At 69.5% G+C, this 55,874-nt stretch carries 50 protein-coding genes, 3 tRNA genes and 4 pseudogenes; 26 read left to right on the forward strand and 31 right to left on the reverse strand.

The annotated features are described in order from the left end of the window. Positions 1 to 349: 349 nt before the first annotated feature. From F3T56_RS24840 to F3T56_RS24865, 8 genes are all read right to left on the reverse strand, one after another. Positions 350 to 1,450: a branched-chain amino acid ABC transporter permease gene (locus F3T56_RS24840; protein ID WP_216373000.1), complete on the reverse strand. Its 1,101-nt coding sequence runs from the start codon at positions 1,448 to 1,450 to the stop codon at positions 350 to 352. Positions 1,451 to 1,568: 118 nt separating this feature from the next. Then, entirely contained in the window at positions 1,569 to 2,429 is an 861-nt protein-coding gene (locus F3T56_RS24845) for a branched-chain amino acid ABC transporter permease (protein WP_149827596.1), read from the reverse strand. Continuing rightward, the gene (locus F3T56_RS24850; protein WP_216373004.1) at positions 2,426 to 3,223 is read right to left on the reverse strand and encodes an ABC transporter ATP-binding protein; all 798 of its coding nucleotides are present in this window, start codon (positions 3,221 to 3,223) and stop codon (positions 2,426 to 2,428) included. Before F3T56_RS24850 ends, F3T56_RS24845 begins: the two co-directional genes overlap by 4 nt. After that, positions 3,208 to 3,378 (reverse strand): P-loop NTPase family protein, encoded by a 171-nt coding sequence (locus F3T56_RS47065; protein ID WP_216373001.1) that lies wholly within the window; start codon positions 3,376 to 3,378, stop codon positions 3,208 to 3,210. The genes F3T56_RS24850 and F3T56_RS47065 overlap by 16 nt, the downstream gene beginning before the upstream one ends. Continuing rightward, positions 3,375 to 4,148 (reverse strand): ABC transporter ATP-binding protein, encoded by a 774-nt coding sequence (locus tag F3T56_RS24855; protein ID WP_206187878.1) that lies wholly within the window; start codon positions 4,146 to 4,148, stop codon positions 3,375 to 3,377. The genes F3T56_RS47065 and F3T56_RS24855 overlap by 4 nt, the downstream gene beginning before the upstream one ends. Further along, positions 4,145 to 4,306, reverse strand: a complete 162-nt coding sequence (locus F3T56_RS47070; protein WP_342786982.1) for a hypothetical protein — start codon at positions 4,304 to 4,306, stop codon at positions 4,145 to 4,147. The genes F3T56_RS24855 and F3T56_RS47070 overlap by 4 nt, the downstream gene beginning before the upstream one ends. A gap of 72 nt (positions 4,307 to 4,378) precedes the next feature. Continuing rightward, positions 4,379 to 5,329 (reverse strand): ABC transporter substrate-binding protein, encoded by a 951-nt coding sequence (locus F3T56_RS24860; RefSeq protein ID WP_281291895.1) that lies wholly within the window; start codon positions 5,327 to 5,329, stop codon positions 4,379 to 4,381. 383 nt (positions 5,330 to 5,712) lie between these two features. Next, on the reverse strand, positions 5,713 to 6,345 hold the full coding sequence (locus F3T56_RS24865) for a TetR/AcrR family transcriptional regulator (RefSeq protein WP_149827597.1): 633 nt from the start codon (positions 6,343 to 6,345) through the stop codon (positions 5,713 to 5,715). Positions 6,346 to 6,567: 222 nt separating this feature from the next. Here F3T56_RS24865 and F3T56_RS24870 point away from each other — a divergent pair, with 222 nt between their 5' ends. From F3T56_RS24870 to F3T56_RS24885, 5 genes are all read left to right on the forward strand, one after another. Then, a complete protein-coding gene (locus F3T56_RS24870; protein WP_246203813.1) occupies positions 6,568 to 7,431 on the forward strand; it encodes an MBL fold metallo-hydrolase in 864 nt (287 codons plus the stop codon). A 31-nt stretch (positions 7,432 to 7,462) separates the two neighbouring features. After that, complete coding sequence (locus F3T56_RS46355; protein WP_172639119.1) at positions 7,463 to 7,612, forward strand: hypothetical protein; 150 nt, start codon at positions 7,463 to 7,465, stop codon at positions 7,610 to 7,612. After that, positions 7,609 to 8,553, forward strand: a complete 945-nt coding sequence (locus tag F3T56_RS24875; protein WP_172639120.1) for a fumarylacetoacetate hydrolase family protein — start codon at positions 7,609 to 7,611, stop codon at positions 8,551 to 8,553. Before F3T56_RS46355 ends, F3T56_RS24875 begins: the two co-directional genes overlap by 4 nt. A 135-nt stretch (positions 8,554 to 8,688) precedes the next feature. Further along, positions 8,689 to 9,453, forward strand: coding sequence for a CoA transferase subunit A (locus F3T56_RS24880; protein WP_172639121.1), 765 nt, complete (start codon positions 8,689 to 8,691; stop codon positions 9,451 to 9,453). Continuing rightward, a complete protein-coding gene (locus tag F3T56_RS24885) occupies positions 9,453 to 10,088 on the forward strand; it encodes a CoA transferase subunit B (RefSeq protein ID WP_149827599.1) in 636 nt (211 codons plus the stop codon). Before F3T56_RS24880 ends, F3T56_RS24885 begins: the two co-directional genes overlap by 1 nt. A gap of 710 nt (positions 10,089 to 10,798) precedes the next feature. Here the strand turns inward: F3T56_RS24885 and F3T56_RS24890 are convergent. The 7 genes and pseudogenes from F3T56_RS24890 to F3T56_RS24920 all read right to left on the reverse strand — a co-directional run bounded on the left by F3T56_RS24890 (position 10,799) and on the right by F3T56_RS24920 (position 18,552). Beyond that, positions 10,799 to 11,057 (reverse strand): annotated as a pseudogene (locus F3T56_RS24890) (GlsB/YeaQ/YmgE family stress response membrane protein). A 41-nt stretch (positions 11,058 to 11,098) separates the two neighbouring features. Continuing rightward, positions 11,099 to 12,022, reverse strand: a complete 924-nt coding sequence (locus tag F3T56_RS24895) for an ion transporter (RefSeq protein WP_149827600.1) — start codon at positions 12,020 to 12,022, stop codon at positions 11,099 to 11,101. A gap of 256 nt (positions 12,023 to 12,278) precedes the next feature. Next, entirely contained in the window at positions 12,279 to 13,298 is a 1,020-nt protein-coding gene (locus F3T56_RS24900; protein WP_149827601.1) for a hemolysin family protein, read from the reverse strand. Then, positions 13,295 to 14,638 (reverse strand): hemolysin family protein, encoded by a 1,344-nt coding sequence (locus F3T56_RS24905; RefSeq protein WP_149827602.1) that lies wholly within the window; start codon positions 14,636 to 14,638, stop codon positions 13,295 to 13,297. The genes F3T56_RS24900 and F3T56_RS24905 overlap by 4 nt, the downstream gene beginning before the upstream one ends. Positions 14,639 to 14,870: 232 nt before the next feature. After that, complete coding sequence (locus F3T56_RS24910; protein ID WP_425473614.1) at positions 14,871 to 16,010, reverse strand: acyltransferase family protein; 1,140 nt, start codon at positions 16,008 to 16,010, stop codon at positions 14,871 to 14,873. A gap of 188 nt (positions 16,011 to 16,198) precedes the next feature. Beyond that, a complete protein-coding gene (locus tag F3T56_RS24915) occupies positions 16,199 to 17,221 on the reverse strand; it encodes a hemolysin family protein (RefSeq protein ID WP_149827604.1) in 1,023 nt (340 codons plus the stop codon). Then, positions 17,218 to 18,552 carry a hemolysin family protein gene (locus tag F3T56_RS24920; RefSeq protein ID WP_149827605.1) on the reverse strand — a complete coding sequence of 445 codons (1,335 nt, stop codon included), beginning with the start codon at positions 18,550 to 18,552 and terminating at the stop codon, positions 17,218 to 17,220. Before F3T56_RS24920 ends, F3T56_RS24915 begins: the two co-directional genes overlap by 4 nt. Before the next feature lie 368 nt (positions 18,553 to 18,920). On the opposite strand from F3T56_RS24920, the gene F3T56_RS24925 reads away from it, so the two are divergent. From F3T56_RS24925 to F3T56_RS24935, 3 genes are all read left to right on the forward strand, one after another. Continuing rightward, positions 18,921 to 19,139, forward strand: coding sequence for a hypothetical protein (locus F3T56_RS24925; RefSeq protein WP_149827606.1), 219 nt, complete (start codon positions 18,921 to 18,923; stop codon positions 19,137 to 19,139). 95 nt (positions 19,140 to 19,234) lie between these two features. Next, positions 19,235 to 20,248: a sporulation protein gene (locus tag F3T56_RS24930; RefSeq protein WP_149827607.1), complete on the forward strand. Its 1,014-nt coding sequence runs from the start codon at positions 19,235 to 19,237 to the stop codon at positions 20,246 to 20,248. 339 nt (positions 20,249 to 20,587) lie between these two features. Continuing rightward, the gene (locus tag F3T56_RS24935) at positions 20,588 to 21,043 is read left to right on the forward strand and encodes a tellurite resistance TerB family protein (protein WP_149827608.1); all 456 of its coding nucleotides are present in this window, start codon (positions 20,588 to 20,590) and stop codon (positions 21,041 to 21,043) included. 39 nt (positions 21,044 to 21,082) lie between these two features. Here F3T56_RS24935 and F3T56_RS24940 read toward each other — a convergent pair whose 3' ends face one another. The 3 genes from F3T56_RS24940 to F3T56_RS24950 all read right to left on the reverse strand — a co-directional run bounded on the left by F3T56_RS24940 (position 21,083) and on the right by F3T56_RS24950 (position 24,056). After that, positions 21,083 to 22,462: an LCP family protein gene (locus F3T56_RS24940; RefSeq protein WP_172639122.1), complete on the reverse strand. Its 1,380-nt coding sequence runs from the start codon at positions 22,460 to 22,462 to the stop codon at positions 21,083 to 21,085. 253 nt (positions 22,463 to 22,715) lie between these two features. After that, on the reverse strand, positions 22,716 to 23,648 hold the full coding sequence (locus F3T56_RS24945; RefSeq protein ID WP_149827609.1) for a M56 family metallopeptidase: 933 nt from the start codon (positions 23,646 to 23,648) through the stop codon (positions 22,716 to 22,718). A 6-nt stretch (positions 23,649 to 23,654) separates the two neighbouring features. Beyond that, on the reverse strand, positions 23,655 to 24,056 hold the full coding sequence (locus F3T56_RS24950; RefSeq protein WP_149827610.1) for a BlaI/MecI/CopY family transcriptional regulator: 402 nt from the start codon (positions 24,054 to 24,056) through the stop codon (positions 23,655 to 23,657). Positions 24,057 to 24,245: 189 nt separating this feature from the next. Here F3T56_RS24950 and F3T56_RS48140 point away from each other — a divergent pair. The 7 genes and pseudogenes from F3T56_RS48140 (at position 24,246) to F3T56_RS24990 (ending at position 29,615) form a co-directional block, all read left to right on the forward strand. Beyond that, positions 24,246 to 24,511: pseudogene (locus F3T56_RS48140) on the forward strand (GlsB/YeaQ/YmgE family stress response membrane protein). A gap of 167 nt (positions 24,512 to 24,678) precedes the next feature. Next, positions 24,679 to 25,254 (forward strand): TerD family protein, encoded by a 576-nt coding sequence (locus F3T56_RS24960; RefSeq protein ID WP_149827611.1) that lies wholly within the window; start codon positions 24,679 to 24,681, stop codon positions 25,252 to 25,254. Between the two features lie 90 nt (positions 25,255 to 25,344). Then, the gene (locus F3T56_RS24965; RefSeq protein WP_216373003.1) at positions 25,345 to 26,019 is read left to right on the forward strand and encodes a hypothetical protein; all 675 of its coding nucleotides are present in this window, start codon (positions 25,345 to 25,347) and stop codon (positions 26,017 to 26,019) included. An 88-nt stretch (positions 26,020 to 26,107) separates the two neighbouring features. After that, positions 26,108 to 26,695, forward strand: coding sequence for a TerD family protein (locus F3T56_RS24970; RefSeq protein ID WP_149827612.1), 588 nt, complete (start codon positions 26,108 to 26,110; stop codon positions 26,693 to 26,695). A gap of 82 nt (positions 26,696 to 26,777) precedes the next feature. Continuing rightward, entirely contained in the window at positions 26,778 to 27,071 is a 294-nt protein-coding gene (locus F3T56_RS24975) for a twin-arginine translocase TatA/TatE family subunit (protein ID WP_149827613.1), read from the forward strand. A gap of 65 nt (positions 27,072 to 27,136) precedes the next feature. After that, a pseudogene (locus F3T56_RS24980) lies at positions 27,137 to 28,357 on the forward strand (AI-2E family transporter). Between the two features lie 568 nt (positions 28,358 to 28,925). Then, positions 28,926 to 29,615: pseudogene (locus F3T56_RS24990) on the forward strand (response regulator). 1,214 nt (positions 29,616 to 30,829) lie between these two features. On the opposite strand, the gene F3T56_RS24995 reads toward F3T56_RS24990, so the two are convergent. The 3 genes from F3T56_RS24995 to F3T56_RS25005 all read right to left on the reverse strand — a co-directional run bounded on the left by F3T56_RS24995 (position 30,830) and on the right by F3T56_RS25005 (position 31,243). After that, positions 30,830 to 30,903 (reverse strand) — tRNA-Ile (locus F3T56_RS24995). A gap of 189 nt (positions 30,904 to 31,092) precedes the next feature. Next, positions 31,093 to 31,165, reverse strand: a tRNA-Asn gene (locus F3T56_RS25000). A 5-nt stretch (positions 31,166 to 31,170) separates the two neighbouring features. Further along, a tRNA-Asn gene (locus F3T56_RS25005) sits at positions 31,171 to 31,243 on the reverse strand. Positions 31,244 to 31,470: 227 nt separating this feature from the next. Between F3T56_RS25005 and F3T56_RS25010 the strand changes: the two genes are divergently transcribed. From F3T56_RS25010 to F3T56_RS25025, 4 genes are all read left to right on the forward strand, one after another. Continuing rightward, positions 31,471 to 31,776 (forward strand): YtxH domain-containing protein, encoded by a 306-nt coding sequence (locus F3T56_RS25010; RefSeq protein ID WP_149827615.1) that lies wholly within the window; start codon positions 31,471 to 31,473, stop codon positions 31,774 to 31,776. Positions 31,777 to 31,845: 69 nt separating this feature from the next. After that, the gene (locus F3T56_RS25015) at positions 31,846 to 33,300 is read left to right on the forward strand and encodes an FGGY family carbohydrate kinase (protein WP_149827616.1); all 1,455 of its coding nucleotides are present in this window, start codon (positions 31,846 to 31,848) and stop codon (positions 33,298 to 33,300) included. Between the two features lie 147 nt (positions 33,301 to 33,447). Further along, positions 33,448 to 35,181, forward strand: coding sequence for an ABC transporter ATP-binding protein (locus F3T56_RS25020; RefSeq protein WP_149827617.1), 1,734 nt, complete (start codon positions 33,448 to 33,450; stop codon positions 35,179 to 35,181). Beyond that, positions 35,181 to 37,118, forward strand: coding sequence for an ABC transporter ATP-binding protein (locus tag F3T56_RS25025; protein WP_149827618.1), 1,938 nt, complete (start codon positions 35,181 to 35,183; stop codon positions 37,116 to 37,118). The genes F3T56_RS25020 and F3T56_RS25025 overlap by 1 nt, the downstream gene beginning before the upstream one ends. A 238-nt stretch (positions 37,119 to 37,356) precedes the next feature. Here the strand turns inward: F3T56_RS25025 and F3T56_RS25030 are convergent, their stop codons facing one another. The 5 genes from F3T56_RS25030 to F3T56_RS25050 form a co-directional block, all read right to left on the reverse strand. After that, positions 37,357 to 38,676, reverse strand: coding sequence for an RNA polymerase sigma factor (locus F3T56_RS25030; RefSeq protein ID WP_149827619.1), 1,320 nt, complete (start codon positions 38,674 to 38,676; stop codon positions 37,357 to 37,359). Between the two features lie 215 nt (positions 38,677 to 38,891). Next, complete coding sequence (gene dnaG / locus F3T56_RS25035) at positions 38,892 to 40,793, reverse strand: DNA primase (RefSeq protein ID WP_149827620.1); 1,902 nt, start codon at positions 40,791 to 40,793, stop codon at positions 38,892 to 38,894. A gap of 29 nt (positions 40,794 to 40,822) precedes the next feature. Next, positions 40,823 to 42,094 carry an NAD(P)/FAD-dependent oxidoreductase gene (locus F3T56_RS25040; protein ID WP_149827621.1) on the reverse strand — a complete coding sequence of 424 codons (1,272 nt, stop codon included), beginning with the start codon at positions 42,092 to 42,094 and terminating at the stop codon, positions 40,823 to 40,825. A 93-nt stretch (positions 42,095 to 42,187) separates the two neighbouring features. After that, the gene (locus F3T56_RS25045) at positions 42,188 to 43,498 is read right to left on the reverse strand and encodes a deoxyguanosinetriphosphate triphosphohydrolase (protein ID WP_149827622.1); all 1,311 of its coding nucleotides are present in this window, start codon (positions 43,496 to 43,498) and stop codon (positions 42,188 to 42,190) included. 171 nt (positions 43,499 to 43,669) lie between these two features. Next, positions 43,670 to 44,440 (reverse strand): sirohydrochlorin chelatase, encoded by a 771-nt coding sequence (locus F3T56_RS25050; RefSeq protein ID WP_149827623.1) that lies wholly within the window; start codon positions 44,438 to 44,440, stop codon positions 43,670 to 43,672. A 247-nt stretch (positions 44,441 to 44,687) separates the two neighbouring features. Here F3T56_RS25050 and F3T56_RS25055 point away from each other — a divergent pair, with 247 nt between their 5' ends. Next, positions 44,688 to 45,380: a SanA/YdcF family protein gene (locus F3T56_RS25055; protein WP_172639123.1), complete on the forward strand. Its 693-nt coding sequence runs from the start codon at positions 44,688 to 44,690 to the stop codon at positions 45,378 to 45,380. Between the two features lie 82 nt (positions 45,381 to 45,462). Here F3T56_RS25055 and F3T56_RS25060 read toward each other — a convergent pair whose 3' ends face one another. Further along, positions 45,463 to 45,957: a hypothetical protein gene (locus F3T56_RS25060; RefSeq protein WP_246203817.1), complete on the reverse strand. Its 495-nt coding sequence runs from the start codon at positions 45,955 to 45,957 to the stop codon at positions 45,463 to 45,465. A gap of 352 nt (positions 45,958 to 46,309) precedes the next feature. Between F3T56_RS25060 and F3T56_RS25065 the strand changes: the two genes are divergently transcribed. Then, complete coding sequence (locus F3T56_RS25065; RefSeq protein WP_149827625.1) at positions 46,310 to 48,403, forward strand: molybdopterin oxidoreductase family protein; 2,094 nt, start codon at positions 46,310 to 46,312, stop codon at positions 48,401 to 48,403. A gap of 84 nt (positions 48,404 to 48,487) precedes the next feature. On the opposite strand, the gene F3T56_RS25070 is transcribed toward F3T56_RS25065, so the two are convergent. Continuing rightward, positions 48,488 to 48,742, reverse strand: coding sequence for a hypothetical protein (locus F3T56_RS25070; protein ID WP_149827626.1), 255 nt, complete (start codon positions 48,740 to 48,742; stop codon positions 48,488 to 48,490). A gap of 10 nt (positions 48,743 to 48,752) precedes the next feature. Between F3T56_RS25070 and F3T56_RS25075 the strand changes: the two genes are divergently transcribed. Further along, positions 48,753 to 49,025 (forward strand): hypothetical protein, encoded by a 273-nt coding sequence (locus F3T56_RS25075; RefSeq protein WP_149827627.1) that lies wholly within the window; start codon positions 48,753 to 48,755, stop codon positions 49,023 to 49,025. A 167-nt stretch (positions 49,026 to 49,192) separates the two neighbouring features. Beyond that, on the forward strand, positions 49,193 to 51,382 hold the full coding sequence (locus F3T56_RS25080; protein ID WP_149827628.1) for an alpha-galactosidase: 2,190 nt from the start codon (positions 49,193 to 49,195) through the stop codon (positions 51,380 to 51,382). Positions 51,383 to 51,404: 22 nt separating this feature from the next. Here F3T56_RS25080 and F3T56_RS25085 read toward each other — a convergent pair whose 3' ends face one another. After that, positions 51,405 to 51,809, reverse strand: coding sequence for a gamma-glutamylcyclotransferase family protein (locus F3T56_RS25085; protein ID WP_149827629.1), 405 nt, complete (start codon positions 51,807 to 51,809; stop codon positions 51,405 to 51,407). A gap of 178 nt (positions 51,810 to 51,987) precedes the next feature. Between F3T56_RS25085 and F3T56_RS25090 the strand changes: the two genes are divergently transcribed. The 3 genes from F3T56_RS25090 to F3T56_RS25100 all read left to right on the forward strand — a co-directional run bounded on the left by F3T56_RS25090 (position 51,988) and on the right by F3T56_RS25100 (position 54,603). Further along, positions 51,988 to 53,157: a helix-turn-helix domain-containing protein gene (locus F3T56_RS25090; protein WP_149827630.1), complete on the forward strand. Its 1,170-nt coding sequence runs from the start codon at positions 51,988 to 51,990 to the stop codon at positions 53,155 to 53,157. A gap of 548 nt (positions 53,158 to 53,705) precedes the next feature. Beyond that, a complete protein-coding gene (locus tag F3T56_RS25095; protein WP_149827631.1) occupies positions 53,706 to 53,945 on the forward strand; it encodes a DUF7848 domain-containing protein in 240 nt (79 codons plus the stop codon). A 304-nt stretch (positions 53,946 to 54,249) separates the two neighbouring features. After that, positions 54,250 to 54,603, forward strand: a complete 354-nt coding sequence (locus F3T56_RS25100; RefSeq protein WP_172639124.1) for a phosphotransferase — start codon at positions 54,250 to 54,252, stop codon at positions 54,601 to 54,603. 110 nt (positions 54,604 to 54,713) lie between these two features. On the opposite strand, the gene F3T56_RS25105 is transcribed toward F3T56_RS25100, so the two are convergent. Beyond that, the gene (locus tag F3T56_RS25105; RefSeq protein ID WP_149827632.1) at positions 54,714 to 55,463 is read right to left on the reverse strand and encodes a TIGR03943 family putative permease subunit; all 750 of its coding nucleotides are present in this window, start codon (positions 55,461 to 55,463) and stop codon (positions 54,714 to 54,716) included. Next, positions 55,460 to 55,696: an Arc family DNA-binding protein gene (locus tag F3T56_RS49375; protein ID WP_149827633.1), complete on the reverse strand. Its 237-nt coding sequence runs from the start codon at positions 55,694 to 55,696 to the stop codon at positions 55,460 to 55,462. Before F3T56_RS49375 ends, F3T56_RS25105 begins: the two co-directional genes overlap by 4 nt. Between the last annotated feature and the right edge of the window lie 178 nt (positions 55,697 to 55,874).

Raw genomic sequence — 55,874 nt, forward strand, 5'->3', positions numbered from 1 at the left:
CCAATGCTCATCCTTGACGTTTTCGCTGGTCAGAAGGGGTGAGCATGGTCGGAGCTTCTCAGCCCTTGTCAGTCTGTTCCTGTCCTTGTGTCCCGAACGCGTCCTGAATGCCTGCAGGAGGGACCGGCTCAGCCGGTGCGAAGTCGATCGCGCCAGTTCGGGAACGGGCTCGAACCCGCCCGCAGCGGATTCCCTTCCCACGCGTAGAGGCTCCGCCTTGTCCTCACAGGAGCATCGCCGCCCTGACCTCACACATGCCTGTTCCCGCAGCCATGGCTGCGGGAACAGGCACCGCATCCGGAGCCGCCAGCGAGAACCGGTGGCCGTGCGCGAACTCAGCGGCGACGTGTCACGAGGACGCTCGCCCCGCGATGCGGCGCTGCCACGCGTCGCGCAGTGCGGGGACGATGCCGCGCGGCAGGAACAGCACGACGAGGATGAGAAGGGCGGCGTACACGGCGTAGTTGAGGATGCTGGGGGCGCTGGCGGGCATGCCCGGCCTGGAGCCCAGGTCGTTGAGGAACTGCACGATCAGGGTGATCGCGGTGGCGCCCAGGAGCGCGCCCCAGATGGTGCCGAGCCCGCCGACGACGGCCATCACCAGGAACTGGATGGACAGCAGGACCGGGAACGACCCCGGATTGATGTAGCCGATGAAGAAGGCGTAGATCCCTCCGGCGAGTCCGGCGAACGCGGCGGCCAGGGTGAACACGGCGAGTTTGTAGCGCGCCACCGGCACTCCGCTGGCACTGGCCGCCGTCTCGCTGGTGGCCAGCGCACGCAGTCCGCGGCCGGCCCGTGAGGTGACGACGTTGCGGGCGACCAGGATCGTGACGGCCACGGCGGCCCAGGCCAGGTAGGCGTAGTGGATGTCCTCGCCGAGTTCCGTACCTCCGGCGGAGAGTCGTGGGATGCCCTGCAGACCGACCGAGCCACCGGCCCAGTCCGCCTCGCCGAGCAGGGAGATGAGAATGAGCTGCAGGGCGATGGTGGCGAAGGCCAGGTGATGCCCCCGCAGCCGCAGCAGCGGTCCGCCGATGGCGGCGGCGAACAGGGCGGCGACCAGTGGTGCCGCGGCCAGCGCCAGCAGCGGGGGTGTGCCGTGGACGCTCAGCAGGCCGGCCGCGTAGGCGCCGATGGCGTAGAACGATGCCTGGCCGATGGAGACCTGGCCCGCGTAGCCCATGAGCAGGCTCAGCCCCACGGTGACCATGGCGGACAGGGCGAGCAGGATGTACACCGAGAGCTGGCCGGCGGTCAGCATCGGAGGCAGGGCGAGGGTCACGGCCACCGCCCCGCCGGCCGCGACGAGGCCGGCCCGCCTTCCCCGGCCGGCGAAACGGGCGCCGAGGGGCCCTCGGGCGTCCGACGACTCGGTGTCCCCCGTGCCGCCCGCGCCGCCGGGGGGCTGGGATGTGGCCCGTTCACGGCCGGAGGTGACGGCGCTCATATCGTGCTGCCTTTCTGGTACGGCGGATACGGATCGAGCACGGACGGGGTGCCCCATGCGTACATACGCCCGGAGTACGCGGAGGGCAGCGGGCGTCCCACAGAGGACTGATGACGCGTCATCCGGCCTCCGCCACGACGCTGTGGGTGCGGGCCGCCTGCCCGATCATCAGCGCCAGGACCAGACCCAGCGCCACCACGGTCTGGTACGTGGCGCTGCCATAGCCCGCGACCATCGCTTCGGCCACTCCGAGGAACAGCGCACCGGCCAGGGTGCGGCCGATGTGATGCATGGACCCGACGACCGCCGCCGCGAAACCGTTGATGATCAGCGCCACGTCGGAGTCGAAGGCCACCGAGTTCATGGGCGCCAGCAGAACGCCGGCCAGACCGCCGAGAGCGCCGCCGATGGCGAAGGCGATCAGCCCCATGCGGGTGACGGAGATCCCGACGACGCGGGCCGCGTACGGGTTGGAGGAGCACGCGGAGAGGGCCTTGCCCGCGTCGGTACGGCCGAACAGCGCGGCCATCGCGGCGAAGACGGCCATGGTGACGCCGATGATGAGCAGGTAGTGGGTCTGGATACGAGCGCCGAACACGGTCACGGCGCCGGAGAGTCCCTCGGAGGACCGGCCCTGGTCCCCCCAGAGCATGACCTCCACGGCGTACGCCAGGATGCCCAGTCCCAGGGTGACCACGAGCGCGGCCTGTGGCGAGGTGCCCCGCCGACCGATGGCGATCACGCCGAAGAGCAGTCCCACGACGGCGGCGACGGCGACCCCGAGCAGTTCGGCGAGCCCGTGCGGGAGGCCGGTGTCGAGGAGCGAGATGGCGGTCAGCGCCCCGACGACGGCGAAGGTGCCCTGGGCGAAGTTGACCACGCGCGTCACCCGGTGGATGAGCACCAGGCCGCTGCCGATCAGCGCGATGCCGCAGCCGGTGCCCAGTCCGGTGATGAGGTAGACGAGGAAGTCGCTCATTTCGCCTCCCGTGTCGCGGCCCGCGCGGACTGGACGGTGGTGTCCTGGTTGCCCCGGGCGGTCTTGGCAGTGCCGGGCGTGGGTGCGGGGTCGGCCGTGGCCCGGTCGTGCGAACCCGAGTCGGCCGAACCCCGGTCGTCCGGACCCGGGTCGTCCGGACCCGGGTCGTCCGGACCCGGGTCGTCCGGACCCGGGTCGTCCGGACCCGGGTCGTCCTGAGCGTCCGGTGGGCTCGGGAGTCCCTGGGCCTCGCCGAGGTAGGCCCGGGCGATGTCGGGGCTGGCGGCCAGTTCGGCGCTGTCGCCCTCGGCGGCGATCCGTCCCGCTTCCAGGACGTAGGCGCGGCTGCACAGGTCCAGGGCGAGCCGCGCGTTCTGCTCGATGAGCACAACGGCAGTGCCCTGCTCCCGGTTGAGCTCGGTCAGGTGCTCGGCGAGGTCCGCGACGATCAGGGGCGCGAGGCCGAGGGAGAGCTCGTCGATCACGAGGACCTCCGGCCGGCTCATCAGGGCGCGTCCGACGGCGACCATCTGCTGCTGGCCTCCCGACAGCCCGCCCGCCTTCCGTGCGCGTACCCGCACCAGGTCGGGAAGGAGCTCGTACACCCATGAGGTGTCGCGCTGCTTGCGGCGGCTTCGGCCGCGGCCGGACAGCTGCCAGGCGCCCAGGCGCAGGTTGTCGTCGACGGTGAGGTCGCCGAACATCTGCCGCCCCTCGGGTACCTGGGCGATCCTGGCCCGTACCTCCACGCTGCCGGAGGCCGGTGTCAGGATCCCGGTCAGGGTGTTGACCAGGGTGGACTTGCCGGCTCCTTGGGCCCGACGAGGGCGACCATCTCACCGGGCTCGACCCGCAGCGAGACGCTGTCGAGGGCCGTCGCCGCGCCGTAGCGGACCACCAGGTCGCGTACCTCGACGACATCGCTCGGGGACGGTTGCGAGACGTTCATGCCGCCGCCTTCGTGCCCAGATACGCGGTGACGACCCGCGGGTCGGTACGTATCTCGTCCGGTGTGCCCTCGGCGATGACCTTGCCCAGGTCCAGGACGGTGACACGGTCGGCGAGGCGGCCGACGAGAGCGACGTCGTGTTCGACGAGCATGATGGTGAGTCCGTCCGCGCGCAGTTGCTCGATGAGGTCGGCGAGCCGGTCCCGCTCCGCGGCCCGCAGACCGGAGGCGGGTTCGTCGAGGAGCAGCAGGGTGGGTTCTCCGCACAGGGCGCGGGCGACCTGGAGCGCGCGCTGCTGCCCGAGCGGCAGCAGCTCCGCGGGGCGGTCCGCCCAGTCTTCGAGCCCGACCCGCCGTACCGCCTCGTGTGCCCGCTCGGCGATCAGGCGTTCCTCCCGGCGGTGGCGCGGCAGCCTGAGTGCGGCTGCCGCGAACCCTGCGCCGGTGGTGGCGTGGGCGCCGACCATCGCGTTCTCCAGCACGCTCATCCCGTGGAAGGTGCGGGCGCCCTGGAAGACGATGGCGATCCCGAGGCGGGCCCTGTGGTGGGGTGGCAGCCGGTCGATGCGTCGTCCGTCGAGTCGGATCTCGCCCCGCTCGGCGGGCAGTTGACCGCTCACCAGGTTGAACAGGGTCGACTTGCCCGCCCCGTTGGGGCCGATGACGCCGAGGATGCTGCCACGGTCCACCGTCAGGTCGACGCCGTCCACGGCGTACACCCCGCCGAACGACCGTGCCAGGCCGCTCACCCGGAGCAGGGGGTCGGTCACTTGGCCACCTTCTCCAACTCGCTCTTCGACCAGACCGTCGGAACGAACGTGCCGTCGGTGACGGTGTTGACCGAGATGTAGTCGGGAGACAGACCCGAGTGGTCCTTCTCGCTGTAGCGGTAGGTGCCGTTCGGGGTGGTAAGCGTCAGCTCCTCCATCGCCTGCCGGATCTTCTCGTGGTCGGTGCTCTTCGCCTTCTCGATGGCGGCGGCCAGCAGCTGGACACCGGTCTATCCGTCCTGTGCGAACTGCGGCGGCGGGTAGTTGTACTTCTCCGTAAACGGCTTGTTGACGGCCTCGATGGCCTTTCTCTGCGCTCCCTCCGGCAGCGTGTTGCCGACCAGGCCGATGGAACTGGCGACGATGGCGCCCTCGGCGGCCTTGCCGGCCGGGTCGAGCCACAGCTTGCTGGCCTGGGAGCCGGTGAAAGCGATCGGGATGTCCAGTCCCGAGGCGGCGTACTGCTTGGTCAGGACGACGGAGGCGGGGCCGGTCACCCACACCGCGAGCGCCTGGGCGTCGGTGCCCTTGACGTGCGTGAAGACGGCGCTGAAGTCGGACGCGGTGCTCTGGATCTCCTCGGTGGCGACGACCTTGATGCCGTACTCCCCGGCCTTCGCCTTCATCGCCTTGTAGCCGGCGGTCGGATACGCGGTCTTGGTGTCGTAGGCCACGGCCAGCTTGGTGACGCCCTCCGACTTGTAGTACTGCAACAGCCGCTCGGCGTAGTCGGAGGCCAGGGCCGGTACCACGAAGACGAAGGGGTGGACGGGCTCCACCTGCTCGTCGGCCGGGCTCAGGGAGATGTACGGGATCTCCGCCCGGTCCACGGCGGGCAGCGTGGCCAGCGCCGACCCTGCGGACGGTGAGCCGAGGACCGCAGTCACGCCCTGGTCCTTGAAGCCGTTGAAGGCCAGTACGGACTGGTCGGGCAGGCTCTTGTCGTCCTTGACCGTCAGCTCCAGCTTCCTCCCGAGGACCCCGCCGTCCTTGTTGATCTGCTCGACCGCCAGTTCCGCGGCCTTGCGGCCCTCGGTACCGAGGGTCTGGAGCTGACCGGTGAGCGAGGTGATCATGCCGATCTCTATCGGGCCGTCATCAGCGGACGAGGACGCGGACGAACCCCCTCCGCACGCTGTGACAGTGAGCACCAGACCGACGGCGAGAGTGGCAAGGGGCATATACGAGGGCGCACGGGAACCTCCCGGATACGGAGCGGGAACGGCATAGGGGAAGAGGCACACGCACCCGGAGGAGACGCGGCGCACACCAAAACGATGCAAGAAGAGTCGTTTTGCGGGCTTTTGCGGCTTGCGGCCCGATCGACGGGTTGAACATAAGCCGCGACCACATGACCGTCAACACTTCAAACAAAGATTCTTGGACTCAAGTCCAACTCTGCTCTCAAGTCTGCCGAACGCCAGGGCGAGACGGTGGCGCCGCAGGGCCGGCGGCGAGCCCGGCGAGGCCGCCGCCCGCCATCGGGGGGACACCGGCGACCGCACCCCCGGCGGGAACAGCGGCCATGACGCCTCGGCGGCGCTCCCCCGTTCCTCCGCTCCAGTCAGGGGTGCGTGAGGATGCCCAGCAGGATGATGTCGAGCGCCTCATCGATGCGGCTGGACAGGTCGAACGGCGGCGGCTCCTCGCGGATCCAGCGCAGAACCGAAGAGAAGTAGCAGGACGCGAGCAGGGCGCCGGCCTGGTCGGCGCCGACCTGCGACCGGATCTCTCCGCGCTGCCGCCCCTCGTCGACGATCTTCGCGAGTTCGGTTTCCAAGGAGGGGTCCTGCAGCAGGCGGCCGAAGCGTGCGGAGGCGTCCATCAGGACAGTGGTCTCCGCACGGGAGGCGACGTTGAGGTCAGCCATCTCCCTCAGGTAGCGGCGCAGCCGGTCGCCGACCGGCAGGTCCTCGGCGCGCTCCTGGCCGAGGATGGCCGCGACCCGGGCCCGGCGGCGGACGCCCCACTCCTCCAGGAAGCCGACCTTCTGCGAGAAGTGGTTGAAGACGGTGGCTCGGGCGACGTCGGCGGACTCGGCGATCTGCTCCATGGTCGTCGCCTCGTAGCCCTGGGCGACGAACAGCCCCACCGCGGCGCTGTAGAGCTGGTCGCGCACCTGCTGCCGCTTCCGCTCGCGCCGCCCGAGGGGTGGGGCGTCCTGTGCGGGTGCGCCTCCCGCCTCAGAGATCGTCATGGGCCCAGTACAGCACAGGCACACGCAGGTATTGACCCTCCGCGAGTCACCCCTTTAGATTACGCCCCACGAATGGACTCCAGTCCATCAATGGATCTCAGTCTCGACTTTTCCGCTTCGGGACGTGGAGGAGGCAGCGTGGCTTCCGTACTTTCCCCAGCCGGCCGGATCGACCTCGGCCATGGCTGTCATGCGTGGGTAGCGGGTACGGCCGGATGGGGAATGAGCAACGCCGGGCTGGTCACCGGCCAGGGCGAGTCCCTGCTCGTCGACACCCTCTACGACCTGCGCCTCACCCGGGCCATGCTCGACGGGCTGGCGCCGGTGACCGACGCCGCGCCGATCTCGACCGTGGTCAACACCCACGGCAACGGCGACCACTGGTTCGGCAACCAGCTCGTGGCCCACGCCGAGATCATCGCGGCCCGCGGAACGCTGACCGACATGCGGCAGGTGGGCCCGGCCGAGATGCGCACGTTGACCAGCGCGGAAACCGTCGCGGGACGGTTCGCCCGCCGGATCTTCGGCCGCTTCGACTACTCGGAAATCCACCCCGTGCTTCCGCACCGGGTCTTCGACGGCGAGACGGTCCTGGACATCGGCGGGACGGAGGTCCGTCTGATCGACGTGGGCCCCGCGCACAGCGCCGGAGACACGATCGTCCATGTCCCGCGGGCCCGGACCGTCTACACCGGCGACATCGTCTTCGCCGGTTCCACACCCGTCATATGGCACGGCCCGTTCGCCAACTGGCTCACCGCCTGCGACCTGCTCCTCGACCTGGACGTGGACATCATCGTGCCCGGCCACGGCCCGGTCACCACGAAGGAGGCCGTCCACACCGTCCGCGACTATCTGTCGTACGTCCACGAGCAGGCCACCTCCCGCTTCAGCGCGGGAATGCCCGCCGAGGCAGCCACACGCGACATCCGCCTGGGACGCTTCGCCGACCTCGACGAGAGCGAACGCCTTGCCGTCAACGTGCACACCGTCTACCGCGAGCTCGACCCCTCACTGCCTCCGCTCGACGGCCCCCAGTTGTTCGGCCGCATGGCCGGCCTCGCCTGCCCCTGCCCCGGCCTCTGAGCCGCGTCGGCCCCCGGATCTCGGAGAAGACATGGTCACCAGCCCCGTTCACGGCGCCCCCGCCGTCCCGTCCGCCGACTCGCCCGCCCGGCACACCGGCACCGTCATCGCCGGATGCCTGGCGATCCGCCCCGCCTGGGTCCACCCCGCCCCGACCGAGGCAGAGGAGAGCGCGGCGTGAAGTTCGCGACCTTCGTACACGACGGGAAGTGGCAGGCGGGAGTTGTCGCCGATGACCATGTCCACCCCTTCCAGTACCCCGTCGAGCTGCTGGACCTGATCGTGGAGGGCGAGGAGTCCCTGCGCAGGGAGGGAGAAAACGCCCTGGCCGGCTCGCCGTCCGTGCCCATGGCCGAAGTCCGGCTGCTGCCGCCGCTCCAGCCGCCGACCGTCCGCGACTACATGACCTTCGAGAGCCATGTCGCGGGTGTCGCCCGGGGATACGGTGACACCGTCCCCGAGGAGTGGTACGCGGCGCCAGCCTTCTATTTCACCAACCCGTACGCGACGATCGGCGCCCACGATGACGTACCCGTGCCACCCGGCTGCCTCCGCTTCGACTTCGAACTCGAGGTGGCCGCCGTCATCGGCAAGGCCGGCCGGGACCTGACCCCCGAGCAGGCTCGCGAGCACATCATCGGCTACACGATCCTCAACGACTGGTCCGCCCGCGACCTCCAGGGCCGCGAGATGAGGGTCAAACTCGGCCCCGCCAAAGCCAAGGACACCGCCACCACCCTCGGCCCCTGGCTGGTCACCACCGACGAACTCGAGCCCCACCGCGACGCGGAGGGCTTCCTCGACCTGGCCCTCACCGTCCAGGTCAACGGCGAGACGATCGGACGGGACAGGCTGGCCAACATGGCCTGGACGTTCGAGGAGATGGCGGCGTACGCCTCCCGCGGCACCTGGATCCGCCCCGGCGACGTCCTCGGCTCCGGTACCTGCGGCAACGGTGGCTGCCTGGCCGAACTCTGGGGCCGCAACGGCGCCCTGGAACCCCCACCGCTCATCCCCGGCGACAACATCACCATGGCGGTCGAGGGCATCGGAACCCTCAGCAACACCGTCGTCGAGGGCGTCGCTCCGGTTCCTCTGCCTCCTGCCCGCCGCAGGCAATGACGCCGTACGTCCGGGAAACAGGGGCGGGGCCACGGCTCGGCCCCGTCCCCGACTCCTGCCTGCTCACCAACCGGCTTTGACGACACCCCGGTGCCGGACCGCCCGTCCGGCATCGGGAGAAAGGCACGAAACAACGTGGACAAGGTCATGGCCTCGGCCGCCGACGCGGTCGCCGACATACCGGAAGGGGCATCTCTGGCGGTGGGCGGCTTCGGGCTGTGCGGCATCCCCACCGTCCTCATCGGCGCCCTGCACACCCAGGGCACCGGCGGACTGCGCGTGGTCTCCAACAACTGCGGCATTGACGGCCAAGGGCTCGGCGTCCTGCTGACGGCCGGCCGGATCGCCCGGGTCACCGGCTGCTACGTCGGGGAGAACAAGGAGTTCGCCCGCCAATACCTCGCCGGTGAGCTGGAGGTGGAGCTCACCCCGCAGGGCACCCTCGCCGAACGCCTGCGCGCCGGCGGCACCGGTATCCCCGCCTTCTACACCCCGGCCGGGGTCGGCACACAGGTCGCCGAGGGGGGACTGCCCTGGCGTTACGGCCGCGACGGCAGCGTGGCCGTGGCCTCCCCGCCCAAGGAGACGCGAACCTTCCGCGGGCGGACGTACGTCCTGGAGGAGGCCATCACCACCGATTTCGCCCTCGTGCGGGCCGCCCGCGGCGACCGGCACGGCAACCTCGTCTTCCACCGCAGCGCCGCCAACTTCAACCCTCTGGCGGCCATGGCGGGCCGTATCACGATCGCCGAGGTCGAGGAACTCGTCGAACCCGGCGCCATCGACCCCGACGCCGTCCATCTGCCCGGCATCTACGTCGACCGGGTCGTGGGCCCCGTCCCTGACGACGACAAGGGCATCGAGAAGCGCACCGTCCGCACGCGTGAGGAGCGGCACTGATGGCCTGGACCCGCGACCAGATGGCAGCCCGCGCCGCCCGCGAACTCCCCGACAACTCCTACGTCAACCTGGGCATCGGCCTGCCCACCCTCATCCCCAACCACCTCCCGCCCGGCGTCCGCGTGGTGCTGCACTCCGAGAACGGCATCCTGGGCACTGGCCCTTACCCGTACGACGACGAGGTCGTCCCCGACCTGATCAACGCGGGCAAGGAGACCGTCACCGTGCTGCCGGGCGCCGCGTTCTTCGACTCGGCGCTCTCCTTCGGGATGATCCGCGGCGGCCGCATCGACGTCGCCGTACTGGGCGGCATGCAGGTTTCCGCAACCGGTGACCTTGCCAACTGGACCGTACCCGGAAAGATGATCAAGGGCATGGGCGGTGCCATGGACCTGGTGCACGGCGCCCGCAAGGTCATCGTCCTCATGGAACACACCGCCAGGGACGGCACACCGAAGATCGTCGACGAATGCACACTCCCGCTGACCGGGCGGGCGTGCGTCCACCGGATCATCACCGACCTCGCCGTCCTCGACGTCACTTCGGATGGCCTGTCCCTGGTCGAAGCGGCCCCTGGAGTGTCCCCCTCGGACATCCGCGAGCGCACCGGGCCCCGGGTGCGGACGGCGTTGTGACCGGCGGCCGTCGACGAGCTAGGTGGTGGTCCCCAGGCAGCCGCTTCCGATTACCTGCGTCCTGCCAGCGTCCCGAATTCAGCTTCTAAAGGCTCGTACAGGCCACCCGCGGCGGCTCGCCCCGGCGGTGAGCCAACAGGTCTGTGCAGGTCAGAGCCATTCGAACTAACGTCGACGGCAACGGCGTTGAACTCACGCGCAGCGGATTCGACCCCTTGGGCCAAAACCCTGAATCCGCACGCCCGCTGAGACGTTTCCGCAGGTCAGAGACCTGCCTGGTGGGGCGGGTGGGACTCGAACCCACGGCCGACGGATTATGAGTCCTTTGAGGATCTTGGCGGCCCTTGTCGATCAACGCTCATCCATGACGTTTCATCAGGTCAGATGGGGTGGGCGATGTCGGTGCTCCTCAGCCCTTGTCAGTCTGTTCCTGTCCTTGCGGCCTCAACTCGGCCTCAATGAGGCCATGTGGGCTGGCACCAAGAGGCATGCGGAGTATCTCGCCCAGCCCGAAAACGGGTCTCGAACTCGCACGCAGCGGATTCCCGTTCCAACGCGCAGAGGCTCCGCCTCGACCCGGATGCTGTGTGCTCGGCGAACAGATCCAGCGCCGCCCCACGCAGCTGTGCCCGTCCCGCCAGATTGCTCTTTACCACCGCCCCTATGGCGGCAGCGTATTCACCCCGTCCGCAGGCAAGCCAGGCGCGGGGTCAACGGCGGGCCTTGAAGCGGTCCAGTGCGGGCAACGCCCAGGGCGGCCAGACCGATGGCCAGTTCCATCCAGTCGACGCCCTTGGTCTCGGCTACACCGACCGCGGCAGCGATGCCGGTTCCCACGAGCGCGGCGGCGACGCCGACGAGGATCGTCCAGAGCACGCCGATGCGCTGGCGGCCCGGGACGACGAGTCGGCCCAGGACGCCGATGACAATGCCGATCAGGATGGCGCTGATGATGCCGGAGATCTCCATGACAGCCCCTCGTCGTCAGGCGTCGTTCATGCCCCTTCGTCTCAGGTGTGCCCCGCAGTGGACGGAGCACTTTCTTCCTCTGTGTGCGGGCGGCGGGGTGTGGGGAGACGGACCAGGCTTTCCTCCAGTTCGTCCAGGGCTCGCCGGGCGACGGCGATGCGCTCGCGCAGCTCCTGTTCGGGGGCGCTCGGTGCCCCGGTGTGCTCGTCCTGTTCGCGTTCCATTTCACGGGCTTCGTCGAGGGAGCTGATGACGACGCCGATGAGGACGTTGACGAGGACGAAGGAGGCGAGCAGGACGTAGGAGGCGTAGTAGACGATGCTCCAGCGGGAGATCTCCAGGCCCGCGTGGACGGCGTCGCCGAGGCCGTCGAGGGTCATCAGGAGAAAGAGGGTGAGGACGGCGCGGCCGAGGGAACCGAAGTGTTCGGGGTCGTGGTCGGCGAAGAAGACCCAGCCGACCATGGCGTAGACGTACAGGAGCAGCGCGCCGACGAGCAGGAAGCTGAAGGTGCCAGGCAGGCTTCGGCCCACAGCGACCATGAAGACGCGGAGTTGGGGCAGGAAGCGGGCGGTGCGCAGGACGCGGGCCAGGCGCAGCAACCTCAGGACGGTGCCGTTCTCGCGGACGACGGGCAGGAACGCGGAGACCACGACGGCCATGTCGAACAGGTTCCACGGGTCGCGGAAGAAGTCGCGGGGGCGGTCGGCGTGCGCACAGGCACGCAGGAGTATCTCGACCGTGAAGGCGGCCAGGCAGACGTGCTCGGCGAAACGTAACCACGCGCCCCAGCCCGTCACCAGCGCGCTGTAGGTCTCGACGCCCAGCAGCGCCGCGTTGGCGAGGATCAGGGCGAACACGGTGACGCCGAACGAGCGGGCCTCCGTGACGGCGCGGGCCCATTCCGCGAGCACCCGGCGGAGGGGGCGCCGGTCCGTGGTCGTACGGTCGTGCGGGTCGGTCATCCTGCTGTACCTGCTCCTTCGCGCAGCGCGACGTCCCGCCACCCGGGGGTCGGGCGGCGGGACCGGTGGAGCGATCACGCTCCAGGAGAGACTTCTACAGCACTATCGATGTGCGTATGTCGGGCGTCGGCCCCGCCGTACGAGGCTGCCCGTCGGCCATGGCCGCGACGCCGCGGTACGTCAGTGGCGGTCAGATGGGAACCGCCGAGGGGACGGGTTTTTGCGTCCCCTCGCACAAGGTTGGCGCCCCTCGTGGTCAGATCGCTCGCGGCTGCAGGTAGCGGGCCAGCAGGTCGTCCAGACTGACCAGGCCGGTGAGCCGGCCGGTGTCGTCGCAGACTACGGCGAGCGAGGCGCGCTGCCGGCGGAGTACCTCGATCGCGTCGGCGACCGTGGCGTTGTCCGCCAGCTCCGGTACGGGCCGGGCGAGGGCGCGAGCCGTGACGGCACGGCCTCGGGTGCGGGCGACCAGTGCGTCGCGGGCGTGGACCGAACCGAGGATGGTGCCGCCGGTGCGGACCAGGAGCCGGGTGCGGTCGTGGTCGGCGGCTGCGCGGAGGATGGACTCGACGTCGGCGTCCGCGTCCACCGCGGTGATCTCGGCGGCCGGTATCGCGAGGTCGCTCACCGGGGTCTCGGGCTCCGTCAGCGAGCGGGTGATCAGCTCGGAGTCGGCCTCGCTGATCAGGCCGAGGCGCTGCGACTCCTCGACGAGATGGGTGAGCTGTTCGCGGTTGTGGACGGAGGTCAGCTCGTCGCGCGGGGTGACCCGGCACAGCCGCACCAGCGCGTTGCTGACCCGGTTGAGCAGCCCGATCAGCGGCCGTACGGCCCTGACCAGGGCCCGGAAGGGCGGGGACAGCAGCATCGCCGCGCGCTCGGGGTGGGCGATGGCCCAGGACTTGGGTGCCATCTCCCCCAGCACCATGTGGAGAAACACCACCACGATCATGGCCACGGCGAACGCGATGCCGTAGCTGACCGCGCTCGGCAGGCCCAGGTCGTGCAGCAGCGGGTCGAGTTCGTGCGAGATGGCGGGCTTGGACACCGAGCCCAGACCCAGCGTGCACACGGTGATGCCGAGCTGGGCGCCCGCCAGCATCAGCGACAGCTCGCGCATGCCCGCGAGAGCGGCTTTGGCACCGCTGCGGCCGTCGGCCGCGGCCTTCTCCATGCGGTGGCGTTTGGCGGCGACCAGCGCGAACTCGGCGGCGACGAAGAACCCGCTGCCGATCAGCAGCAGGACGGTGACGAAGAGCGCCATGGGAAAGCTCATGCCTGTTCCCCCTCGCGCTCACTCACGGGCAGCCGCTCCAGGCGGACCCGGTCCGGTACATGCCGGTCGAGGGTGCGTACGTCGATGACCGCGCGGCCGCTGTCGGGCATGTCCAGGGTCAGCCGGTCGCCGACGGCCGGGAAGCGGCCGAGGCGGTCCACGATCAGGCCGGCCACCGTGTCGTAGTCGTCGTCCCCGGGCAGCTCGATGCCGGTGGCGTCGGCGACCTCGTCCAGGCGGCGCCCGGCGTCCACCAGCCAGCCCGCCCCGTCGGCGACGGCGATCTCGGTCACGGTGTCGGTCTCGTCGGCGATGTCGCCCACCAGCTCCTCGGCGATGTCCTCGTAGGTCACGATGCCCGCGACGCCGCCGTGCTCGTCGAGTACGACCCCGAACTCGTCGTCCCGCTCGCGCATTCGGTCGACCGCGTCGGGCAGGGGCAGCGTGTCCGGCAGCAGCAGTGGGCGCCGGGCGAGCACACCCGCCGTGGTGGCGGCGAAGCGGTCGGCGGGCAGATGGGTCAGCTCGCGCACGCCCAGGACGCCCGCGACGTCGTCGGGGTGGTCACCGAGGACCGGGTAATTGGAGTGTCCATGCTTGGCGATCAGCTCGACCGCCTCGGCGGCGAAGGCGTCTTTGCGGACGAAGACGGCGTCCGCACGCGGGACCATCACCTCGTCCAGCGTCCGGTCGGAGAACTCCAGGGCGTGGTCGAGCAGGTCGGCTGTGTCCTTGGGCAGTTGCCCCTGCTCGTGCGACTCGCCGATCAGGTGCCCGAGTTCCTCCAGGGTGGCGCCGTGGTGCAACTCCTCGACGGGCTCGATGCCGACCTTGCGCAGCAGTCGGTTGGCCGCGCCGTCGAAGATGTGCACCAACGGGCCCACGACCTTCAGATACGCGAGTGTGGAGGCGGCCAGTGACTTGGCCAACCGCTCCGGGACGGCGAGTGCGAGGTTCTTCGGGGCCAGCTCGCCGAGCACCATCTGGACGACGGTGGCCGCCGTGAAGGCCAGGACGACGGAGATTCCGCCGACCGCGCCCTCCGGGACACCGATGCCGGTCAGGGCCGGTTCGAGCAGCGCGGAGACGGACGGCTCGGCGATGAAGCCGACGACCAGGCCGGTGACGGTGATACCGAGCTGGGCGCCGGACAGCATGAACGACAGCCGCTCCAGCACCTTCAGGGCGCGGGCCGCCCGCCGGTCGCCCGTCTCCGCCTCGCGTGCGAGTGCGAGGCGGTCGGCGGAGACGTACGCGAATTCCTGGGCGACGAAATAGCCGGTACCGGCGGTGAGGACGAGGACGGCCAGCAGGCCGAGTACGGCGTTCGCGGCACTCATCGAGCACCACCCCGTCGCGTGCCGCGATCGAAACGATCATCCAAGGTCTGGCGGGGTGGTCGGGGACTGTGCCCCGGGGAGTCCGTCGGTCTGGCGGACACGGGCTTGCTCCTTCAGTTGATGTGCAGCATGTGAACAGTTGTGTCCGGTGCCGCGTTCCCGGCAAGCCAGGGCTGCCCCCGGCGACAGCCCCCGGCCCTGGCCCGGCCGTGACGCCGCGGACCCGGCCGCCTCACCGGGAACGCGCCAAGTCGGCCGCGTCCCGCTTGAAAGCCCAATGCATCTCCGGCTCCATCGAGAACCGGAAGAGGCGCTGAACAGGCGGCATGCACAGCACGGTGATGATCACGGCGGCGACGATGGTGACGGCGATCTCGCCCAGGGGCTGGTGCAGCCAGCCATGGTCGTACCAGTCCCAGAAGCGGGAGCCCTTGGCGAGGAAGCCGTGCAGCAGATAGCCGTACAGCGTTCCGGCCCCGAGCGCCGTGAACCACATCCTGCGCCCGGGAACCCAGGCGAAGAAGCAGGCGACCAGGACCATCGAGCAGCCGAACAGGGCCAACGTCATCACCGCGCCGGTCCAGCCGGGTGCGGCGAGCTCCTGGGCGCTGTCACGTCGGTAGAACCAGGCCGCGTTCATCTGCGGGGCCGCCCAGTAGGCAACAGCCAAGGCTCCGGCGAAGACGGGCGCCGCGAGGAGGCGCACCTCACGGCGCCGTACGAGCTGGAAGTGCTCCGGCTTCAGGGAGAGGCCGAGTACGAAGAAGGGCAGGAACTGCAGGACACGCTGCAGGTCGAGATCGTCACCGATGTCCGGCGAGACGGACGCCAGGACCGCGATGGCGAGGGCGATCGGAAGTGGCCAGCGCACGACCTTCCACAGCGGCATGGTCAGCCGCCATACGAACAGCGCGATCAGGAACCAGGTCAGATACCAGGGGTCGAGCAGGCTGATCGGATGGCCGGGGTCGTCATCGGCCCACCTCTTGAACAGCGAGTACGCCACCTCGAAGATCACGTAAGGGACGGCGACGCCGGTGACCAGGCGGCGGAGGCGGCCCGGGCTCGCGTCGAAGCTGCGCGAGAAGTAGCCGGAGATGACGATGAAAGCCGGCATGTGGAAGGTGTAAACGGCAATGTAGAGCGCGGCCGCGGCCCGGCTGTCGCTCCGCAGCGGCTCCCAGGCGTGCCCCACCGCCACCAGCACCATCGCCAGGTACTTGGCGTTGTCGAAGAACGCGTCCCGTCGCTTGAGCGGCTTCGCCACTTCGGTGGGGGCATCCGCGCGGCCGGGGAGAGATGCGTTCCGTGCAGCCGGTGGTCGGGCCCGCCGTTCGAGTGCCTGGTTTCCCGGGCGCGCGTCGTCACTCACTGACTCTCCCTCCCCAGGCAACCCGAACCCATGATTGCGCGTCTTACGTTGAATGCGGGCGTTGCGTCAGCGCACAACATCCCCAGACCCTAGCCACACAGGCCCCGCACAGCACAACTCCGCCGGATGCCGGAGCAGGCCGCATCCGGGCCACCTCGTGCGGGGCCGCGCACGGGGTGGCCCGGGGATCAGGCGGCGGCCGGTGCCGGGCCGACCAGTTCGGACAGGACGTCCTCCATGGTCACGAAGCCGAGGACCGCGCCCTTCTCTCCGGTGACTGCGGCCAGGTGGCTGCCGTCGGCGCGCAGGGCGGTGAGCGTGTCGTCCAGCGGGGTGTCGATGCGGACCCGGGTGACCGGGTGCAGCGCGCCGCGCGGGAACGGCTGGTCGCGGTCGGTGAGGCCGAGCGTGTCCTTGATGTGCAGGTAGCCCAGCAGGGTCCCGTTCAGGCCGGTGACGGGGAAGCGGGAGTAGCCCGCCTGGGCGGCGATCCCCTCCAGCTCGGCCGGGGTGACGGTGTGGACGACCGTGCGCATCTTCTGCGCGGGCACGAGGATCTCGCCGACCGGGCGGGTGCCCAGCTCCAGCGCGTCGCGCAGCCGCTCGCCGTCGGCGGGCGAGAGCAGGCCGGCCTCGCTGGAGTCGAGGACCATGCGGGCGAGCTGGTCGTCGGTGAAGACCGCCTCGACCTCGTCCTTCGTTTCCACCTTGAGCAGCTTCAGCAGCGTGTTGGCGAAGGCGTTGATGCCGAACACGACCGGCCGCAGTGCCCGGGTCAGAGCCACCAGAGGGGGCCCCAGGAGCAGCGCGGTGCGCACCGGCGCGGCAAGCGCGATGTTCTTCGGGACCATCTCGCCGATCAGCATGTGCAGGTAGGTCGCGACGGTGAGGGCGATGACGAACGCGATCGGGTGCACCAGAGCGTCCGGGATGTGGGCCGCCTCGAAGCCCGGCTCCAGGATGTGCGCGATGGCCGGTTCGGCGACCGCGCCGAGCACCAGCGAGGAAACGGTGATGCCCAGCTGTGCGGTGGCCATCATCGCGGAGAGGTGCTCCAGAGCCCACAAGGTCTTCCGGGCCCGCTTGTCGCCCTCCTTCGCGCGCGGCTCGATCTGGCTGCGGCGCACGGAGATCAGCGCGAACTCGCCACCGACGAAGAAGGCGTTGGTCAGCAGGGTCAGGGCCCCGATGGTCAGTTGCAGGACGGTCACCGGGGCTCCTCCGCCGCATCGGCCGGAACCCGAACCGGTTCGGTGATCAGGACGCGGTCGGCGCGGTGGTGCTCGACGTCCAGGACATCCAAGTGCCAGCCGTCGAGTTCCAGCGCGTCCCCCTTGGCCGGAATGCGCGCGAGGCGGGTGGCGACCAGGCCGGCCACCGTCTCGTACGGGCCCTCGGGCGCCGTCAGCCCCACCTGGACCAGCTCGTCGATGCGGACGGAGCCGTCCGCCTCCCAGGCCGCACGCCCGTCCTCCGTCCTCGGGGCGGGAACCAGATCGGGGACCTCCACGGGGTCGTGCTCGTCGCGGACCTCGCCCACTACCTCCTCGACGATGTCCTCCACCGTGGCCACGCCTGCGGTGCCGCCGTACTCGTCGATGACGACGGCCATGGTGCGGGCCTCGCGCAGCCGCTGCAGCAGCCGGTCGGCGGTGAGGCTGTCGGGCACGAGCAGAGGCTCGGCGGCCAGTTCGGTGACCAGTGTGAGCGCGCGCTTCTCCGGTTCCAGGGCGAGGACGTCACGGATGTGGACGGTGCCGATGACCTCGTCCAGGCTGTCGCGGTAGACCGGGAAACGGGACAGGCCAGTGGCGTACGTCAGGTTCGCCGCGTCGGCGGCCGTGGCGTGCGCTTCCAGGGCCTTCACGTCGACCCGTGGGGTCATCACGTTCTCGGCCGTGAGCTCACTCAGGTGCAGGGTGCGCACGAACAGTTCGGCGGAGTCGGGTTCAAGGGCGCCCTCGGCGGCCGAGTGCCGGGCGAGCGCGACCAGTTCCTCAGGACCGCGGGCCGAGGCCAACTCCTCGGCCGGCTCCAGACCGAAGCGGCGTACGAACCGGTTGGCGGTGTTGTTCAGGTGCCGGATGAACGGCCCGAAGGCTGCGGTGAAGCCTCGCTGCGGGCCGGCCACCACCTTCGCCACGGCCAGCGGGCGGGAGATCGCCCAGTTCTTCGGCACCAGCTCGCCCACCACCATCAGCACGACGGTGGAGAGGGCCACGCCCAGCAGGGTCGCCACCGTCGAGGCGGCGGCGCCCAGGCCCATCGCTTCCAGTGGCCCGCGCAGCAGCGCCGCGAGCGATGGCTCGGCGAGCATGCCGATCACCAGCGAGGTGACGGTGATGCCCAACTGTGCGCCGGACAACTGCAAGGTCAGATGACGCACTGCCTTCAGCGCGCCCTCCGCGCCGCGCTCGCCCGCCTCGGCAGCGCGTTCCAGTTCACCGCGCTCGACGGTGGTCAGGGAGAACTCGGCCGCGACGAACAACGCGCAGCCCAGGGTGAGGAGAAGTGCCAGCAGGAGCAGCAGGATTTCGATCACCGTGCCACCCCCGATCTCTCACGCACAGGCAGTGCGGGCCGGGGCACGGCACGGTTGGTACTGGGAGGTTCACCCATCGCGGGTCTGTCACTCCTTCTGAGCCTGGAGGGCAGGATGGACCCTCGGTGTTCTGCGGGCGGGGACACGCCCACCCCCATGGTAAAAGACGGGCAAAGTGCCGAGGTCAAGTCCCCGACCCTCCGCCGACGACTCTTTTCGGACTTTCCCGCCAAGGACGCCAGGACGCGGTGTGGACCGGCCCTGGCAACCCTATACTTCTACGTGACTGTAGAGACAACGGGCGGCTCCTACGGGTTGTTCCCGGCTGCCGCCGACCCCTCACCTGCTCGCTCAATGGAAAGGGACGCATGGCTTCGATCGACCCGGACAAGGTGCTCGACAACGCGTGGGTGGACAAGAGCCTGACCGAGATACTGGCCGCCCCCGTGGGCGCGCTCAAGGGGGTCTCCGAGCGCGACGGCGAATTGCTGCAACAGGCATTCGGGGTCAAGACCGTGGCCGATCCGGCCGACTTGAAGTACGTCCGCTGGGCGCAGGCCCTGGCCGCCCTCGACGCGGCCAAGTAGCCGCCCCGCGCACAGCCGTGGTGCCGTGGCACCCACACGGGCGACGCGGCACCGCCCTCACGAAACACACGCACGTATAAGGAGTGGACGCCACGATGGTGTTCAAACGACTGCTCGGTTCGCTCGGCGTGGGCGGCCCCACCGTCGACACGGTTCTCGACCCCGGTGCGGTCCGCCCCGGCGGCGGCCTGTCCGGTCAGGTCCACCTGAAGGGCGGTGACGCCGACTTCGACATCGAGCACATCTCGCTGGAGCTGGTGGCGCGGGTCGAGGCCGAGCACGAAGAGGGCGAGAGCGAGGGTGTCGCCGTCTTCGAACGGTTCATCGTCGGCGGCGGCTTCCGGCTCGCGGCGGGCGAGGTACGGAGTGTTCCGTTCAGTGTCACGCTGCCCTGGGAGACGCCGATCACCGAGTTGTACGGGCAGGCTCTGGGCATCGTCCTCGGGGTGCGCACCGAGCTGGCGGTGGCCGGCGCGAAGGACAAGGGCGACCTCGACCAACTGACCGTGGGACCGCTCCCCGGGCAGGAGGCGATCCTCGAAGCCCTCGGCCAGCTCGGCTTCGGCTTCAAGTCCGCCGACCTGGAGTATGGGCACATCCGCGGCACCGGCCAGCAGTTGCCCTTCTACCAGGAGATCGAGCTCACCCCGGCGCCGCAGTACGCGCACCAGGTCAACGAGATCGAGCTGACCTTCCTCGCCACCCCGGGCGGCATGGAGGTGATCCTGGAAGCCGACAAGCGCGGCGGACTGTTCTCCGAGGGCCACGACACGGTCACCCGCTTCACCGTCTCCCACGACGGGATCGAGTACCAGGACTGGAACGCCCTGGTCGACGGCTGGATCCGGCAGCTGGTCGAGCACCGGGCGTCGTACGGCTCCCATAGCTCGCACTCGCACGAGGGCCACTACAGGCACCACGGTGACCACGGCCACGGCGACCACCACGACGGTCACCGTTCCGGTCCCGGCATGGGCACCGTCGTCGCCGCGGGCGCGGCCGGGCTCGCGGTCGGGGTCGTCGGGGGCATGGTCGCCGCCGAAGTCGTCGACGAGGTGGGCGACTTCTTCGAGGGCGACGAGGAAGACGAAGGGGACGAAGAGGGCTGACGAGCCGACGCGGGCCGGGAGGGTCGGTCGGCTGCCATCTGTCCACAGAACGTGATCGGCGTCTTCCGGCCCGCCTCACCTTCGTCCCGGCCCGTCGAGACACCTCCGCGACGGGCCGGATCCCGTCGGCGGCAGAGTCTCGCACCGGAGAGAGCCACCAACCCCCGCCGAGCCCGTCGTCGCGGGCCCTGCCGCTGTGGTCAGCGGCTCGCCGCCGAACATCGCGCAAATCCCGGGAACTTATCCGCCGAGGCGCTAGTTTCTACATTGCTGTAGATTCTGCCGGGCGTCGGACTGCCACCGGGCGGCCCGAGCCCCTACCGACCCTATGGAGTTGTCATGGCCCTCTGGGACCGTCTCAAGGAGTCCGCGTCGACGATGCAGACCCAGTTGATGGCGAAGAAGAACGACCTCAAGAGCGGGGCCTTCCGCGACGCGAGCATGGCGATGTGTGCGCTCGTCGCCGCGGCCGACGGCACTGTCGATCCCTCTGAGCGGCAGCGGGTGGCCCAACTCATCGCCACCAACGAGGTCTTGCGGAACTTCGACGCCATGGACCTTCAGCGGCGCTTCGACGAGAACCTGAACAAGCTCACCGCCGACTTCGACTTCGGCAAGGTCAGCGTCCTGCAGGAGATCGCCAAGGCGAAGAAGAAGCCCGCCGAGGCCCGCGCCGTCATCCAGATCGGTATCGTCATCGGCGGTGCCGACGGCGACTTCGACAAGACCGAGCAGGCCATGGTCCGCGAAGCCTGCTTCACCCTCGATCTGCCGCCGCACGAGTTCGATCTCTGATCGCCCGACAGCCGCTGCGTCGGCCTCCGGCGCCGACAGTCACCACAGCTCGTCGAGGTCGAGGTCCGACCCCACGACCAGGGTCACCACGCCTGCGGCGTCCGCGGACCGCGTGGCCCTGGTGCCGGGCAGCCGCGAGGCGAGGACCTTCGCCTGCTTGGCGAGGTCCGCCGGGTACGTGACCGTGGTCTCGTCCGTGGTCTCGGGCGCGTTGCCCGTGCCGACGACGGTGAAGCCGGCCTCACGCAGCTTCTCGGCGACGTCGGCGGCGCGCCCGGTGACCCCGGTGCCGTTGAGGACCTGGACCCGTACGGCGGACGCGTAGACCAGGTCGTTCTTGGCCCGTGCCTGCAGCCGCTTCTTGTCGACCTCCTTGTCCTTGGCGAGGGAGGTGAACAGGTCGGCGGCCTGCGGGTACTGCCAGACGATGTTGGCCTTGTCGGTGGGGACGTCGGCCTCGCGGGGGTAGTTGGGGACGGTCAGGAAGGTCAGCCGGTCGCTCGGGATGCCCTTGAGCTCGGAGGCGAGGTCGTAGAGGGGGTCGATGCCGGCGAGGCCCTCGTCCGTGGTCAGGGACTTGGTGGCGGACTGCAGGAAGTCGTAGAGCGACGTGGGGCTGGTCAGCTTGGACTTGGCCTTGGCGGCCAGAGCCTCCACGAACTCCTGCTGGCGTCCGATGCGTCCGATGTCGGAGCCGTCGCCGACGGCGTAGCGGGTCCGTACGTAGCCGAGCGCCGTCTCGCCCTTGACGGTCTGACAGCCCGCCTCCATGTCCAGGTGGGCCTTGTCGTCCTTGATGGCCTGCTCGGGGCAGACCTCGATACCTTCCAGAGCGTCGACCATCCCCTTGAAGCCCTGGAAGTCGACCGACATGAAGCTGTCCATGCGCAGGCCGGTGTTGGCCTCGACCGTCCTGATCGAACAGGCGGCGGCCCCGGCGACCTCGCCGCTCGCACCGCCGATCGCGAACGCCTCGTTGATCTTCGCCAGGTGCGGGCTGGAGGCGCTGCCGTCGCCCTTGTCGCACGCCGATATCTCGACCCAGGAGTCACGCGGGAACGACACCACGGTGGCCCATTCCCGGTTCGCCGGGACGTGCAGCACCATCAGCGTGTCCGACTGCATGGTGGTCAGGCCGTCGCCGCCGTACTTCGCGTTGACCCCGTCGCGGCTGTCCGAACCGACGACCATGATGTTCTTCGAACCCGGGCTGAGATTCGCCGGGCGGTCGTCGCCGAGCTTGGCGTCGACATCGGCACCCGTGATGTTGCTGTCGAGGTCCTTGTAGACCCAGGCACCCACACCTCCGACACCGAGGACGAGCACCGCGCAGCTCCCCGCGCTCCACGCCAGTATCCGGCCCCGCCGCGTCAACCTCGTCGCCCCGGCCCCAGCGCGCCGCCTTCCGGTACCACTCATCGGCGCGCCCCCGTCTCGGCCGCACTCGCCCGGTCCGCTTGCTCATTGCCGTCCGGCACCTGTGATCACCGAACCCGCAGGACTCTACATCTATACAGATATACGGGCTGGAGGCAGGTTCTTCTCACTGACCCCTGGTCGACAAAGCTCAGCAACCTCAACAGGCCGGCGGCTACCAGCGCATGCGCCTGCCAACTCCCCCGCCCGCTCTGTGGGCATCGTCCGGAGAGGCTTCGCCCGGTCGGTCACGGGATCAGAGGGGCGTAGCCGCGTACAGGATGAACGCCATCGTCACCGCGGAGTTCGCGGACGACAGCGCCGAGACAACGGTGCCCGCGGCCGCGCCCCATGCGGCCAGGCCCACACTCGTGAACACCGACGGCCAGCTGCGCATCACCGGGACGGGGCCGAGTAAGGCGGTAACACGGCGTGGCACCGGCCCTGGGGCTGCCAAGCCCGCGAGCGTCCCCACCGGAGTACCGCGGGAGACCAGCGCCGCCTTGCCGATCGCGCACGCCACCGTCCTGCGGCTGCCGACGGCCTGGGCCGCGTCCTCATCCGCCCACCGCTCCGTCGTGTACGACACGGCCGTGCGCAGGGGCCGCAGGAATGGGTTGGCACGCGCGGCCAATTGGACTGCGAGCAGGAACCGATGGTGACGGGCCACCAGATGGGCCCGCTCATGAGCGAACAGCGCACGCCGCTCGGGTGGTTCGAGGCAGGACAGCATGCCGGTGGTGACGACCACCCGGTCGCGGCGACCGCCGGGCAGCGCGTACGCGTACGGCACTTCGTCGGGCAGTACGGCCACCTCCGTGCCCGGCAGCCCGGCCAGGGCCCGGTGGGCGCGGAGGCGAACCCGACCGTGCCGCCACCCCGTTCGACCACACGCCAGGAGCACCGCGATCAGCGCCGGGATGGCCAGCTTCCCTGCGACCTCGTCGTACGGCACCGCCTCGCGCACCTCCGGATCGGACCAGCCGTCGGGCAGAGGATTGCCGGGCAGTTGGGCGGTACCGACCACCATCAGCAGGCCCAGAGACACCGTGCTGCACGCCGCCATCACCGCGGCCACGCCGGTCAGCAGCCGGGTGGCGGTCCGTGGATGCAGCCGCTGCTCGGCCAGCCGCGCGATCGGCCACGCCGTGAACGGCAGGACCAGCGGCAGAAAGACGAACACCCCCATGAGGCTTCAGTCTTCCCCTTCGCCCTGTTTCCGACCCGTGCTCTTCGCCTGCCCCAGCAACTCTCGCAGCAGCCGCTCGTCGTCCGGCTCCAGGGAGGTGACGAAACTGGCCAGCACCGCCTCGCGGTCGCTCTCGCCGTCGAGCACCTTGTACATCTTGTGCGCGGCGAGGCCCGCCTGGTCCGAGGTCGGGGTCCACGCGAAGGAGCGGCCGGCACGCTCGCGGGTCACCGCGCCCTTGGCCAGCAGCCGGGTCAGGATCGTGATCACCGTCGTATAGGCAAGGTCACCGCCGAGGCGCTCCTGCACCCACCCCGCGCTCTTGGGGCCGTCCGCCTCGCGCAGCGCGGACAGGACGAGTGCCTCCAGCTCACCTTGTCCCCGCCGGGGACGCTGCTGGTCCGTCACACCCTGTCTCCTTTCCGCTGAACCCGAGTTCACGGGCGGTCCATCGTATAGACGCCCCACAGTCGGCCGCGACGCAACCAGGCCGCCACAGCCCCTCACCTCAGCATCTACATAATTGTAGAAGATAGGCTGTTCGGGCAGGTTCATTCGCGCCGCACCGACGGCGACAACACAATGGAGACGGTGGACATGGGTGTCATCGCGTGGCTGGCCCTGGGGCTTCTCGCCGGGGCCATCGCCAAGGCCATTCTGCCCGGACGCGACCCGGGCGGCCTCATCGGCACGACATTCATCGGGATCGTCGGGGCTTTCCTGGGCGGCTGGATCTCGACGGCGTTCCTCGACCGGCCGGTGCACCGGGAGTTCTTCGCGCCGCCACCTGGGGATCGGCCATCGCGGGCGCGTTGGTCCTGCCGATCGGCTATCGCATCCTCTTCGGCAACTCCCGTGAGTGACAGGCCGCTTCACCGAACCGGCCGCTGCCCAGCCAGACACGACACGGCCGAAACGCGCGGGCCTGATGAGCCCTTCCTCTTTTTCTACAGTGCTGTAGTTTCTACTCCGGGTCCCTTCGGACCCGCCTGACGCATCAGGACATCAAGGCTTCGAGAAGGAGTACGCAGTGGGAGTTTCCCTGTCCAAGGGTGGCAACGTCTCGCTCAGCAAGGAGGCACCTGGCCTGACGGCCGTCCTGGTCGGTCTGGGCTGGGACGTGCGCACCACCACCGGCACCGACTACGACCTCGACGCCTCGGCGCTGCTGCTCGACGCCTCCGGCAAGGTCCCCTCCGACGGGCACTTCATCTTCTACAACAACCTCACCAGCCCGGACGGTTCCGTCGAGCACACCGGCGACAATCTCACCGGTGAGGGCGAGGGCGACGACGAGTCGGTCAAGGTGAACCTCGCGGCCGTGCCCGCCGATATCGAGCGGATCGTCTTCCCCGTGTCGATCCACGACGCCGCGAACCGGGGCCAGAGCTTCGGCCAGGTGCGCGGCGCCTTCATCCGCGTCGTGAACCAGGCGGGCGGCGCCGAGATCGCCCGCTACGACCTGTCCGAGGACGCCGCCACCGAGACCGCCATGGTCTTCGGCGAGCTGTATCGCAACGGCGCCGAGTGGAAGTTCCGCGCCGTCGGCCAGGGCTACGCGTCGGGGCTGACCGGGATCGCCTCCGACTTCGGCGTCAACGTCTGAAGCAGGCAGCCCGCCCCCGTGACTGTGTCTTTGAGGGCGGGCCGCACACCCTCGTCCGGCAACGCAGTGCCCCCAGTCGCAGGAGACCATGTGGCCGACCCGACCGGCCTTCGCCCCGAGGACCGGGCGGACTTCGAAGCCGTACTGCACCTGGCTCTGAACACGGCGGACATCTGCAACGTCCTGCGCACCGATCCGACCGGCCTGGCCGCGCGACGACTACGCGTCCGGGCGCTGGCAGACGCCGACAGGATCACGGCCGCGGCACAGAACGATTACGGCACCTACCTCTCATGTCGCGCCCTGAACACGTCCGCCGAACAGCCTGATCAGCGCAAGCCGGGTCGGTCCGCGCATGCCGGACTGCTGCCGACCCTGGCGGCGCTCACTCCGCCCGTAGCCGTATCGTCCGCCGCGATCCTGCTCGTACTCGGCTACGTGCTCCAAGTGACCGTGCACGGGGCATTGCTCGAGTCCCTCATAACCGCCGGCTGGATCCTCGCATCCGTCGCGGCCCTGAGTGCCTACCTCGCCGTGGCCGCGCTGCTCGGCGCGGCGATACGCAAGCGTGGCAACTCCGTGCACCCCGCACGGCTGGAACAGACCCGGCTGGACTGGCGGCAGGCCCTGTTGGAGCGCGGCATGCTGCCACATTTGCGCCGCTGCATACGCGAGGATCCGACGCTCCAACCTGCGCCGCCCAAGACACCGTTGCCCAACACCCCCACGACCGAGCCCGGGAACGATCCCCCGCTCGCCGGCTAGCGGTCGCCGGCTCGGACGGCCGAGCGAACCGCTCCGGACGGTGCACAGACAACAACAACCCAGCAGACCCGAAGGAGAACCACCCCGCATGTCGGTCAACATGACCAAGGGCCAGCAGATCAACCTGAGCAAAGCCGACGGCACCGCACTGACCTCGGTCCGGATGGGTCTCGGCTGGCAGGCAGTGCCCCGCAAGGGTTTCCTCGCCAAGCTCACCGGAGGCGGAGCCGAAATCGACCTGGACGCCTCGGCCGTACTCTTCGCCGCCGGTCAGCCGATCGACGTCGTCTTCTTCCAGCATCTGGTCAGCGACGACGGCTCCGTCCGGCACACGGGCGACAACCTCACCGGCGGAGCCGGGGCCGGAGGTGACGACGAAGCCATCCTCGTCGACCTGGCCCGCGTGTCCGCACGCATCGACCAGATTGTCTTCACCGTCAACTCCTTCACCGGTCAGACCTTCGGCGAAGTGCAGAACGCCTTCTGCCGCCTGGTCGACGAGACGACGGGCGCCGAACTGGCCCGCTACACCCTCACCGGCGGCGGCAACCACACGGCCCAGATCATGGCCAAGGTCCACCGCACCGGCGGCGGCTGGCAGATGAAGGCCATCGGCGAACCCGCCACCGGCCGCACCTTCCAGGACCTGCTGCCGTCCATCTCCACCCACCTGTAGACCAGGGCACCCCTGCACCCGGCAGCCCTCCAGCCGGCTCGGGCCATACCGGTCCGGGCCGTACGCAGAAGACAGGACCCGCATGTTCGGACTGAGCGAAGTCGCCGTCATCCTCATCGTCGTCATAGCTGTCCTCGCCGCCAAGAAGCTCCCCGACCTCGCCCGCTCCGCAGGTAAGGCCGCCCGCATCCTGAAAGCCGAGGCCCGTGCCATGAAGAACGACGAAGCCCAGGCCGACGCGGCGCCCCAGGTCGTCCAGGGCGAGACCACCAACTCAGCCGGCGGCACCGCCTCCGGCACGGACCAGCGGTCCACCGGGGCCCCCGAACACCCCGGTGGTACGGCCGGAACACCCGAGCAAGGCAGCAGGCCATAGACCGACAGCGGGCTGCATCAGGGGGCGCAGTCCGAGCGCGGCACGGCGTAGGCGAGACCTGCAGCGTGGCGCGCACAGACGAGACCGGGCAGACCGCCCCGCACGCGTCCGCGGTCGGCTCGGCGCCAGGCGTCCCGCCTCCCACGCAGTCCGCAGTACCCGGCACGCACATGCCACGCCGGCTGCCACGTGCCATGGTGCTGGCCTTCTCGCTGGTCGCCGTGTTCCAACTTGGCGGCTGGGCGTTCCACCAGCTCCTGGGGCTGCTGGTCAACGTCCTGATCGCGTTCTTCCTCGCGCTCGCCATCGAACCCGCGGTCAGTCGGATGGCATCTCACGGGCTGCGCAGGGGGCTGGCCACCTTCCTGGTCTTCCTCGGCCTCGTCATCGTGTCCGTCGGCTTCGTGACGCTGCTCGGCTCCCTGCTCGCGGGCCAGATCATCAAGATGATCGAGGGGTTCCCGGCCTACCTCGACTCCGTCATCAGCTGGATCAACACACACTTCGACACCGAGCTGAAGCGGGTGGACATACAGGAGAACCTGCTCCGATCCGACTGGCTGCGCGACTACGTGCAGAACAGCGCCACCGAAGCTCTGGACGTCTCCGCCCAGGTCCTCGGCGGTCTCTTCCGACTCCTGACGATCACGCTGTTCTCGTTCTACTTCGCCGCCGACAGTCCACGACTGCGGCGCGCGCTGTGCTCCGTGCTGCCGCCCGCCAAGCAGGCCGAGGTGCTGCGTGCCTAAGAGATCGCCGTCGACAAGACCGGCGGGTACATCTACTCGCGCGGCCTGATGGCGCTCGTCTCCGCCATTGCGCACTACATACTCCTCCAGGCACTTGGCGTCCCCTACGCCCCCGTACTCGCCGTCTGGGTCGGTCTGGTCTCGCAGTTCATCCCCGCCATCGGCACCTACCTGGCGGGGGCGTTGCCGATGCTGATCGCCTTCACCGTCGACCCCTGGTACGCGCTCTGGGTCCTCGTCTTCGTTGTGGCCTACCAGCAGTTCGAGAACTACGTGCTTCAACCCAGACTGACCGCCAGGACCGTCGACATCCACCCGGCCGTCGCCTTCGGATCAGTCATCGCGGGCACCGCGCTCCTCGGCGCCGCCGGCGCGCTCATCGCCATCCCCGCCGTTGCCACACTGCAGGCATTCCTCGGGGCGTACGTGAAGCGGTACGACGTCACGGACGACCCCCGAATCACCGGGCACCGGCAAAGCGGCCGTGGTGTCCTCCCAGCCCAGCGCGTCCGACAACGTGGACAGAATGGACCATAGGGCGGACGGCAGATGAGCTGGACGACAGTTCCTCGCGGGTGGACACCGGCACGTGAGGCATGTCAGGCCGGGCGGAGACGGATCCGCCAGACGCAGAAGTGGCCCAGGGCGGCGGCGAGGCCGAAGTAGATGCCGGTCTCGGCCCACTGAAGGGTCCAGAAGTTGTCGGCGGGCTGGGTAGGTGACCCGCTGGTGGTATCCGGCCTCGGAGAGGGTGGTGAGGCAGGCCAGGGGCGAGTCGCAGTCGGCGTAGGCGGCGGGCAGGTGGGCGGCTGTGTGGCCGGAGGCGTCGAGGGTGTGCTCGGAGACGACCCAGGCCCCGGGATTGTCGATGTCCACCTGGGTCACCGAGTCGATGCCGAGGCCCGCCATGGTGTCCGCGGTGAACGGCACGGTGATGCTCTCGGCGCCGCCAGATGTGGCCGGACCCACAGCGGCATGGCGAGCTGGACGGCGGCAAGGACCGCGAGCGTGGCGGCCATCGCGGGCACGGTGCGGCGGAGGACCAGGCCCGGAACGATGCCCAGGAGGAGAGCGAAGGCGGCGTGGCCGAGGGGGACGATGCCGCGTGCACCCTCACGGCATCGACGTGGTCGCCGAGGCGAGTGACGGCACCGAGGCCGTCGAAGCCGTCAAGCGAACCCGCCCCGATGTCGTCCTGATGGACATCCGCATGCCGGGACTCGACGGTCTCGAAGCCACCCGCCGCCTCCTAACCGGCACTCCCGGCGAACCGCGCGTGATCATCTTGACGACGTTCGACCTCGACCAGTTGGTGTACGACGCCCTGGCCGCTGGCGCCAGCGGCTTCCTGCTCAAGGACGTCACGCTGAAACACCTCGTCGCGGCCGTCCGCCTGATCCGCACCGGAGACGCCCTTCTCGCCCCGTCCATCACCCGCCGCCTCGTGGAGCGATTCGTCGGAGTCGGGCGCGGACACGCCGCCAGAAACACACACGGCAAGGACCCTCACCCCGCACCTACCGCCTGGAATGCCGAGCCGGTCGAACCGCCCCCGACCTCACCGCACTCACACCACGCGAACTCGAAGTCCTGCGCCTGCTGGCCCAGGGCCTGAGCAACACCGAACTCGCCGCCCGGCTCCACCTGTCCGAAACAACCGTGAAGACCCACGTCTCCCGCATCCTGACCAAGGCGCCTGCGTGACCGCGTCCAAGCTGTAGTCGTGGCCTATAGGACGGTGCTGGACAGCGCAGCCCCAGAGCATTGCAGCGCACCAGGCGCCGGACACCGTTGAACGCCGGCGGCAACCGATCGGGGAAACGCGGCACTACCAGCATTTCGGTTGCCGCTTCCGCACACGCCCAAGGTGCGCAGGACGCTCCGACGCAGCCGGAAGATCAGGACGCGACGACCGCGATCCCGAGGGCGACGGGACGGAAGTTCGACAGGTTCCCCGTTCGAGCCGGATGTCGAGAACCCCTTCCGGGGTCCCGGGCGAATCGAGCATCGGCATCGCCCACTCGCCACTGGGAGTGACCAACGCGAGGCTGGAGAGGCTGAGGGCGGTGCGCTCTGGACAGTTTTCAATACGGGTCGTTTCCCCGGCGCTCGGCTCGGCCGCGGCGGCAGCTCAGCGATCCAATCGTGGTAGCGCCCCGTCGCCACACCGCACCGTCTCGCCGCAGGCAGCCCGAGCGATCACCTACATCCTGCCAGCGTCCCGAATTCAGCGTTCAGACCCTCGCACGCGCCCCTACAGCAGCTTGCTCTGGTGGTGTGCCGACACGTCTTTGCAGATCAGAGCTGTTCGAACTAGCGCCAGCGGTAACGAGTTGAACTCGCGAGCGGCGGATTCAGTCTGTTGACCCAAAGCCCTGAATCCGCACACCCGATCAGACGTTTCCGCAGGTCAGAGGCGGCCGGGCGCAAGATTCGCGCTCTCCCCGCGAACGGAGGTGATCCATCTGAGACGCGTTCGCCGAAGACGCGGCTGTCACACCGACAGTGACCGGGCATCGAAACACCAGCTACCGGCGGTCCGTAACCCGAGCAGCTGGACGAGACCCGTCTTCGACCGCCCCGATGTCCTGACCGCATGAACCACGCGGCACCACACGAGAGGACCGAGTGACCGCCCGGGGCCGTTTCCTCTTGGGGCAGTTCCTGGCCCCACCGCGACACACATCTCGCGTGCCGCGAACCCGGACGACCGCCACATCGAACGCGTCGACCCACCTGCACCAGCCCGAGCGCAGACCCGTCGACAGCCCTGTCCTCGTCACCACCGGCCTCACGGTGGCCTCAATTCGTGCCACCACCGCAGCACGGCCCAGCAACACAAGCCTCCCCAGCCCCACACCTGACGCATTCGTGCAGGTCAGGCGCCCACCAGCTGACGCAGGCCGAACCGACTCCAAACTCGCGAGCAGCGGATTCAGTCCGTTCAGGCAAAGTTGACGCTCCGCCAGCCAAAGAAGAACGTTTCCGCAGGTCAGAGACCTGCTGAAGTGGGGCGGGTGGGACTCGAACCCACGGCCGACGGATTATGAGTCCGCTGCTCTAACCGGCTGAGCTACCGCCCCGTACGGCGTGTCGCGTACATGTGTGCGCGCCGTCTGCCGCAGCATAGCCGCTCATACGATCTCCTGCTTCGGATGGTCGGCCTTCGCATGCGCTTCTTGACCTTGAGGACTCGGAAGCGCCCCCCGCGGTTCCCCCGGACATGAAACCGGACATGAAAAAGGACCCCTACGGGGTCCTTGTTCAGGCTGCTCCCCCGACTGGACTCGAACCAGTAACCTGCCGGTTAACAGCCGGCTGCTCTGCCAATTGAGCTACGGAGGACCGAGCTCCCCCGACTGGACTCGAACCAGTAACCTGCCGGTTAACAGCCGGCTGCTCTGCCAATTGAGCTACGGAGGAATGCCTCGTTGCATCGAACGTACCTACCTGGGTATTCGCCAGGGGGCGTGCGCTCGCTGCGACACATACATTAGCGCAAGCAGGGGGGTGCTCCGCCAATCGGTATCCCCCGCGCCCGGCGCCCGAGCGGGGCGACGCGAGGGACCGACGCAGACGCAAGTACGCAGTCAGTACGCAGTCGCAAGTACCGCAGTCGCAGGTACGCAGACGCAAGGAAGGGTGGCCGCATGCGCTATCGGCTCACATTCATCGCCGGACTGGCCCTGGGTTACGTGCTGGGCACACGAGCCGGGCGCGAGCGTTACGAGCAGCTGAAGAAGTCCGCGCGGCAGTTCGCGCAGAACCCCGCCGTGCGCAACACCGCCGAGTCGGCCGCCCAGCAGGGGCGCGAGATCGCCGGCAAGGCGTACCACGTGGTCAGCGAGAAGGTCGGGGACCGGGTGCCCGAGTCGGTCGCCGAGCGAGTTCGCTCCCTGCGCGAGCGCAACGCGAACGGCTCCGCCGGGGACGACTGGGGGACCAGCGATACATAGGGACCGCATCGCGTCGGGCGGGCCACGGGGCGGCACTTCCACCCCTTCCCGTGCGGCAGAATTTCTGCCATGGGGATAGTGGCCGGGCTGGATAGTTCGCCCGATTTTACGCGCATTGTCGTCTGTGACTCGGACACAGGGGCCGTGCTCAGGCAGGGGTATGCCCCGCACCCGTTGGAGTCGACCGAGGGCGGGGGGCGCCCTTCGGACGTCGATCCACAGGCGTGGCTGCTGTCCCTGGGGGAGGCGGCCACCGGCGGGCTGCTCGAAGGTGTGCAGGCGATCGGGGTGTCGTCGCAACAGAACGGGCTGATCGCGCTGGACGCGCAGGGCAACACCGTGCGTCCGGCGATGGTCGGCGGTGACAAGCGGGCGCAGGTCGCGGCGGCCGACCTCGTCGACGCGCTCGGCGGGCGGGGCGCCTGGGCGGAGGCCGTGGGGTGTGTGCCGGGGGCCGCGCAGCCGGTGACCAAGCTGCGCTGGATGAGCCGTACGGAGCCGGATGCCGCGATGCGGACAGCTGTGCTCATGCAGGCCCACGACTGGCTGGTGTGGCAGTTGCTGGGGCGGCCGATCCGGCGGACCACCGACCGGGGCGGCGCCTCGGGGACCGGGTACTGGTGCGCGGCGACCGGGCAGTACCGGACCGATCTCGTCGAGATGGCGCTCGGGCATCAGGTCATGCTTCCCGAGGTGCTCGGGCCCTCGGACGCCGCCGGTACGACGCCGGAGGGGCTCCTCATCTCCGCCGGCACCGGGGAGACCATGGCCGCCGCGTTCGGGCTCGGCATCGGGCTCGGGGACGCGGTGGTGTCGCTGGGGGCCTCCGGGTCCGTCATGGCCGTCCACACCGAGGCGCTCGTCGACTCCAGCGGGATGATCACGTCGCTGGCCGACGCCACCGGCATGCATCTGCCGGTCGTCACCACCCTCAACGCCGTACGGACGCTGCGGGGGGCCTCCGAGCTGCTGGGCGTGCCCGATCTGGAGGGGCTGTCCGACCTGGCGATGAAGTCGACGCCGGGGTCGCACGGGCTGGTGATGCTGCCGTATCTGGAGGGTGAGCGGACGCCGAATCTGCCGCACACGGCGGGGACGCTGGCCGGGCTGCGGCGGGAGTCCATGAAGCCGGAGCACTTCGCGCGGGCCGCGTTCGAGGGGATGCTGTGCGGGCTCGCGGACGCGCTGGACGTACTACGAGGGCGGGGGGTCGACGTACGGCGGATCTTCCTGCTCGGTGCGGCTGCGGAGCTGCCGGCAGTGCAGGCCGCGGCGCCCGCGCTGTTCGGGGTGCAGGTCGTCGTGCCGCAGCCGGCGGACTACGCGGCCGTGGGGGCCGCTCGGCAGGCGGCGTGGGCGCTCGGGGTGACACAGGGGACGCTTGATCCCCGTACGCCGCCGGTGTGGCCGGGGGCGGCCGCGCAGGTGCTGGAGCCGGGGGACGAGCTGGCCGTGGGGCAGGCGGTTCGGCAGCAGTACGTCGCGGTTCGTGAGCAGACTCACCCCGGGGCGTTTCGGGCCTGATCACCCCTGATCGCCCCTGAATCACCCTCGCCGGTGCGGCACCGCGCCTTCACCGATGGGTTAATTCAGTTGAGGTAACGCGGGTGGAGTGTTCGACGATGGGGGGTGGTGCATCCCATCCCCGTTGTCGACTCCGAGAGAGCTCGCGTGCTCATACGACTGCTGAGAAGTCATCTTCGTCCGTACAAGAAACCCATCGCTCTGCTGGTGCTGCTGCAGTTCGTGCAGACGTGCGCCACTCTCTACCTGCCCACGCTGAACGCGGACATCATCGACCAGGGCGTGGTGAAGGGGGACACGGGCTACATCCTGGCCTTCGGGGCGATCATGATCGGGATCTCGCTCGTCCAGGTCGTCTGCAGCATCGGGGCCGTGTACTACGGCGCCCGTACGGCGGCCGCGGTCGGCCGGGACTTGCGGGCGGCGGTGTTCGACCGGGTGCAGTCGTTCTCGGCGCGTGAGGTGGGCCACTTCGGGGCACCGTCGCTGATCACGCGGACGACGAACGATGTGCAGCAGGTCCAGATGCTGGTGCTGATGACGTTCACGCTGGTGGTGTCGGCGCCGATCATGTGTGTGGGCGGCATCGTGCTGGCGCTCGGCCTTGATGTGCCGTTGTCGGGGGTGCTGCTGGCCGTCGTACCAGTGCTCGGCATCTCCGTCAGCCTGATCGTGCGCCGGTTGCGCCCCCTGTTCCGGACGATGCAGGAGCGGCTCGACACCGTGAACCGGGTGCTGCGCGAGCAGATCACCGGCAACCGGGTCATCCGGGCCTTCGTGAAGGACGACTACGAGAAGGACCGCTTCCGGAAGGCGAACGCCGACCTCACCGAGGTGTCCCTGGGGACCGGGCGGATGCTGGCGCTGATGTTCCCGATCGTGATGACGGTCATCAACTTCTCGTCGATCGCGGTGGTGTGGTTCGGCGCCCACCGGATCGACAGCGGCGGGATGGAGATCGGCGCGCTCACCGCGTTCCTCGCCTATCTGATGCAGATCGTCATGGCCGTGATGATGGCCACCTTCATGTTCATGATGATGCCGCGCGCCGAGGTGTGCGCCGAGCGCATCCAGGAGGTCCTCGACACCGAGACCAGTGTCGTGCCGCCCGCCGAGCCCGTACGGGAGCTGCGGCGGCGCGGGTTCCTGGAGATCCGGGGGGCCGGGTTCCGCTACCCGGGTGCCGAGGAGCCCGTGCTCAAGTCGATCGACGTGGTGGCGCGGCCTGGTGAGACGACCGCCGTCATCGGGTCCACGGGCAGCGGGAAATCGACGCTGCTCGGCCTGGTCCCCCGGCTGTTCGACGTCACCGAGGGCGAGGTCCTCGTGGACGGTGTCGACGTACGCCGGATCGAGCCGCGGCTGCTGGCCGGCGCGGTCGGGCTCGTACCGCAGAAGCCGTACCTCTTCTCGGGGACCGTGGCGACGAACCTGCGGTACGGCAATCCGGACGCCACCGACGAGGAGTTGTGGCACGCGTTGGAGGTGGCGCAGGCGAAGGAGTTCGTCGAGCGGCTGGACGGCGGGCTCGACGCACCGATCGCGCAGGGCGGGACGAATGTGTCCGGTGGGCAGCGGCAGCGGCTCGCGATCGCGCGGACGCTGGTGCAGCGGCCGGGGATCTATCTGTTCGACGACTCCTTCTCCGCGCTCGACTACGCGACCGACGCGGCCCTGCGCGCCGCGCTGGGGCGGGAGACCGCGGAGGCGACCGTCGTGATCGTCGCCCAGCGGGTGGCGACCATCCGGGACGCCGACCGGATCGTCGTCCTCGACGAGGGCCGGGTCGTCGGCACCGGGCGCCACCACGAGCTGATGGCCGACAACGAGACCTACCGGGAGATCGTGCTCTCCCAGCTCACGGAAGCGGAGGCAGCCTGATGGCCGGGCCGTTGGCACGGATGGCCGGGACCGGAGGCGGCCCCGATCAGCACTCCATGGACTTCAAGGGGTCCGGGAAGCGGCTGCTCGCGCAGTTCAGGCCGGAGCGGTTCACCATGTACGCGATGGTCGTGTGCGCGGTGCTCAGCGTCGGTCTTTCGGTGCTGGGGCCGTGGATCCTCGGCAAGGCGACCGACCTCGTGTTCGCGGGGGTCGTCGGGCGGGAGATGCCGGCCGGGCAGACCAAGGCCGAGGTACTCGACGGCCTGCGGGAGCGTGGGGACGGCGGGGTGGCCGACATGCTGTCCGGCACCGACTTCACCCCCGGCGAGGGCATCGACTTCGGGGCCGTCGGCGGCGTACTGCTGGTTGCCCTCGGCATCTTCCTGGTGGCCGGGCTGCTGATGGCGGCGGCCACCCGGCTCTCCAACCGGGCCATCAACCGGACCATGTACCGGATGCGCGAGGAACTCCAGGCGAAGCTGTCGCGGCTGCCGCTGTCGTACTTCGACCGGCGGCAGCGGGGTGAGGTGCTGAGCCGGGCGACGAACGACATCGACAACATCGGTCAGACCTTGCAGCAGTCGATGGGGCAGCTCGTCAACTCGCTGCTCACCATCGTGGGTGTGCTGGTGATGATGTTCTGGGTGTCGCCGCTGCTCGCGCTGGTGGCGCTGGTGACCGTACCGCTGTCGTTCTATGTGGCCACCCGGGTCGGCAAGCGGTCCCAGCCGCACTTCGTCGCGCAGTGGCGGACCACCGGGAAGCTCAACGCCCATATCGAGGAGATGTACACCGGGCACACGCTCGTGAAGGTGTTCGGGCGGCAGGAGGAGTCGGCGCGGCAGTTCGCGGAGGAGAACGAGCGGCTGTACGAGGCCGGGTTCAAGGCCCAGTTCAACAGCGGGGTCATGCAGCCGCTGATGTTCTTCGTGTCGAACCTCAACTATGTGCTGGTGGCCGTGGCGGGCGGGCTGCGGGTCGCGTCCGGCGCCCTGTCCATCGGTGACGTGCAGGCCTTCGTCCAGTACTCGCGGCAGTTCTCGATGCCGCTGACGCAGGTCGCGTCGATGGCGAACCTCGTGCAGTCCGGGGTCGCCTCCGCCGAGCGGGTCTTCGAGGTGCTCGACGCGGAGGAGCAGGAGGCCGACGCCGTGCCCGGGGTACGGCCGGAGGAGCTGCGGGGGCGGGTGGCGCTGGAAGGGGTGTCCTTCCGGTACGACGCCGACAAGCCGTTGATCGAGGATCTGTCGCTGGTCGTCGAGCCGGGGCAGACGGTGGCGATCGTGGGGCCGACGGGGGCCGGGAAGACGACTCTGGTGAACCTGTTGATGCGGTTCTACGACGTCACCGGTGGGCGGATCACCCTGGACGGGGTCGACATCGCGTCCATGTCCCGGGACGAGCTTCGGGACGGGATCGGGATGGTGCTTCAGGACACCTGGCTGTTCGGGGGGTCCATCGCGGAGAACATCGCGTACGGCGCCTCGGCCGCGCGGAAGGTGACGCGGGGGGAGATCGAGGAGGCGGCTCGGGCCGCGCACGCGGATCGGTTCATCCGGACATTGCCGGACGGGTACGACACCGTGATCGACGATGAGGGGACGGGGGTCAGTGCGGGTGAGAAGCAGCTGATCACCATTGCTCGGGCGTTTTTGTCGGATCCGGTGATTCTTGTGCTGGACGAGGCGACGTCGTCGGTCGACACGCGTACGGAGGTGTTGATTCAGAAGGCGATGGCGAAGCTTGCGCATGGGCGGACGTCGTTCGTGATCGCGCATCGGTTGTCGACGATTCGGGATGCGGACGCGATTCTGGTGATGGAGGACGGGGCGATCGTCGAGCAGGGGGCGCATGGGGAGCTGTTGGGGGCGGATGGGGCGTATGCGCGGTTGTACAAGGCGCAGTTCGCGGAGGCGGTGGCGGAGGTGGACTGAGGGGGCGTGGGGGTGAGGCGTGGGTTTTTTCGCCCCCGCCGCCCCTACCCGTCCCATCCCAGGGGCTGCGCCCCTTCGACCCCCTAGGGGGCCTTGGGTGGTTGTTCGGGTGCGGGTGAGTGGGGGCTTGTCGCGCAGTTCCCCGCGCCCCTTGAGGGGCGCGGGGAACTGCGCGAGCAACCACGAACCAGCCGCAGCCGCCATCCAAGCGCAACTCCCCGAGCTCTCCCGCGCGCCGTCAGTCCAGGTAGCCCCTCAGTTGGTCTGCGAAGGCGTGGTCGCGGAGTTTGTTCAGGGTTTTGGACTCGATCTGCCTTATGCGTTCCCTCGTGACGCCGAAGATGCGGCCTATCTCCTCCAGGGTGCGGGGGCGGCCGTCGGCCAGGCCGTAGCGGAGTTGGACCACCTTGCGTTCTCGTTCGCCGAGGGTCGACAGGACCGCTTCCAGGTGTTCGCGCAGGAGCAGGAACGCGGCCGATTCGACGGGGCTCGTGGCGTCGCCGTCTTCGATGAGGTCGCCGAGGGCTACGTCGTCCTCCTCGCCCACCGGGGCGTGCAACGACACCGGTTCCTGGGCGAGGCGGAGGACTTCGCTGACGCGTTCGGGGAGGAGGTCGAGGTGGGCGGCCACTTCCTCCGGAGTGGGTTCGTAGCCGCGTTCCTGGAGCATGCGGCGTTGGACGCGGACGACACGGTTGATCAACTCGACCACGTGGACGGGGACGCGGATCGTGCGGGCCTGGTCGGCCAGGGCGCGGGACATGGCCTGGCGGATCCACCAGGTCGCGTAGGTCGAGAACTTGTAGCCACGGGCGTAGTCGAACTTCTCGACGGCCCGGATGAGGCCCAGGTTGCCCTCCTGGACCAGGTCCAGCATGGTCAGGCCGCGGCCGACGTAACGCTTCGCCACCGAGACGACGAGCCGCAGGTTCGCCTCGATGAGACGGCGCTTGGCCATGCGGCCCATGACGACCAGTTTGTCGAGGTCGAGGGCGAGTTGGGTGTCGAGATCGGTGGCGTTGCCGAGTTTCGCCTCGGCGAAGAGGCCGGCCTCGACGCGGCGGGCGAGCTCCACTTCCTCCGCCGCCGTCAGGAGCGGGATGCGGCCGATCTCGCGCAGATACTGGCGGAACAGGTCGGAGGACGGGCCGCTGGTGTCCGGGCGGCTGCGCGGCAACTCCACGGGCTCGGGCGGATCGGCCGTCTCGATGGGCTCCACCACGGCGGCCGGTGGCTCGTCGGGGCCGGGCGGGGCCTCCGGCGCCGCCTCGGGGTGGTGCGCGGCGCGGCTCTGGGCGGGCACCGCGTGGATCACGTCGGTCTCCGCGTCCGGCTCCGCGCCGTCGGTACTGATGGCCGTACTGGTGTCGTTCTGTATGAGGGTCTGGGTCTGCACGGGGGCGACCTCCAGGAATGTCGCTGCTGAGGCGTACGGCAGCGGTACGTCTGGGATGGCGCGGGCGGCCTCGCCGCCGTCCATCCCGTACTCATCGAGCGGAACCGCGGGGATCTCGGACCCGTGGGGGACGGGTCGGCCGCGCTCCGAGGACTCAGGCACCGGAACCCAGTGTGGAGTACGACACACAGCCGCCACGAGGGGCGTGCGGTGACTTTTTGCGTCCGGTCCGTGACCGCACGGTTACCGTGCCGTACGAGTGGGCCGCTGAGCGGGCATGAAACCGTTTTATGGGCGTACGGAGCAGGGGCGGATCCGGCGTGAAATCAGCGCGGGTTCGGTATGGGCGCCGGGGTGTTCAGGCCCCGAGCGCCCTCTCAGAGCGCCTCCGGGCCCCTCTCCCGCAGTGCCTGGTCGTACTGCTGGAGGACCCAGAGCTCGTTCTGGACGGCGGCCAGGGTGGCTGGGTCGCCCTGGGCGCCGGCTCGGGCGAGGCTACTTTGGACGTCGCGTACGCGGCGTTCGACGGCGCGGCGGCGGACGGTGACCAGCTGGGCGCCCGCGTAGACCTCGTCGACCGTCTTGCGCATGATCGCTTCGACCGCGAGTTCGGTCACCGTGGCGCGCACCGAGTCGTCCGGAGCTGCCTCGCGGACCCGGATCAGGTACTCCTGGGGGTCCTCGGCGCCGTACTCGACGCCGCCCGCCTCGATGATCGTCTGGCGTACGGCCGCGTAGGGCTCGGCGGTGAACTCGTCGACGCCGTACGCGTCGAACGCCGGGGCGACCAACTCGGGCCGCTGGAGGGCGAGTTTGAGGAGTTCGCGTTCGGTGGCGTAGACGGGGTTGCGGAGGTTGAGGGCGGGGCCGGACGGGCGGCGGGGCGTGGATTCGTACGGCTGGGCAGGGCCCCGCGGGGCCGGGGCGGGGCCCTTGCCGCCGCGGTCGCGGGCCCAGCGGGCCAGCTGGGCGACGCGCTTGACGACGAACTGGGTGTCGAGGATGCCGAGCATGCCGGCGAGCTGCACGGCGACCTCGTGCTGGGCGCCGCTGTTCTTGATGCGGGCCACGATGGGCGCGGCCTCGTCGAGGGCGGCCGCCCGGCCCGCAGGGGTCTCCAGGTCATAGCGGGCGACGATCTGGCGGAGCGCGAACTCGAAGAGCGGAGTACGGGGTTCGGCCAGGTCCGCCACCGCCTCGTCGCCCTTGGCCAGCCGCAGGTCGCAGGGGTCCATGCCGTCCGGCGCGATCGCGATGTACGTCTCGGCGGCGAACTTCTGGTCGTCCTCGAAGGCGCGCAGGGCTGCCTTCTGCCCGGCCGCGTCGCCGTCGAAGGTGAAGATCACGCGGGCCGAGCCGTTGTCCATCAGCAGTCGGCGGAGGATCTTGATGTGGTCGTTGCCGAAGGCCGTACCGCAGGTGGCGATGGCCGTCGTCACCCCGGCGAGGTGGCAGGCCATGACGTCGGTGTAGCCCTCGACGACGACGGCGCGGCTGGTCTTGGCGATGTGCTGCTTGGCGAGGTCGATGCCGTACAGGACCTGGGACTTCCGGTAGAGCGCCGTGTCGGGGGTGTTGAGGTACTTGGGCCCGTTGTCCGCCTCGTACAACTTGCGGGCGCCGAAGCCGACGACGTCTCCCGCGATGTCGCGGATAGGCCACATCAGGCGGCCCCGGAAGCGGTCGATGGGGCCTCGGCGGCCCTCCTGCGACAGCCCGGAGAGGATCAGCTCCTTGTCGGCGAAGCCCTTGCCGCGGAGGTAGCGGGTGAGGTGGTCCCAGCCCTGGGGGCTGTAGCCGACGCCGAAGTGGACGGCGGCGGCCTGGTCGAAGCCGCGCTCGGCGAGGAACATCCGGCCCGTGTCGGCCTCGGGGCTGACGGCCAGCTGCTCCGCGTACCACTCGGCGGCGATCTTGTGCGCCTCGACCAGCCGGATCCGCTCACCGCGCTGGTGGGAGGGGTTGTATCCGCCCTCCTCGTAGCGAAGGGTGATCCCGGCCTGGGCGGCCAGGCGCTCCACCGCCTCCGAGAAGGACAGGTGGTCGACCTTCATCACGAACGTGATGGTGTCGCCGCCCTCCTGGCAGCCGAAGCAGTGGAAGAGTCCCTTGCTCGGGCTGACCTGGAAGGACGGCGACTTCTCGTCATGGAACGGGCAGAGCCCCTTGAGGTTCCCTCCGCCCGCGCTCCGCAGCTGGAGGTACTCGGACACCACGGCGTCGATCGGGACCGCGTCCCGTACCGCCTTCACGTCCTCGTCGTTGATCCGTCCTGCCACGGGGCGATTCTACGGTGGTCCACTGACAGCTATGAGGTGCCCAGAAGGCTGTCCAACGCCACCTGAGGGTTCGAGAGCGCCTCGACATCCACCCGCCCCCGGGACCTGATCAGCTTCTGGATCGTCTCCGTGACGTCCCACACATTCACGTTCATCCCGGCCAGCACCCTCCCCTCCTTCATCCAGAACGCGATGAACTCCCGCTTCCCTGCGTCCCCCCGGATCACCACCTGGTCGTACGAGCCGGGCGGCGCCCAGCCCGAGTACTCCATCCCCATGTCGTACTGGTCGGAGAAGAAGTACGGCACACGGTCGTAGGTGACGTCCTGCCCGAGCATGGAGCGGGCGGCCGCCGGGCCGCCGTTGAGCGCGTTGGCCCAGTGCTCCACGCGCAGCCTGGTGTCGAAGAGGGCGTGCGGGAAGGAGACGACGTCACCGGCCGCGTAGATGGAGGGGTCGGACGTACGCAGCTGTGCGTCGACCACGATGCCCCCGCCGTGCGCGCGGTCGGCGACCTCCAGTCCGGAGGCCTCCGCGAGGCCGATGCGCGGTGCCGCGCCGATGGCCGCGAGGACGTCGTGGGCCGGGTGCTCCTCCCCCGTGTCCGTACGGGCCGCCAGCACCATGCCGTCCTGGCCGACGATCTCGGTGAGCTTCGCGCCGAACGCGAAGCGGACCCCGTGCTCGCGGTGGAGTTCGGCGAAGAGGTTGCCGAGTTCGGGGCCGAGGACGCCGTGCAGAGGGGTGGGTTCCGGCTCCACGACGGTGACCTCCGCCCCGTACTCGCGGGCCGCCGCCGCGACCTCCAGGCCGATCCAGCCGGCGCCCGCGATGACGATGTGGCCGTTGTCACGGCCGAGGGCGGCGAGGACGCCCTTGAGGCGCTCGGCGTGGGCCAGGCGGCGCAGATGGTGGACACCGGCGAGGCTGGTGCCGGGGATGTCGAGGCGGCGCGGTTCCGCGCCGGTCGCGAGCAGCAGCTTGTCGTAGTGGACGAGGGTGCCGTCGTCGCCGAAGCGGACGGTCTTCGCCGCGCGGTCGATCGCGTCGACGGTCTGGCCGAGGTGCAGCTCGATGTCGTTGCGCGCATACCAGGAGGGCTCGTGGACGAAAACCCTGTCGCGTTCCTCCTTGCCGAGCAGATAGCCCTTGGAGAGCGGCGGGCGCTCGTACGGATGGTCGCGTTCGTCGCAGATCAGTATCACGCGGCCGCTGAAGCCCTCCGCTCGGAGCGTCTCGGCCGCCTTCGCGCCGGCGAGACCACCTCCGACGATGACGAATGTCTGATCCGCGTCGACCACTTGATGCCTCCTCTTAAGGGTGCGTCCACATGCGAGCGTCCCGCACACAGCGTGATGCGGGAAGAGGTAGTGACCCGATCAGGCCACGGAGGGTCACGTGATTGTGAACATCCGACCCGTCAGTCTCGCGTGCAACGAGCGGGCCGAGGTGTCGGTGAGGGAGGCGATCTGGTCGACGATCACCCGCTTGCGGGCGCGGTCGTCCGGGGCCTCGTCGAACAGCGCGCGGAACTGCGGTTCGAGGCCTTCCGGGGCGCGGGCGGTGAGCACCTCGGCCAGTTCGGCGACGACGATCCGCTGGTCGGCGCGGAGCCGCTCCTGCTCGGCGCGCTGCATCACATACCGGTCGGCGACGGCCTTGAGGACCGCGCACTCCAGCCGGGCCTCGCGCGGGACGACCAGTTCGGCGGCGTACCGGGTGAGCCGTCCCGTGCCGTACGTCTGCCGGGTCGCGCCCTCGGCGGCCAGGCAGAAGCGGCCGATGAGCTGGCTGGTGGCGTCCTTCAACCGGGCCTGGGCGACGGCCGTTCCGTCGTAGCCGTGCGGCCACCACTCCTGGTCGAGGAGGCGGTCGAGGGCTTCGGCGAGTTCGGCCGGGTCGGTGTCGGCGGGCACGTACCGGCCGCGGGCCACCTCGAACACCGCCTGCCGTTCGGGCTCCGCGTGCAGCAGGTTGGGGTCGATGTGGCCCGCGTGCAGGCCGTCCTCGACGTCGTGCACCGAGTACGCCACGTCGTCGGACCAGTCCATGACCTGGGCCTCGAAGGTCGTACGGGTGCCGGGGGCGTCCTTGCGGACCCAGTCGAAGACGGGGCGGTCGTCGTCGTAGACGCCGAACTTGGGGGACGCGGGGTCGGTGGGGTGACCGTCGCGGGGCCAGGGGTACTTGGTGGCGGCGTCGAGGGTGGCGCGGGTGAGGTTGAGGCCGACGGAGCCTTCGGGGGTGAAGCGTTTGGGTTCGATTCGGGTGAGGAGCCTCAGGGACTGGGCGTTGCCCTCGAAGCCGCCGCAGTCATCGGCGAATTCGTTGAGGGCGACCTCGCCGTTGTGGCCGAACGGGGGGTGGCCGAGGTCGTGGGAGAGGCAGGCGGCTTCTACGAGGTCGGGGTCGCAGCCGAGGGCTGCGCCGAGCTCGCGGCCGACTTGGGCGCACTCCAGGGAGTGGGTCAGGCGGGTGCGGGGGGTTGCGTCCCACGCCTCGTTGCGGGTGCCCGGCGTCACGACTTGGGTTTTGCCGGCGAGTCTTCTCAGGGCCGCGGAGTGGAGTACGCGGGCTCGGTCGCGTTGGAAGGCGGTGCGGCCGGGGCGTTTGTCTGGTTCCGGGGCCCATCGTTCGACTGACGTCGGGTCATAGCCGGGGGGCGGGATGTAGTTTTCGTGCGGGTGGGGTGCGGCGCCTTCCATGTCTCGACAGTAAGCGGCGGGGGTGACAAATGGGTGCCTACTCGTCTGCCGGGTTCTGATTTTGGGCGGGTGCGGGTTCGTCGTGGCTTGTCGCGCCCACGCGGCGGAGCCGCATATCGATACAGCCCCGCGCCCCTGAAGAAAGAGGGTGCCCTCTTGTTATGAGGCGCCCTACGCCGTTGCCAGCGCTCGTTCCCTCGTCGCCTCCGGGGTTGCCAAGGCCCCGTCGTAGCGGTGCAGGACCAGGCTCGCCATTGCCGGGTGTGTGCCCAAGGGGGCCGACGCTATCCAGGGGGCCGCTTCCGCGGACTCCGTGGCGAAGCGGCCGGGGGCCGTGAAGTAGGAGGCTACGGCTGCTCGGGGGCGGCCGGCGGCGGCCAGGGCCTGGAGGGCGTCGGGGACCGTGGGGGCGGCGGTGGTGGCGTAGGCCGGGACCACCGGGACGCCCAGGCGCTCGGCGAGGAGTTGGGCGGTACGGCCGGTGTCGACCTTCGACTGGGGGTCGCGGGAGCCCGCGGCGGCGAGTACGACGGCGCTGGTGCGGCGGGTGGCGTCGTCCATGCGGGTGCGCCAGCCGGCCTCGACGAGGCGGGCGTGGAGGGCCTCCGCGAGGAGGGGGTGCGGGCCCAGGGGGGCCGCTACCCGGGCGCGTACGCCTGCCTCCGCGGCCATCTCGGGGATGTCCCGTTTGACGTGGTAGCCGCGGCTGAGGAGGAGGGGGACCAGGACGGCCTCGCGGTGGCCGAGGGTGGCGAGGGTGTCGGGGAGCAGGGGCTCGTTCAGCTCGATGTGGCCGAGGCGCACGTCCAGGCCGGGGCGCTGTTCGCGGACGCGGTCCATGAGGGCGCGTACGGTCTCCAGCGCGCGCGGGTCGCGGCTGCCGTGCGCCACGAGCACGAGTGCGGGCGGGGCGGGGCGTCGGGTCGCCTTCATGAACAACATGAACAAATGGTGTCGGGGGGAGGTTGCCTGCCCGTTGCACGGGAATGACGGGGGTTTTCCGGGGGTTCACGGTGGGCCACGGGGGTGTGTGAACCTCCGTGACCAGGGGTTTCGGCTCGGCTGAGTGAGACTGGTCACGCTGTGCGATGAACCGGATCACCGCGTACGGCGTCTTCGTTGATCGGAAGGACGGGCGCTGTCGGGTCCGTCGGAAACATTCAGGACACATGGCGGGGCGGGGAGCGGTATGAGGGGGGTCAGGCGGGTGAGGCGGGTGTTCCGGCTGCCTCGTACGCGGGCGGGGCGGCGGCGGGCCGTGCAGGTGGGCATGCTGCTGTGTGTGCTGGCGCTGCTGCCCGCGACGTGGATGTTCACCGCCGCCGACGGGCGGCTGCGGACGACCGCCGATGCGCCGCGTACGGATGTGGCGATGGTCTTCGGGGCGGGACTGTGGCAGGGCGAGCCGTCCCCTTATCTCGCGCGGCGGCTGGACGCGGCGGTCGAGCTGTACCGCGAGGGCCGTATAGAGGTGGTGCTGGTCACCGGGGACAACAGCCGCGAGGAGTACGACGAGCCGGACGCGATGCGGGCCTATCTCACCGAGCACGGGGTGCCCGACGGCCAGATCGTCAGTGACTACGCGGGCTTCGACACCTGGGACTCCTGCGTCCGCGCGAAGAAGATCTTCGGTGTCGACCGCGCGGTGCTCATCAGCCAGGGCTTCCACATACGCCGGGCGGTCGCGCTGTGCCAGGAGGCGGGCGTCGAGTCGTACGGTGTCGGGGTGCAGGACCGGCACGACGGGACCTGGTACTACGGCGCCACCCGGGAGCTGTTCGCCGCGGGCAAGGCCTCCCTGGACGCCCTGTTCGAGCCGGACCCCCGGTTCCTCGGGCCGGAGGAACCGGGGGTCGAGCGGGCGCTGGCCTCGGCCCGCTGAGCCTCATGGAGAGGCGGCTGGGCGGGTAGGGGGTGTTGCGATAGTCCGCCGCGGGTGCTGTGCGGGACTTTCAAAACACCCCCTAGTGGATGTTGCCCCAGGTGCCCCCGTCCACCGGGCAGCTCCAGCTCTTGCCGTTCGGGGTCTTGCCGTACAGAGTGAACTTCGCCTCGTATCTGTTCTTCAGCAGGCGCGTGCTGACCTTGAAGGCGGCGCTCTTGCCCGGCTTCAGTGTCTTGGCGGCGATCTTGACGGTCTGGTCGGTCTTCTGGGTGATCCGACCGATCGGCCTGGTCGTCACGGTCGCCTTGCCGAAGCGGAGGCTCTTGACGTTCTGCACCTTGAGGCTCACCGAATTGAAGGTCTGCTTCTTGGTGGTGTTCGTGAGACCGAACTTGAGGCCGCCGTTGGTCACCCAGTTGTTCTGGTCCACGTAGAACCTCGTCAGGAAAGTGATCTTGATCCCGCACTTGGTGTCCTGCGTCGAGACATCCGTCGCGGACGCTCCCCCGGCGAGGCCCAGCTGGGCGACGGTCAGAGCGCCGGTGGCGCCCAGGACGGCGACAGTGGTGCGCATACGGTTCACGGTGGTGGTCCTCTTCCCCCTACGGCCCTCGCGGGCCCTGCGATTGGGCGTGCGCCACGTCGGGCTCTCGGTATGACTCCCGTGTCCGTGGCGCCCGTAGTTCTTAGCACGCACGGCCGAACGCAGGGCACCGTAAGCGCTTGTGCGAGCGCACTCGGTGACAGAGCCGGGACATCGGAGAACCCTCCGTTCACCCAGGCATCGTCCGCTCTCCTCCCTTCTCCTCATGCCACCCGGTCCGCGTCTCCTCACGCCACCCCGGTCCGCGCCGGGAGGTACCCGTGCCGGTCGCGTAACAGGGGAGCGTCCCGGCGCGTAACACTCCCGACGCACGCTGGGCGGTATGCCGAACTCCGCGACGCCCACCCACTGCCCGTACTGCGCCCTGCAGTGCGGGATGAACCTCACGCCCGGATCAGCGGGTGGCGTCGCGGTCGTCGAGCGCCCGGACTTCCCGGTGAACCGCGGCGCGCTGTGCGGCAAGGGCCGTACGGCGCCCGCGGTGCTGTCGTCGAGCGTCCGCCTGACCACTCCCCTGGTCAGGAAGGCGGGCGTCCTGGAACCCGCCTCCTGGGGCGAGGCACTCGACCGTATCGCCGAGGGACTCACCCGCACGCGTACGGAACATGGCCCGGACGCGTGCGGAGTGTTCGGCGGTGGCGGGCTCACCAACGAGAAGGCGTACGCGCTCGGCAAGTTCGCGCGGATCGTGCTCGGCACCTCGCAGATCGACTACAACGGGCGTTTCTGCATGTCCTCGGCGGCGGCCGCCGGGATGAAGGCGTTCGGTCTGGACCGGGGGCTGCCGTTCCCGCTGGAGGACATCCCGAAGACGGGGTGTGTCGTCCTCGTCGGCTCCAATCTCGCGGAAACCATGCCGCCGGCGCTCCGCTATCTCACCGAGTTGAAGGACAACGGCGGCAAGCTGATCGTCATCGATCCGCGCCGTACCCGTACGGCCGAACAGGCGGATCTGCATCTGGCGCCGCGCCCCGGCACCGATCTCGCCCTCGCGCTGGGCCTGTTGCATGTGATCGTCGCGGAAGGGCGTACGGACGAGGAGTACATCCGGGAGCGTACGAGCGGCTGGGAGGAGGCGCGGGCCGCGGCGATGGCGCACTGGCCGGAGTACGTGGAGCGGATCACGGGGGTGTCCGTTCCCGAACTGCGGGCGGCCGTACAGATGTTCTGCGAGCCGGAGAACGCGATGGTGCTCACCGCGCGCGGGCCCGAGCAGCAGTCCAAGGGCACCGACACGGTTGGCGCGTGGATCAACCTGACGCTGGCGACGGGCCGCGCCGGGCGCCCGCTGTCCGGGTACGGCTGCCTCACCGGGCAGGGCAACGGGCAGGGCGGGCGCGAACACGGGCAGAAGGCCGACCAGTTGCCCGGCTACCGCAAGCTGGTCGACCCCGAGGCGCGGCGGCATGTCGCCGAGGTGTGGGGCGTCGACCCGGACAGCCTGCCGGGGCCGGGGCGCAGCGCGTACGAACTGCTGGACGCGCTGGGTACGGACATCAAGTCCCTGCTGCTGATGGGCTCCAACCCGGTGGTGTCGGCGCCGCGCGCCGCGCACATCGAGGACCGGATCAAGTCGCTGGACTTCCTCGCGGTGTGCGACGTCGTGCTGTCGGAGACGGCGGCGCTCGCGGATGTCGTCCTGCCGGTGACCCAGTGGGCGGAGGAGACCGGCACGACGACCAATCTGGAGGGCCGGGTGCTGCTGCGGCAGCGCGCGATCACCGCTCCCGAGGGCGTCCGCAGCGATCTTGAGGTGATGAACGAACTGGCCGCCCGGCTGGGCGTGGAGAAGGGCTTCGCGACCGACCCCGAGGAGGTCTTCGAGGAGCTGCGCCGGGCCAGCGCGGGCGGGCCCGCCGATTACTCGGGGATCACCTACCGGCGGCTCGCGGAGGAGAACGGGGTGTTCTGGCCGTGTCCGACGCCGCCCGCCGACTCGGCCGACGCGGTGCACGCGGGCACCCCGCGGCTCTTCCTCGACCGGTTCGCCACCGAGGACGGCCGGGCCCGGTTCGTGCCCGTGTCGCACCGGGCGGCGGCCGAGGAGCCGGATGAGGAGTATCCGGTGCTGCTGACCACCGGCCGGGTGGTCGCCCAGTACCAGTCGGGCGCGCAGACCAGGCGGGTCGACGAGCTGAACGCCGCCGCGCCCGGCCCGTTCGTGGAACTGCATCCCCGGCTGGCCGAGCGGCTCGGGGCGGCGGAGGGCGACCCGCTGGCCGTGGTGTCCCGGCGGGGCCGGGCGGTGGCGCCCGCGCGGATCACCACCGCCATCCGCCCCGACACGGTGTTCATGCCGTTCCACTGGCCGGGCGAGGGCCGGGCCAACACCCTGACGAACCCCGCCCTCGACCCCACCTCCCGTATGCCGGAGTTCAAGACGTGCGCGGTGCGGGTGGAGGTGGCGGGGAAGTGACCCGCGCCGGATCCGGTCGGTGTGAACCGCCGGATCCGGGCCGGTTGGTTGGCTGGCTGGCTGGCTGGCTGGCTGGCTGGCGGATCAGGCCACGGTCAGTACGGTCTTGGCGTCCTTGCCGTACGTCGCGATCTCCTCCTCGCTGGACTCCCGTTGCTCGGCGAAGCCGAGGCCGACCACGGCGACGAGGTTCGTGGGGTCGTCCGGCGCGAACACGGGCAGCGTGACCGAGCCTTTGGCCTGCGAGGCGCGGGCCGGCGGGCGGGCGACACCGGAGTTGTCGGTCTGGAGGTCGCTGATGCCGATCGGCTCCCGGCGTTCGGCGGTGACCCCGGCCATGCCCTTGCCGATGACGACGACGGCCGCGCACCACGGTCGGCGGCAGGTTGTGCGCGGCGACGAGGACGATCTCGCCCTCCTCGGCGGGCTGGGACAGATGGACGGAGCCGACGAAACCGTCGTGCCGTGCGACGAACTCGGCGAGCCACTCGTTGACTTCGGGGCGGGCGTTCTTGAGGACGGTGTCGTTCAGAGCTACGGCGTTCAGGGGGGCTGCTCCTCGTGCCGCGGTGCTGATGTGTCATGTCGCGCATTGGTGCAGGTGATGCGGTGGTGCAGGTGAGACGGGTGGTGCTGTTGTGCGCAACATCAACACCCCCGGCACTTGAACATTCATACACTTGGCCGTAGACATCATGTGGTGATCCCGACGTTTCACCGAGGATGGACACAGTGCCCTCACAGCCCGCTGTGAAGACTTTGGGAGCACAGTCGAACCGGGGGGATCGCATGCCGCAGCCCGACAGCTACCAGTGGACCAACTCGTTCCCGTGGAGCCTCTCCTACCGCTGGGGCCACTCCGCGCTCACCGTCGATTTCGACCTGAGCGGGGACACACCCCGGCTGGTGCGCGTAGGACGCCCCGACGAACCCCCGCCGGAGCCCGAGGACGCGAAGACGGACCCCTCGCTGCCGCTGGTCGACCTGGTCCTGCTGGGCGACGGCACCGGCTGGTCGAGACCCCGCTTCACCGGCACCGCGCTGGGCGACCGGCTGAGATACCGCGCGCACCACTCCACGTACGGCGTGGAGCACAGCTCCGGCGACGGCGTCGGCTGGCACCGGCTGACCTTCGAACTCCACGACCCGGAGAGCGGGTTGACCGCGTTCGTCGAGTACGCCATCCCGGACGGCATCCCCGTACTGCGCTCCCGGGTGCGGCTGCGCAACGACGGCGACGGTCCGCTCACCGTGCGCTCGGTGGGCAGTCTCCTCCTCGGCGGACTCCCCTCCCCCGACGAGCTGTCGGTGTTCCGGGCGCGCAACGACTGGCTCGCGGAGTGCCGTTGGTACGCCGAACCGCTGCGGGACTCCGCGCCCGACCTCGGTCTGGAGGCGCACGGCCACACCGGCGGTCACGCGGCCGCTCGCCTGGCCGGGCGCGGCAGTTGGCCCACCGACGGGCATCTGGCGATGGGCGCGCTGGTCCACCGTACGGACGCGCGCAGCTGGCTGTGGCAGATCGAGTCGGCGTCGAGCTGGGTCTGGGAGGCCGGTGACTCGGCGGGCCAGACGTATCTGGCGCTCGGCGGACCGACCCACGACGAGCACGGTTGGAGTCAAGTCCTCGCCCGGGGTGAGGAGTTCGCCGCCGAGTGGGTCGCCCTGGCGCTCGGTACGTGCTTCGACGGGGCGCTGGCCGCGCTGACGTCGTACCGCCGCGTCGTCCGCCGCCCGCACCCGGACCACGATGGATTGCCGGTCGTCTTCAACGACTACATGAACACGCTGATGGGCGACCCGACGACGGAGAAACTGCTGCCGCTGATCGACGCGGCGGCGGACGCGGGCGCGGAGTACTTCTGTGTGGACGCCGGTTGGTACGACGGCGGGGATGAGGAGAGGGCTGGGGACGGTGGCAACCTGGAGGAGGTCGGGGCCTGGTGGGACAGCGTCGGCGCCTGGCTGCCGTCGACGTGGCGTTTCCCCGACGGGGGCATCCACGTGGTGCTGGACCGGATCCGGGAGCGCGGGATGGTGCCGGGCCTGTGGCTGGAGCCGGAGGTCGTCGGCGTACGCAGCCCGCTCGCCCGCACCCTGCCCGACGAGGCGTTCCTCCGGCACGGGGACGGCACCCGGGTGACCGAACAGGGCCGCCACCAGCTGAACCTGGCCCACCCGGAGGCGCGGGCCCACCTCGACGAGACGGTCGACCGGATCGTCGGCGAGTGGGGCGTGGGCTACCTGAAACTCGACTACAACATCACGACCTCCGCACCCGGACACCTCGCGCACTCCCGCGCCTGGCTCGCCTGGCTGTCGTCGGTGCTCGACCGCCACCCCGGGCTGGTCATCGAGAACTGCGCCTCGGGCGGCATGCGCATGGACGGCGCGTCCCTCGCCGTGACCCAGCTCCAGTCCACCTCCGACCAACAGGACCCCCTGCGCTACCCACCCATCGCGGCGTCCGCCCCCACCGCCGTACCGCCCGAGCAGGGCGCCGTGTGGGCGTACCCCCAACCGTCGTACACGGGTGAACAGATCGCCTTCACCCTCGGCTCGGCGCTACTGGGGAGGATCCATCTGTCGGGGCACCTGGACCAGATGACCGAGCGTCAACTGGAGTTGGTGCGCGACGCCTTGGACACGTACAAGGCCATCCGTGGCGACCTGCGCACCTCGGTGCCCTTCTGGCCGCTGGGCCTGCCCGGTTGGACGGACGAGTGGATCGCGCTGGGGTTGCGGCCGCCGGTGGCGGGTGCGGGGCCGGTGTACGTGACGGTGTGGCGGAGGGGCGGCCCCGTCGAACGGACCTTCGCGCTGCCGCACTTGGCGGGGCGGGAGGGTGGGGGCGAGGTACGGGTGGAGATCCTGCACCCGAGGGCAGATACGGGTGCGGCGGAGTGGGACGGGAGGGAGTTGCGGGTGAGGTTGCCGGAAGCCCCGACGGCATTGCTACTACGGCTGACGGTCGCCTGAACCGGAGGGGGCCGCCCCAGGGTCACCGCCCCCGCCAGTCCCCACTCTCAATCCGCTTCCCCCGAGCCCGCAGCCGTTCGGCGACAGCCGGCGCGGCGACATACACCCAGGCCCGTACGACCCTGCCGTCACCAAGGGTCGCCGGCCGCTCCACCCGCTCGTACAGGTTCGCGGGGTCGCCGGGGGCGTACTCCTCCAAGCGGTCCAGGATGCCCAGGAGTTCGGCGTAGTCCTCGGGGAGGGCGGTCACCACCTCGCCGACCACGACACCACCGGGCTCCTCCACGGCGTACGGGTACCCGGGGCCGTCATAGAGGACCACACCCCGCATCGTCGCCGGTTCCTCGGAGCGGACGCGGCCCCTCAGGAAGAGGTCATGGTTGCTCTCGCCGGGGCGGAGGGTGCCGTAGACGAAGAAGGGGAGCATGGTTCTCCACTCCGGGCTGATGTGCGGACCTTTGCAGAAACGATTCTCATCCCTTACACGCACCACCGGAGACACCCTGGACGTCGCATGAACCTCGCCGCGCCATGAGGAGCCCACAGGCGAGACGGTCACGTCCAGAGCCCGCACCCGGCTTGGGTTTGCGTCGTACGCTCGATCCATGAGCACTGCGGGGCAGAGGGTCAAGGAAGTCCGCAAGCGTCGCGGGCTGTCCCAGCGGGAGTTGGCGAACGCGTCGGGCGTATCGCTCTCGACCATCCGGAAGCTGGAGCAGGGCGAGCGAGAGACGGCACGACTTGAGACGTTGCGCAAGCTGGCGCACGTCCTCAGGGTGTCGACGATGAGCCTTGGCGGTGGCCGCAACCCGGAGGACCCCGACGCGGAAACCGTGGATCGATGGGAGGCCGTCAGGAACGCTTTGGAGCGTCCGCCGATCGTCTTGGGATTCGACGATGAGCCTCCTACTGTCGACGGCGTACGGGCCACCCTGAGCGAAACGGAGCCGCTGTTCAAGGGTGACCAGTTCGCCGCGTTGGCCGTGATGCTGCCTCCGCTGCTCCGGGAGGCCGAAGCGCTCGGGCCCGGGGGGCGCAGCGTCCGCACACGGCTCTTGCACCTTTCCGGATGGCTCATGGTTCAAACCAGACAATTCCGGGCCGCTGAGACTGCTTTGGAACGAGCCCTTGACGAGGCTGCCGACCGCATGGAAATGGCCGCTACGGTCAACACCATGTGCTGGCTGCTGCTGCGCCAGGGCGAATTAGGCAAGGCGTACGACCTGGCAGTGAAGTGGGCCGACGAAATCGAGCCTCGCATGTCTCACGCGACCCCGGCGGAGTTGGCAACGTGGGGCTGGATGCTTCTCAGGGTGTCCGCTGCTGCTGTCCGTAACTCGCAATCCGGAGCCGCTGAGGATGCTTTGCGACTCGCTTCATCAGCAGCCGTTGCACTCGGTCGGGAACACTCCCCGGCGAACGACTTCCTCCTCACATTCGGACCGACCACGGTCAAACTCAAAGCCGCTGAGAATGCCAGCGTGATTGACAGGCCGGACAGGGTTCTTCACATCGCTGAGCGGATTCCGGTATTCAGCCTCAAGCCGACATCGAACAACCGCAACCGTCACTTGCTGGACGTGGCAGACGCACACGCCAAGACGGGCAACCATGCCGACGCTTTCGAGAAGTTGCAGCTCATCAACGAGGACAGCCCCGAGTGGCTGCCGAACCAGCGCTATGCGCGTGACATCCTCGGGCGGGTGATCCGGGGACGTCGGACGTTGACGGCGGAGATGCGAACCATGGCTGACGTTGTGGGCCTGCCGCTGTAGCCTCTGTGGCACTTCCCGCTGACTGATTGGCGAAGTGCCACAGACACCGGGCAGTGTCGCATCTCATGGTGGTGCCATCGATTCACGCGAGGGGATTGCGACGATGGCAGCCAAGATCCACGGACCTGGTACTGACGCATCACAAGCCGAGTACGGGACCTACGCCCCGCCCGGCGAGAAGTGCCGGAATTGCCAACAGCCGTTCGAGGCCCTTGATCCGTGCCTGCGCGTCACGGTTGACCGAAGTTCGAATGACGCCGCGCTCGGCCTCTACAAGCACAGTACGTGCCCTCCCGAAAAGCCCAGGCGATTCAAGGTGCGCACGTGATGACACCCCCCGCGAAGCGCGTCAGCATGCACCTGGGCGTCTTACCTGAGCCCGTACTGGTCTGCCTGTCTGAGGCCGAGGAGGAGCACTCGGGGGGCGATGGGTGGAGGCAGTACGGCGGCCGCGTTGATCTCGCGTCCGGAGTGATCGCATTCCCGCCCCGCTCACTGCCTCCCTGCTCCATCCCCGACTGCCATCTCTGCGAGACCGAGGGGCAGCGATGACCCGCGCCACCTACCGATTCCGTGAGCACACGATCGGCCCCGATCGCCGCCCGGAGGCCGAGCGGACCAAAGCCGAGATGCAGTGCAAGCCATGCGGGAAAGGCAGCGAGGCATCAGAGCAGTTCACGGACGGCACCGCTTGGGCTGTCGACCACCTCAAGGCCAACCCTGGTCACCTTGAGTACCGCGAACTGATCATCCGCCCCTACCGATTCGAGCCCGGCGACTGGCAGTGAGCACCACCCCGACACGCGGCGTGCGTCGCTGTCGAGTAGACCCTCGTCGCCGGTAGCCAGAACTACCGGCCTCGGGTAGTGGGGCCCTGTTCATGCGTACGTCCCCCTTGTGGGCATGAGCAGGGTCCCCGCAACCAGGCGGTGGGAGGTCGCAAGGCGCGCGGCGCCGGTGTGGCCATCGTCATCGCCACCTCCAAATTCGTCCACAAGTCCCGGGAGGCGGACCGAAAATCCGTGGCCCCCGCGTCGTCCGAGTGAATACGCTCCAGCGTCGCCCCACAGTCACCGGAGCGTACGGAGATCCATGTCGTCCCACGGGAAACTGCACGCCGACGAGTTCGACATCGACGAGGCGCTCGTCGCCCGGCTGATCGCCGCCCAGTTCCCCGAGTGGGCCGGGCTCCCGCTCGCCCCGGCGCCCGCCTCGGGCACCGACAACGTCATGTTCCGCCTGGGCGACGACATGGTCGTACGCCTCCCGCGGCTCCCTGGTGGCGCCGACCATGTCGACACGGAGCACCGCTGGCTGCCGCGGCTCGCCCCGCACCTCCCCCTCGCCGTACCGGAACCGCTCGGCAAGGGGCGGCCCGGTGAGGTGTACGGGCAGCCGTGGTCGGTGATGCGCCGGCTGGACGGGGAGAACGCGTACAAAGCCTGACGATGTCGGTCCAGGGGATCCGCCGACGTCGGCCGCCGGGAACGACGAGCGCGTCCTCGGTTAACGTCAACCCCTCGTTCCGCTTCAGGAACGGGACGACCACACCGGCCTCAGGACCCCGCGAGCGGAAGGGCGTCCTTGTAGCCGTTGGTTGGGCGGGGGACCTTTTTCAGGGTGTGGGCGTCGAGGGCGGCTGTGGCGGAGTTGGTGCCGAGGGTGCCGGTGGGGTGCCAGGTGCCGGTGAGGGTGACCCACGTGTCGGCGGGCGGGGGTGGGGTGCCGTGGACGCGGACCTTGACGAACTGGGCGTCCGCGGCGCAGCAGCTGAAGATCGTGCGGGTCAGGTACCAGCCGTTGCCGCCCTGTTGCTCGGGCGTGACGTAGCCGGTCATCTCGATCTCGCGTCCCTTGATGGCCTGTTCGCGGTCCTGCTGGACGCGCGTGGAGAAGTCGGTGAGGGTCATCGGGAGCGGTGAGGTCTCGGGGAGCGGCTCGAAGTCGTCCTGTTCCTTGACCGCCACGGCCTTCGGGGCCTCGCGGGAGGCGGTGTACGCGCCGATCGCCGGCGGGGCGTAGACGAGGAGGCTCAGGGCGGGGAGGAAGAGGAGCCACGCCACGTGGGGTGGGGTGGAGTGGCCGTGGCCGTCGTCATTGCTGTGGGTGTCGTCGGGTTCGGGTTTTGGGTTCCAGCACGACCATGCCTCCGCCGCCGCCAGTACGAGCAGCACCGCCCCGGACGCGATCAGTACCGGGCGCATGCCCTCCTTGACGTAGCGGAGGTAGAGGTCGGTGAGGAGGGTGGCGTGGAGGAGGCCGAGGCCGCTGAGGAGGAGGAGGAGTGCTTGGAGAGGGCGTTTCACCGGAAGTCCCGGGGCGTGCTTCGGCCTTCGGGCCCGGACGAATCAGGTTTGCCGGGCAGCGGGGTGAGAGAAGCTGGATCGCCGCCAAGCGATGCAGGGTCCGCTCCAGCGGTGCTGAGGGCGATCTCGATGAGGTGGAGGATCTCGGAGTTGAGGGACCTTCGGTCTGTGGTCGCGCGGGCATTCACCCGTTCGTGTAGGTCGTTCGGAATACGGAGAGAGAAACGGATCACGGCGCTATTTTGGCATCATGACGATGCCAATGGAAGCTGACGGGGCCGGGCATGCCCGGTACACCTTTCGGCTGCGCGTGTCGTCGACCGCCCACGCGCAGCTGCTGGGCGAGTGGGACCGGTGCCGGTGGGTGTGGAACGGTGCGACACGAGGTCGCTCCAATCAAGTGGGGGCAAC

Origin of the sequence: Streptomyces tailanensis (assembly GCF_008386495.1) — a bacterium.
Classification (GTDB): domain Bacteria; phylum Actinomycetota; class Actinomycetes; order Streptomycetales; family Streptomycetaceae; genus Streptomyces; species Streptomyces tailanensis.

Bases quoted from the DNA above. Each gene is read 5' to 3' on its own strand.
- F3T56_RS25075 (WP_149827627.1), top strand. From the start codon at position 48,753: ATGACGACGACGGCCGCGCACCACGGTCGGCGGCAGGTTGTGCGCGGC.
- F3T56_RS25045 (WP_149827622.1), bottom strand. From the start codon at position 43,498: ATGGAAGGCGCCGCACCCCACCCGCACGAAAACTACATCCCGCCCCCC.
- F3T56_RS25085 (WP_149827629.1), bottom strand. From the start codon at position 51,809: ATGCTCCCCTTCTTCGTCTACGGCACCCTCCGCCCCGGCGAGAGCAAC.
- F3T56_RS25070 (WP_149827626.1), bottom strand. From the start codon at position 48,742: ATGGCCGGGGTCACCGCCGAACGCCGGGAGCCGATCGGCATCAGCGAC.
- F3T56_RS24870 (WP_246203813.1), top strand. From the start codon at position 6,568: ATGAGCAACGCCGGGCTGGTCACCGGCCAGGGCGAGTCCCTGCTCGTC.
- F3T56_RS24895 (WP_149827600.1), bottom strand. From the start codon at position 12,022: ATGACCGACCCGCACGACCGTACGACCACGGACCGGCGCCCCCTCCGC.
- F3T56_RS24885 (WP_149827599.1), top strand. From the start codon at position 9,453: ATGGCCTGGACCCGCGACCAGATGGCAGCCCGCGCCGCCCGCGAACTC.
- F3T56_RS25015 (WP_149827616.1), top strand. From the start codon at position 31,846: ATGGGGATAGTGGCCGGGCTGGATAGTTCGCCCGATTTTACGCGCATT.
- F3T56_RS25055 (WP_172639123.1), top strand. From the start codon at position 44,688: ATGAGGGGGGTCAGGCGGGTGAGGCGGGTGTTCCGGCTGCCTCGTACG.
- F3T56_RS47065 (WP_216373001.1), bottom strand. From the start codon at position 3,378: ATGAACGTCTCGCAACCGTCCCCGAGCGATGTCGTCGAGGTACGCGAC.
- F3T56_RS24860 (WP_281291895.1), bottom strand. From the start codon at position 5,329: ATGCCCCTTGCCACTCTCGCCGTCGGTCTGGTGCTCACTGTCACAGCG.
- F3T56_RS24865 (WP_149827597.1), bottom strand. From the start codon at position 6,345: ATGACGATCTCTGAGGCGGGAGGCGCACCCGCACAGGACGCCCCACCC.
- F3T56_RS47070 (WP_342786982.1), bottom strand. From the start codon at position 4,306: ATGGAGGAGCTGACGCTTACCACCCCGAACGGCACCTACCGCTACAGC.
- F3T56_RS25065 (WP_149827625.1), top strand. From the start codon at position 46,310: ATGCCGAACTCCGCGACGCCCACCCACTGCCCGTACTGCGCCCTGCAG.
- F3T56_RS24900 (WP_149827601.1), bottom strand. From the start codon at position 13,298: ATGAGCTTTCCCATGGCGCTCTTCGTCACCGTCCTGCTGCTGATCGGC.
- F3T56_RS25010 (WP_149827615.1), top strand. From the start codon at position 31,471: ATGCGCTATCGGCTCACATTCATCGCCGGACTGGCCCTGGGTTACGTG.
- F3T56_RS24845 (WP_149827596.1), bottom strand. From the start codon at position 2,429: ATGAGCGACTTCCTCGTCTACCTCATCACCGGACTGGGCACCGGCTGC.
- F3T56_RS24970 (WP_149827612.1), top strand. From the start codon at position 26,108: ATGTCGGTCAACATGACCAAGGGCCAGCAGATCAACCTGAGCAAAGCC.
- F3T56_RS24935 (WP_149827608.1), top strand. From the start codon at position 20,588: ATGGCCCTCTGGGACCGTCTCAAGGAGTCCGCGTCGACGATGCAGACC.
- F3T56_RS24945 (WP_149827609.1), bottom strand. From the start codon at position 23,648: ATGGGGGTGTTCGTCTTTCTGCCGCTGGTCCTGCCGTTCACGGCGTGG.
- F3T56_RS25060 (WP_246203817.1), bottom strand. From the start codon at position 45,957: ATGCGCACCACTGTCGCCGTCCTGGGCGCCACCGGCGCTCTGACCGTC.
- F3T56_RS46355 (WP_172639119.1), top strand. From the start codon at position 7,463: ATGGTCACCAGCCCCGTTCACGGCGCCCCCGCCGTCCCGTCCGCCGAC.
- F3T56_RS24930 (WP_149827607.1), top strand. From the start codon at position 19,235: ATGGTGTTCAAACGACTGCTCGGTTCGCTCGGCGTGGGCGGCCCCACC.
- F3T56_RS25090 (WP_149827630.1), top strand. From the start codon at position 51,988: ATGAGCACTGCGGGGCAGAGGGTCAAGGAAGTCCGCAAGCGTCGCGGG.
- F3T56_RS25100 (WP_172639124.1), top strand. From the start codon at position 54,250: ATGTCGTCCCACGGGAAACTGCACGCCGACGAGTTCGACATCGACGAG.
- F3T56_RS25080 (WP_149827628.1), top strand. From the start codon at position 49,193: ATGCCGCAGCCCGACAGCTACCAGTGGACCAACTCGTTCCCGTGGAGC.
- F3T56_RS24975 (WP_149827613.1), top strand. From the start codon at position 26,778: ATGTTCGGACTGAGCGAAGTCGCCGTCATCCTCATCGTCGTCATAGCT.
- F3T56_RS25025 (WP_149827618.1), top strand. From the start codon at position 35,181: ATGGCCGGGCCGTTGGCACGGATGGCCGGGACCGGAGGCGGCCCCGAT.
- F3T56_RS24905 (WP_149827602.1), bottom strand. From the start codon at position 14,638: ATGAGTGCCGCGAACGCCGTACTCGGCCTGCTGGCCGTCCTCGTCCTC.
- F3T56_RS24940 (WP_172639122.1), bottom strand. From the start codon at position 22,462: ATGAGTGGTACCGGAAGGCGGCGCGCTGGGGCCGGGGCGACGAGGTTG.
- F3T56_RS25095 (WP_149827631.1), top strand. From the start codon at position 53,706: ATGACCCGCGCCACCTACCGATTCCGTGAGCACACGATCGGCCCCGAT.
- F3T56_RS24840 (WP_216373000.1), bottom strand. From the start codon at position 1,450: ATGAGCGCCGTCACCTCCGGCCGTGAACGGGCCACATCCCAGCCCCCC.
- F3T56_RS25050 (WP_149827623.1), bottom strand. From the start codon at position 44,440: ATGTTGTTCATGAAGGCGACCCGACGCCCCGCCCCGCCCGCACTCGTG.
- F3T56_RS24925 (WP_149827606.1), top strand. From the start codon at position 18,921: ATGGCTTCGATCGACCCGGACAAGGTGCTCGACAACGCGTGGGTGGAC.